The sequence below is a fragment of the Mycobacterium sp. pW045 genome (genome assembly GCF_041287085.1).
In the GTDB taxonomy this organism is placed as follows: Bacteria; Actinomycetota; Actinomycetes; order Mycobacteriales; family Mycobacteriaceae; genus Mycobacterium; species Mycobacterium algericum_A.
Genome location: NZ_JBGGKU010000003.1, coordinates 113,417 through 171,087, shown reverse-complemented (window position 1 = coordinate 171,087; position 57,671 = coordinate 113,417). Strand labels below are relative to the sequence as shown.

At 70.0% G+C, this 57,671-nt stretch carries 43 protein-coding genes and 4 riboswitches (2 of these 47 running past the window's edge); of the genes, 22 read left to right on the top strand and 21 right to left on the bottom strand.

What is annotated here, in order from left to right; all coding sequences use genetic code 11:
- Positions 1-2,482: the 5' portion of a cobaltochelatase subunit CobN gene (cobN, locus tag ACAG20_RS05605; protein WP_370491852.1), read on the bottom strand. 1,100 nt of this gene lie to the left of the window's left edge; the window shows 2,482 of its 3,582 coding nt (coding positions 1-2,482); its start codon is at positions 2,480-2,482; the stop codon falls past the left edge of the window.
- Between the two features lie 235 nt (positions 2,483-2,717).
- Positions 2,718-2,911: riboswitch (cobalamin riboswitch) on the top strand.
- A gap of 36 nt (positions 2,912-2,947) precedes the next feature.
- Here cobN and ACAG20_RS05600 point away from each other — a divergent pair.
- The 4 genes from ACAG20_RS05600 (at position 2,948) to ACAG20_RS05585 (ending at position 7,645) form a co-directional block, all read left to right on the top strand.
- Positions 2,948-4,141: an ABC transporter substrate-binding protein gene (locus ACAG20_RS05600; protein WP_370491851.1), complete on the top strand. Its 1,194-nt coding sequence runs from the start codon at positions 2,948-2,950 to the stop codon at positions 4,139-4,141.
- On the top strand, positions 4,138-5,190 hold the full coding sequence (locus ACAG20_RS05595) for a FecCD family ABC transporter permease (RefSeq protein WP_370491850.1): 1,053 nt from the start codon (positions 4,138-4,140) through the stop codon (positions 5,188-5,190). The genes ACAG20_RS05600 and ACAG20_RS05595 overlap by 4 nt, the downstream gene beginning before the upstream one ends.
- Before the next feature lie 65 nt (positions 5,191-5,255).
- Positions 5,256-7,070, top strand: coding sequence for an ATP-binding cassette domain-containing protein (locus tag ACAG20_RS05590; protein ID WP_370491849.1), 1,815 nt, complete (start codon positions 5,256-5,258; stop codon positions 7,068-7,070).
- Complete coding sequence (locus ACAG20_RS05585) at positions 7,067-7,645, top strand: hypothetical protein (RefSeq protein WP_112688001.1); 579 nt, start codon at positions 7,067-7,069, stop codon at positions 7,643-7,645. Before ACAG20_RS05590 ends, ACAG20_RS05585 begins: the two co-directional genes overlap by 4 nt.
- A gap of 164 nt (positions 7,646-7,809) precedes the next feature.
- Here ACAG20_RS05585 and ACAG20_RS05580 read toward each other — a convergent pair whose 3' ends face one another.
- The 3 genes from ACAG20_RS05580 to ACAG20_RS05570 form a co-directional block, all read right to left on the bottom strand.
- On the bottom strand, positions 7,810-9,525 hold the full coding sequence (locus ACAG20_RS05580) for a PPE family protein (RefSeq protein ID WP_370491848.1): 1,716 nt from the start codon (positions 9,523-9,525) through the stop codon (positions 7,810-7,812).
- A gap of 30 nt (positions 9,526-9,555) precedes the next feature.
- Positions 9,556-9,744: riboswitch (cobalamin riboswitch) on the bottom strand.
- Entirely contained in the window at positions 9,735-11,354 is a 1,620-nt protein-coding gene (locus ACAG20_RS05575) for a PPE domain-containing protein (RefSeq protein ID WP_370491847.1), read from the bottom strand. Its footprint overlaps the riboswitch before it by 10 nt.
- 31 nt (positions 11,355-11,385) lie before the next feature.
- Positions 11,386-11,535: riboswitch (cobalamin riboswitch) on the bottom strand.
- 81 nt (positions 11,536-11,616) lie between these two features.
- Complete coding sequence (locus ACAG20_RS05570) at positions 11,617-13,851, bottom strand: NADP-dependent isocitrate dehydrogenase (RefSeq protein WP_370491846.1); 2,235 nt, start codon at positions 13,849-13,851, stop codon at positions 11,617-11,619.
- Between the two features lie 143 nt (positions 13,852-13,994).
- Positions 13,995-14,115: riboswitch (SAM riboswitch) on the top strand.
- A gap of 130 nt (positions 14,116-14,245) precedes the next feature.
- On the opposite strand from ACAG20_RS05570, the gene ACAG20_RS05565 reads away from it, so the two are divergent.
- The 5 genes from ACAG20_RS05565 to ACAG20_RS05545 all read left to right on the top strand — a co-directional run bounded on the left by ACAG20_RS05565 (position 14,246) and on the right by ACAG20_RS05545 (position 19,085).
- Complete coding sequence (locus ACAG20_RS05565) at positions 14,246-15,583, top strand: bifunctional o-acetylhomoserine/o-acetylserine sulfhydrylase (RefSeq protein WP_370491845.1); 1,338 nt, start codon at positions 14,246-14,248, stop codon at positions 15,581-15,583.
- A 22-nt stretch (positions 15,584-15,605) separates the two neighbouring features.
- Positions 15,606-16,742 carry a homoserine O-acetyltransferase gene (locus ACAG20_RS05560; RefSeq protein ID WP_370491844.1) on the top strand — a complete coding sequence of 379 codons (1,137 nt, stop codon included), beginning with the start codon at positions 15,606-15,608 and terminating at the stop codon, positions 16,740-16,742.
- Positions 16,739-17,491 (top strand): class I SAM-dependent methyltransferase, encoded by a 753-nt coding sequence (locus ACAG20_RS05555; protein WP_370491843.1) that lies wholly within the window; start codon positions 16,739-16,741, stop codon positions 17,489-17,491. Before ACAG20_RS05560 ends, ACAG20_RS05555 begins: the two co-directional genes overlap by 4 nt.
- Positions 17,492-17,595: 104 nt before the next feature.
- Complete coding sequence (locus ACAG20_RS05550; RefSeq protein WP_370491842.1) at positions 17,596-18,057, top strand: DUF732 domain-containing protein; 462 nt, start codon at positions 17,596-17,598, stop codon at positions 18,055-18,057.
- A 164-nt stretch (positions 18,058-18,221) separates the two neighbouring features.
- Positions 18,222-19,085 carry a cyclopropane mycolic acid synthase family methyltransferase gene (locus ACAG20_RS05545; RefSeq protein ID WP_370491841.1) on the top strand — a complete coding sequence of 288 codons (864 nt, stop codon included), beginning with the start codon at positions 18,222-18,224 and terminating at the stop codon, positions 19,083-19,085.
- Between the two features lie 10 nt (positions 19,086-19,095).
- Here ACAG20_RS05545 and ACAG20_RS05540 read toward each other — a convergent pair whose 3' ends face one another.
- Entirely contained in the window at positions 19,096-19,338 is a 243-nt protein-coding gene (locus ACAG20_RS05540; RefSeq protein WP_370492063.1) for a DUF3017 domain-containing protein, read from the bottom strand.
- A 44-nt stretch (positions 19,339-19,382) separates the two neighbouring features.
- Positions 19,383-20,231: a bifunctional methylenetetrahydrofolate dehydrogenase/methenyltetrahydrofolate cyclohydrolase gene (locus ACAG20_RS05535; protein ID WP_370491840.1), complete on the bottom strand. Its 849-nt coding sequence runs from the start codon at positions 20,229-20,231 to the stop codon at positions 19,383-19,385.
- A 60-nt stretch (positions 20,232-20,291) separates the two neighbouring features.
- Here ACAG20_RS05535 and ACAG20_RS05530 point away from each other — a divergent pair, with 60 nt between their 5' ends.
- Both ACAG20_RS05530 and ACAG20_RS05525 read left to right on the top strand, forming a co-directional pair.
- Positions 20,292-21,491, top strand: coding sequence for an NADH:flavin oxidoreductase (locus ACAG20_RS05530; RefSeq protein WP_370491839.1), 1,200 nt, complete (start codon positions 20,292-20,294; stop codon positions 21,489-21,491).
- Positions 21,492-21,557: 66 nt separating this feature from the next.
- Complete coding sequence (locus tag ACAG20_RS05525) at positions 21,558-24,206, top strand: ATP-binding cassette domain-containing protein (protein ID WP_370491838.1); 2,649 nt, start codon at positions 21,558-21,560, stop codon at positions 24,204-24,206.
- Positions 24,207-24,236: 30 nt separating this feature from the next.
- On the opposite strand, the gene ACAG20_RS05520 is transcribed toward ACAG20_RS05525, so the two are convergent.
- Genes ACAG20_RS05520 through ACAG20_RS05505 form a run of 4 tightly spaced genes read right to left on the bottom strand, consistent with a single transcriptional unit; the run spans position 24,237 to position 28,500 of the window.
- Complete coding sequence (locus ACAG20_RS05520; protein WP_370492062.1) at positions 24,237-24,803, bottom strand: ATP/GTP-binding protein; 567 nt, start codon at positions 24,801-24,803, stop codon at positions 24,237-24,239.
- A 4-nt stretch (positions 24,804-24,807) separates the two neighbouring features.
- Positions 24,808-25,197 (bottom strand): DUF742 domain-containing protein, encoded by a 390-nt coding sequence (locus ACAG20_RS05515; protein ID WP_112687847.1) that lies wholly within the window; start codon positions 25,195-25,197, stop codon positions 24,808-24,810.
- A 10-nt stretch (positions 25,198-25,207) separates the two neighbouring features.
- Complete coding sequence (locus ACAG20_RS05510) at positions 25,208-25,654, bottom strand: roadblock/LC7 domain-containing protein (protein WP_112687849.1); 447 nt, start codon at positions 25,652-25,654, stop codon at positions 25,208-25,210.
- Positions 25,651-28,500 (bottom strand): ATP-binding protein, encoded by a 2,850-nt coding sequence (locus ACAG20_RS05505; protein ID WP_370491837.1) that lies wholly within the window; start codon positions 28,498-28,500, stop codon positions 25,651-25,653. Before ACAG20_RS05505 ends, ACAG20_RS05510 begins: the two co-directional genes overlap by 4 nt.
- A 308-nt stretch (positions 28,501-28,808) precedes the next feature.
- Here ACAG20_RS05505 and ACAG20_RS05500 point away from each other — a divergent pair, with 308 nt between their 5' ends.
- Both ACAG20_RS05500 and ACAG20_RS05495 read left to right on the top strand, forming a co-directional pair.
- Positions 28,809-29,054 (top strand): hypothetical protein, encoded by a 246-nt coding sequence (locus tag ACAG20_RS05500; protein WP_370491836.1) that lies wholly within the window; start codon positions 28,809-28,811, stop codon positions 29,052-29,054.
- A 70-nt stretch (positions 29,055-29,124) separates the two neighbouring features.
- Complete coding sequence (locus ACAG20_RS05495) at positions 29,125-29,589, top strand: tRNA (cytidine(34)-2'-O)-methyltransferase (RefSeq protein ID WP_013830131.1); 465 nt, start codon at positions 29,125-29,127, stop codon at positions 29,587-29,589.
- A 21-nt stretch (positions 29,590-29,610) separates the two neighbouring features.
- On the opposite strand, the gene ACAG20_RS05490 is transcribed toward ACAG20_RS05495, so the two are convergent.
- Genes ACAG20_RS05490 through ACAG20_RS05480 form a run of 3 tightly spaced genes read right to left on the bottom strand, consistent with a single transcriptional unit; the run spans position 29,611 to position 34,642 of the window.
- Entirely contained in the window at positions 29,611-30,258 is a 648-nt protein-coding gene (locus tag ACAG20_RS05490) for a nitroreductase family protein (RefSeq protein ID WP_370491835.1), read from the bottom strand.
- Positions 30,259-30,267: 9 nt separating this feature from the next.
- Complete coding sequence (locus ACAG20_RS05485) at positions 30,268-31,311, bottom strand: MOSC domain-containing protein (protein WP_370491834.1); 1,044 nt, start codon at positions 31,309-31,311, stop codon at positions 30,268-30,270.
- Positions 31,312-31,360: 49 nt separating this feature from the next.
- Positions 31,361-34,642 (bottom strand): error-prone DNA polymerase, encoded by a 3,282-nt coding sequence (locus ACAG20_RS05480; RefSeq protein ID WP_370491833.1) that lies wholly within the window; start codon positions 34,640-34,642, stop codon positions 31,361-31,363.
- 112 nt (positions 34,643-34,754) lie between these two features.
- Between ACAG20_RS05480 and ACAG20_RS05475 the strand changes: the two genes are divergently transcribed.
- A complete protein-coding gene (locus tag ACAG20_RS05475) occupies positions 34,755-35,186 on the top strand; it encodes an MmpS family transport accessory protein (protein WP_370491832.1) in 432 nt (143 codons plus the stop codon).
- Positions 35,183-38,077: an RND family transporter gene (locus ACAG20_RS05470; RefSeq protein ID WP_370491831.1), complete on the top strand. Its 2,895-nt coding sequence runs from the start codon at positions 35,183-35,185 to the stop codon at positions 38,075-38,077. The genes ACAG20_RS05475 and ACAG20_RS05470 overlap by 4 nt, the downstream gene beginning before the upstream one ends.
- Positions 38,078-38,086: 9 nt before the next feature.
- Here the strand turns inward: ACAG20_RS05470 and ACAG20_RS05465 are convergent, their stop codons facing one another.
- Entirely contained in the window at positions 38,087-38,959 is an 873-nt protein-coding gene (locus tag ACAG20_RS05465) for a universal stress protein (protein ID WP_112688144.1), read from the bottom strand.
- A gap of 71 nt (positions 38,960-39,030) precedes the next feature.
- On the opposite strand from ACAG20_RS05465, the gene otsB reads away from it, so the two are divergent.
- Positions 39,031-40,137: a trehalose-phosphatase gene (gene otsB / locus ACAG20_RS05460; RefSeq protein WP_370491830.1), complete on the top strand. Its 1,107-nt coding sequence runs from the start codon at positions 39,031-39,033 to the stop codon at positions 40,135-40,137.
- Between the two features lie 40 nt (positions 40,138-40,177).
- Entirely contained in the window at positions 40,178-41,560 is a 1,383-nt protein-coding gene (locus ACAG20_RS05455; RefSeq protein ID WP_370491829.1) for an acyl-CoA dehydrogenase family protein, read from the top strand.
- Between the two features lie 45 nt (positions 41,561-41,605).
- Here ACAG20_RS05455 and ACAG20_RS05450 read toward each other — a convergent pair whose 3' ends face one another.
- On the bottom strand, positions 41,606-42,475 hold the full coding sequence (locus ACAG20_RS05450) for a MaoC/PaaZ C-terminal domain-containing protein (protein ID WP_112688140.1): 870 nt from the start codon (positions 42,473-42,475) through the stop codon (positions 41,606-41,608).
- A 91-nt stretch (positions 42,476-42,566) separates the two neighbouring features.
- Between ACAG20_RS05450 and ACAG20_RS05445 the strand changes: the two genes are divergently transcribed.
- The 3 genes from ACAG20_RS05445 to ACAG20_RS05435 are packed head-to-tail and all read left to right on the top strand — an operon-like array spanning position 42,567 to position 46,315.
- Entirely contained in the window at positions 42,567-43,283 is a 717-nt protein-coding gene (locus ACAG20_RS05445; RefSeq protein ID WP_370491828.1) for a histidine phosphatase family protein, read from the top strand.
- Between the two features lie 43 nt (positions 43,284-43,326).
- On the top strand, positions 43,327-45,351 hold the full coding sequence (locus ACAG20_RS05440; protein ID WP_370491827.1) for an SDR family oxidoreductase: 2,025 nt from the start codon (positions 43,327-43,329) through the stop codon (positions 45,349-45,351).
- Between the two features lie 13 nt (positions 45,352-45,364).
- Entirely contained in the window at positions 45,365-46,315 is a 951-nt protein-coding gene (locus tag ACAG20_RS05435; protein WP_370492061.1) for a nucleoside hydrolase, read from the top strand.
- 145 nt (positions 46,316-46,460) lie between these two features.
- Here the strand turns inward: ACAG20_RS05435 and ACAG20_RS05430 are convergent, their stop codons facing one another.
- From ACAG20_RS05430 to guaA, 3 genes are all read right to left on the bottom strand, one after another.
- Positions 46,461-48,050, bottom strand: a complete 1,590-nt coding sequence (locus tag ACAG20_RS05430; protein ID WP_370491826.1) for a DNA polymerase Y family protein — start codon at positions 48,048-48,050, stop codon at positions 46,461-46,463.
- A gap of 11 nt (positions 48,051-48,061) precedes the next feature.
- The gene (locus tag ACAG20_RS05425; RefSeq protein ID WP_370491825.1) at positions 48,062-48,757 is read right to left on the bottom strand and encodes a hypothetical protein; all 696 of its coding nucleotides are present in this window, start codon (positions 48,755-48,757) and stop codon (positions 48,062-48,064) included.
- A 242-nt stretch (positions 48,758-48,999) separates the two neighbouring features.
- Positions 49,000-50,553 carry a glutamine-hydrolyzing GMP synthase gene (gene guaA, locus ACAG20_RS05420; RefSeq protein ID WP_112688463.1) on the bottom strand — a complete coding sequence of 518 codons (1,554 nt, stop codon included), beginning with the start codon at positions 50,551-50,553 and terminating at the stop codon, positions 49,000-49,002.
- Between the two features lie 83 nt (positions 50,554-50,636).
- On the opposite strand from guaA, the gene ACAG20_RS05415 reads away from it, so the two are divergent.
- Positions 50,637-51,395, top strand: coding sequence for a beta-phosphoglucomutase family hydrolase (locus ACAG20_RS05415; protein WP_370491824.1), 759 nt, complete (start codon positions 50,637-50,639; stop codon positions 51,393-51,395).
- Positions 51,392-53,752 carry a glycoside hydrolase family 65 protein gene (locus ACAG20_RS05410; protein ID WP_370491823.1) on the top strand — a complete coding sequence of 787 codons (2,361 nt, stop codon included), beginning with the start codon at positions 51,392-51,394 and terminating at the stop codon, positions 53,750-53,752. Before ACAG20_RS05415 ends, ACAG20_RS05410 begins: the two co-directional genes overlap by 4 nt.
- 4 nt (positions 53,753-53,756) lie before the next feature.
- On the opposite strand, the gene ACAG20_RS05405 is transcribed toward ACAG20_RS05410, so the two are convergent.
- The 3 genes from ACAG20_RS05405 to guaB all read right to left on the bottom strand — a co-directional run.
- A complete protein-coding gene (locus ACAG20_RS05405; protein ID WP_370491822.1) occupies positions 53,757-55,490 on the bottom strand; it encodes a GMC oxidoreductase in 1,734 nt (577 codons plus the stop codon).
- A 219-nt stretch (positions 55,491-55,709) separates the two neighbouring features.
- Positions 55,710-56,837 carry a GuaB3 family IMP dehydrogenase-related protein gene (locus ACAG20_RS05400; RefSeq protein WP_370492060.1) on the bottom strand — a complete coding sequence of 376 codons (1,128 nt, stop codon included), beginning with the start codon at positions 56,835-56,837 and terminating at the stop codon, positions 55,710-55,712.
- A 67-nt stretch (positions 56,838-56,904) separates the two neighbouring features.
- Positions 56,905-57,671, bottom strand: partial view of an IMP dehydrogenase gene (gene guaB / locus ACAG20_RS05395; RefSeq protein ID WP_370492059.1) — the 3' portion only. 745 nt of this gene lie beyond the right edge of the window; 767 of the gene's 1,512 nt are visible here — the last part of the coding sequence; its start codon lies off the right edge, out of view; the stop codon is at positions 56,905-56,907.

Here is a 57,671-nt window from a genome sequence, read left to right as displayed (position 1 = left end):
GCGAGTCCGCCATCGCCTGCCCGGTCTGCCACGCCAGCCGGGACGGCACCGCCCGCGGGTCGACGGTGTAGAAGTTGCGGCCGGTGGGCAGCACGTTGACCAGACCGCGCAGCGGTGATCCAGACGGTCCCGGCCGCACGAATCCACCGGCCAGCGCATGCAGCACCGAGTCCAGCTCGGCTGCGGTGCCGGCCAGCCGCGGAACCACTTCGGTGGCAGCGAATCTCAGCACCCGGCACACCTCCGGGTCGGGATGCAGCGTGTCGGCGGCCCCGACGTCCCAGCCGGCGGCCTCCATGGCCTCGACCAGTTCCCGGGCACGGTCCTCGATCTCGTCGACGACGGCGGCAGCAGCGTCTTCCTTCAAACCCAACGCGGCCCGCAGCCCCGGCACCGCGTGGTCGACCCCGCCCCACACCTGCGGGGCGCGCAGGATCGCCAGCACCAGGTTGATGCGCTCGGCTCCGGCCGGGGCGCCGCCGAGCACGTGCAGTCCGTCGCGGATCTGGGCGTCCTTGATCTCGCAGAGCCAGCCGTCGACGTGCAGCAGGAAGTCGTCGAACTCCTCGTCCTCGGGCCGCTCGTCCAGGCCCAGGTCGCGGTGCATCTCCGCGGCGCGCATCAGGTTCCAGATCTCGCCGCGGATCGCCGGCAGCTTGCCGGGATCCATGGTGGCGATGTTGCCGTACTCGTCGAGCAGTTGCTCCAGGCGGGCGATGTCGCCGTAGGACTCCGCGCGCGCCATCGGCGGGATCAGGTGGTCGACGATGGTGGCGTGCGCGCGGCGTTTCGCTTGCGCGCCCTCACCGGGGTCGTTGACCAGGAACGGGTAGATCAGCGGCAGGTCGGCGATCATGGCGTCGGTGGCGCAGCTCGCCGACAGTGCCGCGGTCTTGCCGGGCAGCCATTCCATCGAGCCGTGCTTGCCCAGGTGGATCACCGCGTGCGCCCCGAAACCGTGTGCCAGCCAACGGTATGCGGCCAGGTAGTGGTGGCTCGGCGGCAGCTCCGGGTCGTGGTAGATGGCCACCGGGTTCTCCCCGAAGCCGCGCGGCGGCTGGATCATCAGCACGACGTTGCCGGATCGCAGTGCGGCCAGCACGATCTCGCCGGCATCGTTGACGAACAGGGTCCCCGGGGCCGGGCCCCACGCCGCCGTCATCGAGTCGCATAGCTCGTCGGGCAGCTCGGCGGTCCACTGCGCGTACTGCTGCGCGGTCACCCGTACCTGGGCCTCGGTCAGCTGCGCGGCGGACAGCCAGTCCTCGTCCTGGCCACCGGCCTCGATCAGGGTGTGGATCAACCGGTCCCCCGCCTGCGTCTCGTCAGCGATGTCGAGCACCCCGAAACCGTCGCCGACGTCGTAGCCGGCGTCGGCCAGCCGGTGCAGCAGCCGCACCGCCGAGGCCGGGGTGTCCAGCCCGACCGCGTTGCCGACCCGGGAGTGCTTGGTGGGGTACGCCGAGAGCACCAGCGCCAGCTTCTTGTCGGCGTTCGGGATACGGCGCAGCACAGCGTGGTTGACCACCACACCCGCGACCCGGGCACAGCGTTCGGGGTCGGCGGCGTAGTGCGGCAGCCCGTCGTCGTCGATCTCCTTGAAGGAGAACGGCACCGTGATGATCCGGCCGTCGAACTCCGGGATGGCGATCTGGGTGGCCGAATCCAGCGGGGTGACGCCGTCGTCGTTGACCGCCCAGTCCGCCCGCGACGACGCCAGGCACAAGCCCTGAAACACCGGAATATCCAGTGCGGCGACCTGTTCGATGTCCCAGGCGCCGTCATCGTCGCCGGCACCCACGGTCGCTGTGGCGTTCATCGCACCGCCGGCCGCCAGCATGCAGACCACCACTGCATCCAGGGTGCCGAGTGCCTCGAACAGCTCGTCGGGGGCGTTGCGCAGCGAGGCGGCGAAGATCGGCACCCCGACCGCCCGGCCGGTGGCGTCGATGGCGTCGGCCAGCGCGTGGGCGAACCCGGCGTTGCCGCTGACTTCGTGGGCCCGGTAGTACAGCACCCCGACCCGTACCGCATCGGGTGCCTCGTTCGGCTCGCGAGACCCGTATCCCCATTCCGGGATCACCGACGGCTCGTCGAAGCCCTCGCCGGTCAGCAACACCGTGTCGCACAGGAACGCGTGCAGCTGCGCCAGATTCGCCGGCCCGCCCTCGGCGAGGTAGGCGTGCGCCTGCGCCGCCAGCCCGATCGGGACCGTCGAGCACTCCATCAGCTCGGCGTTGGGTGATCGCTCGCCGCCGAGCACCACCACCGGCAGCCCGGTGGCGCGCAGCAGCGTCAGCTCGGCGTCGATCTCCGCGGACGAACCCAGGATCCGCAGCACCACGACATCCGCCCCGTCGAGCACCGGTTGGATGTCCTGGCGCGCCGGGTTGCCCAGGGTGTAGGCCGCTCCGCTGGCGCGGGCCGACAGCAGGTCGGTGTCGGACGTGGACAGCAAGGCGATGCGCCGGGCATCAGACATCGGGGTTCCTCCTCGGGGTTCGCGCCCCATTCGGTCGGGTGTCCCGCGGCCAGTATCTGGCTGACGGCGCACCACGAACCGCGCCGCTCACAGTGGCGGAACCGCCCCGGAATCATTCGGCGGTCCCAGTGCCGGCTCGCCTCCGCCGCCCCTTCGGGCCACCTCCGTCGAGCCTCGCTGGACCGCCGGAATTACACCGGGTTCCTGACGCCACGAGACGGCGGCCAGCCTAGCCCAGCACGGCATGCAAGAATGTCGCCGGTAAGGCGATGGCAACACAGTGAGGAAGCCGGTGCGAATCCGGCGCGGTCCCGCCACTGTCATCGGGGAGTGACCCTCATCGGCCACGGTCCGCCACGTGTGGGGCTGGAAGGCGAGGCGAGCAGTGATCCGAGAGCCAGGAGACTCACGTCATCGCGTCCTCCGAACCGGGGCGGTGTACCCCGAGGAAGCTGATGCACGCCCATGTTCCGTGCGCTGCGGGTAGTTCCCGTGCTGGCCACCGCGCTAACCCTGGCGCTGGCCGGCTGCGCGGCCGAGCACGCCCCCCGCACCGCCGACGGGCGGCAGGACTGCATTACCGACTTCGATCCACACGCCGACTACTTTCCCGACAAGTCGACGCTGTCCGAGGCCACCAACTTCGCCATCGAATACCACCGCAGCTACCAGATCCTGACGGTGCACCGCCCCTACCTCGGCGGCACACCGGTGTCCTATGTGCTGGTGCGCTGCGGGGCGCCGGCCCCGGCATTGAGCGGTGAACTGGCTGCCGCCCAACGCATCACCGTTCCGGTGCGCAGTCTGTATTCGGGCTCGACGACCCATCTGGCGATGATCACCGAACTCGACAAGGCCGACGTGGTGACCGGGGTGGCGAGCCCGGCCGCGGTCGCCGACCCACAGCTCCGCGAGCGCATCGACGCCGGTGCGACCGTCGGCTACGCACCCGGCGGGCAGGTCAACATCGAAAGCGTGCTGCACGCCGGCCCCGATGTGCTGGTCACCCAGGGCATGGACGACGCCGGCTACCCCAAGCTGCGTGAAGCCGGCCTGCCGGTGGTCGCCGACGCCGAATGGCTGGAGGCCACCCCGCTGGGCCGCGCCGAGTGGATCAAGATGTTCGCCGCGCTGACCGGCGCCGAACGCCGGGCCGGGCAGGTCTACCAGGGCATCCGCCAGCGCTACCGGGCGCTGGCGGCGCAGGCCTCGGGGGCCGCGCCCACCGAGGTGCTCCTCGGCACCATGTACTCGGGCCACTGGTCCATGCCCACCGGCGCCAGTTACTCCGGGCGGCTGGTAGCCGACGCCGGCGGCAGCTACCCGTGGCTCGCCGACGACGGCGCCGAGAGCCGGCAGCTGAATTTCGAATCGGTCTACACCCGCGCGGCAGACGCACCGGTGTGGCTGGTCACCGACGACTGGGCAACCGTCGATGACGCGGTGGCACGCGACAGCCGCTACCGCGAACTCGCCGCGGTCCGCACCGGCCAGGTGTGGTCGGCGACCAAGGCGATCGGACCCGGTGGGGGCAACTTGTACTGGGAACGCGGCACCGCGCGACCCGATCTGCTGCTCGGCGACCTGGTCGCCATCCTGCATCCCGAGCTGGCCGATCGCGGCCACGACTTCGAGTTCTACCGGCAGGTCCCACGATGACGGCCGCCGCGGTGCGGCCGGGGCGCGCCACGCTGGTGCTGGCCGGGCTGATCGCCGCGGTGCTGGTGCTGGCGCTGCTGGGGCTGGCGTTGGGGCCGGTGCGGGTACCGCTGGCCGACACCGTGCGGGTGCTGTTCGGCGCCGACGCATCCGATCCGCGCTGGCAGGTGATCGTGGCCAACATGCGGCTGCCGCGGGTGCTCACAGCGCTAGCCGCCGGATCCGCCCTCGGGGTCGCCGGCCTGCAACTGCAGACGCTGTTCCGCAACACCCTGGCCGACCCCTACATCCTCGGGGTCAGCTCCGGGGCCAGCCTGGGTGTGGCGCTGGTGGTGCTGGCCGGCGGTGCCGCCGGCGCCGGCTTTCGCACCACCGGCGGCAGCCGCGCCGGGGAGGTGCTCGCGGCGGCACTCGGCGCGGCGGCGATGTTGACGCTGGTGCTGGTGTTGTCGCGCTGGACCCGGTCGGCGGCGACGCTGCTGCTGATCGGGGTGATGATCGGAGCGGCCAGCACCGCGCTGGTGAGCCTGGCGCTGGTGTACTCCGACCCGCAACGGGTGCAGCAGTACCTGCTGTGGGGCTTGGGCAGTTTCGCCGCGACCGGCTGGGCCGACCTGCGGCTGCTGCTGCCGCTGGTGGCCGTCGGGCTGATCACCGCGGCGATGACGATCCGGCCGCTCAACGCCCTGCTGCTCGGGGAGAGTTACGCGGCGACCATGGGCATCAACGTGCACCGCGCCCGCATCGTCACGGTCGCCTCGGCATCATTGCTGGCGGGGGTGACGACTGCGTTCTGCGGGCCGATCGCCTTCCTCGGACTGGTGGTTCCGCACGTGGCCCGCATCGCCGTGGGCACCTCCGATCATCGGGTGGTGCTGCCGACGGTGATGTTGCTGGGTGCGGTCGCCGCGCTGGCGTGCGGCATCGTCAGCCAGGTCCCGGGAAGCGATCTGGTCATCCCGATCAACGCGGTGACCGCGCTGGTCGGAGCGCCGGTGGTGATCACCGTGCTACTGCGGGCCCGCCGCGGATCGGGGATGCCGTCATGATGGCCCGCATGATCCCGGCGGTTCAGCGAGGCTCGACGGAGGAGAGCCGAAGCTGGAACCGCCGCATGACACCGGCGGTTCAGCGAGGCTCGACGAAGGAGAGCCGAAGCTGGGACCGCCGCATAATCCCCGCCGCCGTCGAGTTGGCCGGCCTGGCGATCGGCTACCGGCACCGTCGCCGCTCGACGACGGTGGCCACCGGCTTGAGCGCGCAGGCCCGCCGCGGCGAGCTGACCGTGCTGATCGGCCCCAACGGCGCCGGCAAGTCCACCTTGATCCGCACCCTGGCCGGATTGCAGCCCGCACTCGGTGGCCGGGTGCTGCTGGACGGCGCCGACCTGACCGGCCTGCCCCGCGACGAACTGGCCCGCCGCGTCGCGGTGGTGTTGACCGAGCGGATCGACCCGGGCCTGCTGTCGGCGCGGGCGCTGGTGGGGCTGGGCCGTATCCCGCACCTGGGGTTGGGGTCTCGGCTGCGTCCCGCCGACGAAGAGATCATCGACTGGGCGCTGGCCGCGACCGGTGCCCAGCATCTGGCGTCGCGGCCGGCCGTGGAGTTGTCCGACGGTGAATGCCAGCGCGTGCTGACCGCGCGTGCGCTGGCGCAGCAGCCCGGCCTGCTGATCCTCGACGAGCCGACCGCGTTCCTGGACGTCTCGTCGCGGGCCGGGTTGTTCGGGTTGCTGCGCAAACTGGCCCGCGACCAGCAGTTGGCGGTGGTGCTGAGCACCCACGACCTGGAATTGGCGCTGCGGGTCGCCGACCGGGTGTGGCTGCTGGATCCGGCGGGCACGTTGGTGGATACCGTCGGCGAGGAGCTGATGCTGTCCGGCAGAATCGGGGCGTTGTTCGACACCGACACACTGCGTTTCGACGCGGCCAGCGGCATGTTCGCGTTCGGCACCGCAGCCGGTGAGCGCCGCTCCGCCCGCATCGACGCCGACGAACCGTTGCGCACCGCGCTGCTGCGGGTGCTGTCGCGGGAGGGCTGGGACAGCGCCGAGCCAGGCGAGAACTGTGAACTTCTCGTCACCGCAACCGATCCCGGCGCGGTCACGCTGCGCTGCGCAACCTCGACCACGCGCACCCCGATGCGCGACCTGCCGCAGCGGCTGCGCGCTCTGCCCGCCGGCCCATACCGCTGCGCGCCGGCCGACCGGGTGGTCTCCGCGTTGGCCGAACTCGCGGATGTCAGCCCGTATTTCGGCGTGTCCACCGGGCCGGTCGAAGGCGGCGGCTGGCGACCGGTGACGCAGCTCTACGCCGACGAACAGCTGCTCGCCGGCGTGGTGGGCACCGTGCGAGACCGGATCGGAGCATCGGATTTTCGGGTGTCCGCCTCGACGTTCTTCCTGGGCTTCGCGGCGCGGCTGTGGTCGATCGGGCTGGGCGGGATCGCCGAGCACGGCCTGCTGTTGGACCTTGACCCCGATGAGCTCTGGTACTCCGAGTCCGAGGGCACGGTGCGGTTGCATCTGGCGAATCCGGTGGCCTGGCAGGGGCCGGACCCGGCGTCTCGGCTCGCCGACATGGTGCTGAGCAGGCACCTGACACCGCTGGCCGCCGCGGTGCGACGGCTCGGTTCGATCTCGGAGAAACTGCTGTACGGCAACGCCGCCTCGGCCGTGCTGGGCGCCGCCCGTGCGCTGCACCGCCATCACGGTGCACAGCTGGCGGCCGAACCGTGCTGGGAGCTCGCACGAACGGTGTGCGAGGACGAACGGCTCAGCGACACAATCTGTTTCAACGACTCAGGCACCGACTACCGGCGCGCCACCTGCTGCCTGTTCTACCGCACGCCCGGCGGCGGGCTGTGCATCGACTGCGCACTCACTCGTAAGCCCGAGATTCGCACACCCGATAGAAAGGGATTCAGATGACCGAAACCACCACCGAGATCGTCGCCGATCCCCCGATCGTCGACACCGAAGACCGTGGCCGCGAACAGCTGTGGCCGCTGCCCACCGATCAGCAGAGCCTGCTGGATCTGCTGCACCTGTGCTTCGACGAGTACTGGGACGAGATCTGGTTCGGCATCATCATGCAGGGTGCCGCCTGGGAGGTGGCCGCACCGAATGCCCCGCGCAAGATCGCGATGCTCGACGGCTACGCCACCGTTGATTTCGGCCGCTGGCACTTTCACCTGTGCATCGGCAAGCACCGGGCCAGCGGCTCGGAGCTGGGCCGGATCCGCCGGTGCACCCGCGCTGAGCTGTATCGCCGGATCGGCAAGGACGGCAACCCGATGTCGTGGGGCGTGCGACTCTACAACGGCCGCGACGAGCAGATGATGACGCTGATGCTGCCCAACCCGTTCCTCACCAACGACCAGCAGATCCGCGAGGAGCCCGAGTGGGGCCAGCTGGAACTGTGGGACAAGCTGCGCGAGAAGTACCTGGGGTTGGGCCCGGACCCGTTGGACCGCAGCGGGGCTCGGATCCGCTGCGGCGGTTAGCGAGGCTCGACGCAGGAGAGCCGAAGCTGGACCGCCGCATCAGACCCAGCGGTTAGCAAGGCTCGACGCAGGAGAGCCGAAGCTGGACCGCCGCATCAGGCCCAGCGGTTAGCAAGGCTCGACGCAGGAGAGCCGAAGCTGGACCGCCGCATCCAACCCAGCGGTTAGGACTCCTCGCCCGGCCAGGTATTGGGGACCATCGGGCTGACCGCGCCGCCGCCGAATCCGTCGTCGGCCAGTGACGTCAGCCCGGCCGGGCGGGCGCCCGCCACCCGGCGCGACCCGCCGGCGAAGCCTTGTGCCGCACCCCGATCCGAGGCCGCCACCAGCGCAAGCTCGGGTTCGAGGTCCATGTACTCATGGCCGCGGCCCAACATGTCGGCCGTCGGCTTGCGCCGCCGCCGCCGGGGTGCGGTCTGCTCGGCCGCCTCGGCTGCGGGGACGTCCACGCTGTCCGGCTTGGGCACCGGCTTCTTGCGGGCACTGGTTCCTGATGCGCGTCGGGCACCCATGTCCAGGCCGCCGACCATGTACATGTAGGCCGGCATGGTGACCGACGGCGGCCCGGCAGGTGTGGGAGGCGGCGCACCGGGCGGCGGGGTGGGTGCTGCGGCCGGAGCCGACGCGGGTGCGGGCGTCGGAGTCGGTGCCGGGGCGGGCGCGGGCGCCGGGGCCGGCGGCTGGGCCATCGCCAAACCGGGTGGCGGGGCTGGCGGCGGCACCGCGGCGGCCGCCGCGAAGTGGTGCGCCAGCCCGCCGATGCCCAGACCGCCGAGCACCCCGGCGGGGGCCAGCACGCTCGTGGCGGCCAGCGCCGGCAGCAGTGCGGGTATCAGCGCCGTCTGGGTGATCAGGTAGTTGAGCGCCTGGATGGTATTGCCGATCGTCGCCCCGACGATCTCGACCATCGCCAGCGGTACCACCAGGCCGAGTCCCTGGGGGTTGAACAGCGCCGTGTACATGATCGCCAGCAGATCGTCGACGATGACGATGCTGGTGAACGCGAAGAACGACCCCGGGTCCAGGGGCACCGAGAAGATGTAGGCCAGGTTTGCCGGGTTGAAATAGCTCAGCGGGTTGCCGGTCCACCCCAGCCACGATCCGGGCACGCCCCACGGCGGCAACAACGACGATCCGCTCTGCAGGCTCGTGAAGAAATCGGCGAGCGGACCCGAGATGCCGGTGAAGCCGATCTTGTCGAAGAACTCGGTCAGCTGCGCATACAGCGGGTACTGGCTGCTGTCGGGATACGGCGGGCTGGGGACGAGTCCTTCGAGCCATTTCGCGAAGTCGAGGAACCACTGCGGCGGCTCCGGCGCCGTCGCGTCCGCGCTCCCGGCGGCCTTGAGCACCGGGGGCGCCGGCTCGGTCTGCGGCGATGCCGCCACCGCGGTGGTCGCGGTGGCCTGGTAGGCGGTCATCACGGTGGCGGCCTGCAGCCACATCCGCGCGTAGTCGGCCTCGTTCAGCGCGATCGGAATGGTGTTGACGCCAAAGAAGTTCGTGCCCACCAGCACCGCATGCGTGACATGGTTGGCCACCAACTCGGCCATCGTCGGCATCGCCGCCAGTGCGCTGGTGTAGGCGGCTGCCGCGGTCTGCTGCTGGGCAGCGGTCGCCGTGGCATCGGCACCGGCACGCACCAACCACGCCAGGTAGGGCGCGTTGGCGGCCACGAACGCCTCCGCGGACGGGCCCTGCCAGGCCCCGGACTGCACCGCGCCCAACAGGGCGGTCAGCTCATCGGCAATCTCGGCGTACTCGACGGCCAAAGCCGTCCACGCCGACGAGGAGGCCAGCAACGGGCCGGCACCGGGGCCGGCGGACAACAGCGACGAATGGATCTCAGGAGGCGACGCCATCCAAATAGGGGCGGTCACGTCGACCAGCTCTCTCGGGGTACACCGCCCCGGGTAGCAGGATGCGACGACGTGAGTGTCCTGACTCTCGGATCAACGCTCGCCTCGCCTTCCAACTCCACATGGAGCCGTGGCTGTTGAGGGTCGCTCCCCGATCACAGTGGCGGGACCGTGCCGGATTCTCACCGGCTTCCTGCACCGTCGTTGCCTTACCGGCGAATTATCGCACGCTAAGGGGCCTGCTTGCGACGTTCCCGCGTCCAGGTGCCCGGTGTCATCGGTGCCTTTACCGCGCCGAAGGCGTCCCCGGCCAGCGCGGTCAGGCCGCTGGGGAGCATGCCCGGCGGGTCGGTGTCGACCACCGCATCCAGCTCATCGTCCAAGTCCATGTACTCGTAACCGCGGCCCAGCATGTCGGCCTTCGCCTTGCGGCGGCGCCGGGCCTTGGCCGTCTCCTGGGCGGTGGCCGCGGCAGCGGGAACCTCTGCTGCGTCGGGCTCGGGCGCTTTGCGTCGCCGCGCGCTGGTGCCCGCCGCCCGGCGGGCCTGCTGGCCCAGGCCGGCCACCATGTACAGGTAGGACATGCCGTCCACCGGCGACAACGGCGGAGCGGGCGGCGGCGGAGGCGCCGGCGGTGCAGCCGGGGCTGGAGCGGGCGCGGGAGCCGGCGCCGGAGCGGGGGCGGGGGCCGGCGCCGCGGCCGGTGGAGTGGGCGCCACGGTCAGACCGGCGAACGGCGGGACCACCGGAACGACCGGAACCGGCACGGCGTGCAGCGCGGCCAGCCCGGACAGTCCCGCCAGCCCGGCCAATGGCGCCGCGGCCAGCGGCGCCAGGGCGGCGGTCAGCATCGGCAGCATCACCGGGATCAGCACGATCGCCTGCTCCAGCAGCGTCTTGAGCAGGGCGATCACGTCGGTGATGATGGTGCCGATCGCCTCGACCGCGGTGAACAGCAAGGTGGCGGCGATGGTGCTCGGGTTGCCGCTGGCGAACGCCGCGGCCAGGTCGGCGGCGATGAACGCGAAGGTCTGCGACAGATAGGCGGCGAACGACCCGAAGTCCATCGGGTAGCCCAGCGCGAACGCGATGTTGTAGGGGCTGAAGAAGCTGAGCGGGTTGCCCAGCACGGGCAGCCAGGGGTCGAAGCCGGCGAACATCGACTGCAGGTAGGGGTTGGCCGCCAGTTCGTTGATCATCGGCTGCAGCACGTTGTTGTAGAAGTCGGTGTAGCCGCTGTTCTGCAGCCATTCCATGATGTCGTTCTGCCGGTCCGGCGGCAGCTGCGGCTGGCTGGCGTCTGCGGCGTTGGCCTTGGCGATCTGCGGCGCGGCGACGGTCTGCGGGCTCGACGCCACCGCCGCGCCGGCGACGGCCTGGTAGGTGGCCATCACGGTGGCGGCCTGTAGCCACATCCGGCCGTAGTCGGCCTCGTTGAGCGCGATCGGGATGGTGTTGACGCCGAAGAAGTTGGTGGCCACCAGCACCGCGTGGGTGGCGTGGTTGGCCGCCAGTTCGGCCAGCGTCGGCATGGCCGCCAGCGCGGCGCTGTAGGCCGAGGCCGCGATCTGCTGCTGGGCGGCCATCACCGAACTGTTGGCGGCGGCGTGGGTCAGCCAGCCCAGGTAGGGCGCGTTGGCCGCCAGGTAGGCCTCGGCGGACGGGCCCTGCCAGGCCCCGGCCTGCACCGCGCCCAGCAGGGCCGTCAGCTCGTCGGCGATCTCGGTGTACTCGGTGCTCAGGGCGCTCCACGCCGCCGCCGACGCCAGCAGCGGACCGGCGCCGGGGCCGGCCGACAGGAGCGTCGAATGGACTTCGGGAGGAGACGCGATCCAAATCGGCGCGGTCACGTTCGCCAGCTTCCTCGGGGTGCCCGCCCCGAATCGCAGGTCGCGACGACGTGAGTGTCTGGCTCTCGGAGACGGTTCACTCCCCGATGACAGTGGCGGGACCGCTCCGGACTTGCACCGGATTCCTACCTCGTCGTCGCCTTACCCGGCGAATTGTCGCACGCCGGACACCGACGACCGCCGCTAACCGCCGCCGAGAGCCAAATCCACGACGCCTGTGTCGGCGTGTCTGTCGTGGATTTGGCTCTCACCTGAAGGGGGATCAGTCCTTGCCGTCGATCACCGCGTTGAGCGTCGGGCTGGGCCGCATCACCGCCTCCGTCAGGGCGTGATCCGGCGCGTAATAGCCGCCGATATCCACTGCCTTGCCCTGCACCACGGTCAGCTCGTCGAGGATGACGTCCTGGTTCTTCTCCAGCCCGTTCGCCACCGCGGCGAAGTGCTCGGCCAGCTTGGGGTCCTCGGTCTGCGCGGCGAGCTCCTGCGCCCAGTACTTGGCCAGGAAGAACTGGCTGCCGCGGTTGTCGAGCTCGCCGGTCTTGCGCGACGGGTTCTTGTTGTCGGCCAGCAGCCTGCCGATCGCCGTGTCCAGCGTCTGCCCCAGGATCTTCGCGCCGCGGTTGCCGGTCTTGGCGCCCATGTCGTCGAAGCTGGCGCCCAGCGCCAGGAATTCGCCGAGCGAGTCCCAGCGCAGGTGGTTCTCCTCCACGAGCTGCTTGACGTGCTTGGGCGCCGAACCACCGGCGCCGGTCTCATACATGCCGCCGCCGGCCATCAGCGGCACGATCGACAGCATCTTGGCGCTGGTGCCCAGCTCCAGGATCGGGAACAGGTCGGTGAGGTAGTCGCGCAGAATGTTGCCCGTCGCGGCGATGGTGTCCTGGCCGCGGATCAGCCGCTCCAGGGTGTAGCGCATCGCCCATACCTGCGGCATGATCTGGATCTCCAGGCCCTCGGTGTCGTGGTCCTTCAGGTAGGCCTTCACCTTCTTGCGCAGCTCGGCCTCGTGCGGGCGCTCGGTGTCAAGCCAGAACACCACCGTCATGCCGGAGATCCGCGCGCGCTGCACGGCCAGCTTCACCCAGTCGCGGATGGCGGCGTCAGTGACCGTGCACAGCCGCCAGATGTCACCGGCCTCGACGTTCTGACTCAGCAGCACCTCACCGGTGTCCAAGTCCACGATGTCGGCGATCCCGGCCTCGGGAACCTCGAAAGTCTTGTCGTGACTGCCGTATTCCTCGGCCTTCTGTGCCATCAGGCCGACGTTGGGCACGGTGCCCATGGTGGCCGGGTCGAACTGGCCGTGGGTCTTGCAGAAGTTGATCAGCTCCTGGTAGATCCGCGAGAAGGTGGATTCGGGGTTGACCGCCTTGGTGTCCTTGGTCCGCCCGTCGGCGCCGTACATCTTGCCGCCCGCCCGGATCATCGCCGGCATCGAGGCGTCGACGATGACGTCCGACGGCGAGTGGAAGTTGGTGATGCCGTTGGCCGAGTCCACCATCGCCAGTTCGGGCCCCTGCTCGTGGCAGGCGTGCATGTCCTCGATGATCTCTTCGCGCTGCGAGGCCGGCAGCGTCTCGATCTTGTCATACAGGTCGACCAGGCCATTGTTGACGTTGACGCCCAGGTCGTCGAAGAGCTTCTGGTGCTTGGCGAATGCGTCTTTGTAGAACACCTTGATGGCGTGGCCGAACACGATCGGGTGGCTGACCTTCATCATGGTGGCCTTGACGTGCAGCGAGAACATCACACCGGTCTTGCGGGCGTCTTCCATCTGGTATTCGTAGAACTCGCGGAGCGCCTTGACGCTCATGAACATCGAGTCGATGATCATGCCGTCGGACAGGGCGACCTTCTCCTTGAGCACAATCTTCTTGCCGCCCTTGGTTTTCAGCTCCATCTTCACATCACGGGCACGGTCCAGCGTCATCGACTTCTCGCCGTGGTAGAAGTCGCCGTGGCGCATGGTGGCCACGTGGGTGCGCGACGCCTGCGACCACTCCCCCATGCTGTGCGGGTGCTTGCGGGCGTACTCCTTGACCGCCTTGGGCGCACGTCGGTCGGAGTTTCCTTGCCGCAGAACCGGGTTCACAGCACTGCCCAGGCACTTGGCGTAGCGGTCGTGGGTCTGGCGTTCGGCGTCGGTCTTGGGGTCGGCCGGGTAGTCCGGCAACGCGAAGCCCTTGTCCTGCAGTTCCTTGATCGCGGCGACCAGCTGCGGCACCGACGCGCTGATGTTGGGCAACTTGATGATCGTGGTGTCGGGCAGTTCGGTCAGCCGCCCGAGTTCGGCCAGGTTGTTGGGCACCCGCTGCTCCTCGGTGAGCACGTCGGGGAACTCCGCCAGGATGCGCGCGGCCAGCGAGATGTCACTGGATTTGACGTCGATGCCCGCGGGCTCGGTGAAGGCCCGCACGATCGGCAGGAACGAGTACGTCGCCAGCAGCGGCGCCTCGTCGGTCAGCGTGTAGATGATGGTCGGCTGGTCGGCGCACATGGCTGTTCTCCCGGCGTCAGGGTTCGAATGTCTGTTGTTCCGCGTGGTACACGGCGGCCTCAAGTATCGCGTACCGGCCATTGGCGGCCACCGGCCGGTGAGCAGGTGGCGGCACCTCCGATAGATGCGATAGGCTGCCAAGCGGTCATGAGTGCCAGCGCGAAGCCCCGGCTTGCTGGCCGGCAACCCTCCAACCGCGGTGGGGTGCCCCGGGTGATTGACCGGGTTGAGTAGCCGCCGCAGGCTACGCGGCAAGCGCGGGTCCGCCACAACGGGCCCCCCGAGTAGACAGGGGAACCTGATGCGTGCCTCCTTGCGCCGATCAGACCGTTGTTGTCGTCGCTGACACCCCTCCTGCCCCAGCGATAACACTCTCTTCAGAAAGCATCTACCTATGACCGCCGGTAACAACTGGTCGTTCGAGACCAAGCAGATCCACGTCGGCCACGCCGGTGACCCGGAAACCGGGTCACGCGCCCTGCCGATCTACCAGACCACCTCGTACCTGTTCAGCGACACCGACGAGGCCGCCGCCCGCTTCGCGCTGGCCGAGCCGGGCAACATCTACACCCGGTTGACCAACCCCACCAACGCCGTCATCGAGGAACGCATCGCCGCGCTCGAGGGCGGGGTGGGCGCCACCTTGCTGTCGGCCGGCCAGGCCGCCAGCACGTTCGCGATCTTCAACCTCGCCGGCACCGGTGACCACATCGTGGCCAGCCCCCGGCTGTACGGCGGCACCTACAACCTGTTCCGCTACTCGCTGCCCAAACTGGGCATCGAGGTCAGCTTCGTCGAGGACCCCGACAACCTGGAGTCCTGGGCCGCGGCGGTCCAGCCGAACACCAAGGCGTTCTACGCCGAGAGCATCTCCAACCCCAAGATCGACATCCTCGACACCCCGGGGGTCTCGGCGGTGGCCCACGACCACGGCGTGCCGCTGATCGTCGACAACACCATCGCCACCCCGTACCTGATCCAGCCGATCAGCCAGGGTGCCGACATCGTCGTGCACTCGGCCACCAAGTACCTGGGCGGCCACGGCACCGCGATCGCCGGTGTGATCGTCGACGGCGGCAACTTCGACTGGACCCAGGGCCGCCACCCGGGGTTCACCACCCCCGACCCCAGCTACAACGGCCTGGTCTACGCCGACCTGGGCCCGCCGGCCTACGCGATCAAGATCCGTGCCCAGCTGATGCGCGACTACGGGTCGGTGGCCTCGCCGTTCAACGCATTCCTGATCGCCCAGGGCCTGGAGACGCTGAGCCTGCGGGTCGAGCGTCACGTCGCCAATGCCCAGCGGGTCGCGGAATTCCTGGCCGCCCGTGACGACGTGCTGAGCGTCAACTATGCCGGGCTGCCCGACTCGCCGTGGTACGAGCTGGCGCAGCGGCTGGCCCCCAAGGGCGTCGGCGGCGTGCTGTCCTTCGAGATCGCCGGCAGCGGGCAGGGCGGCGGCCTAGAAGCAGGAAAAGCGTTCGTCAACGCGCTGCAGCTGCACAGCCACGTCGCCAACATCGGTGACGTGCGCTCCCTGGTGATCCACCCCGCGTCCACCACGCACAGTCAGCTCTCCGGCGACGAGCTGCTGAGCACCGGTGTCACTCCCGGACTGGTGCGGCTGGCGGTCGGCATCGAGGGCATCGACGACATCCTGGCCGACCTGGAACTCGGGTTCGCCGCGGTCGCAACACAGCTCGGCGAATCGTCCGCGCTCGCGGCTCGTTGAGGCGGCTGTCAAAGAGGCTGCGGTGACGATTTCGGAATTCTCGACCCACGTGCTGCCCGCCGAGGGAGAGACCGGCACGGTCGGCATCGGCCCGCTGCGCTTGGAGAGCGGAGCGGTGCTCGATGACGTCCACATCGCCGTGCAGCGCTGGGGCAAGCTGTCGCCGCGTCGCGACAACGTCGTCATGGTGCTGCACGCGCTGACCGGGGACTCCCATGTCACCGGGCCGGCCGGGCCCGGACATCCCACCGCGGGCTGGTGGGACGGGATCGTCGGGCCCGGCGCCCCGATCGACACCGACCGCTGGTGCGCGGTGGCCACCAACGCCCTGGGCGGCTGCCGCGGATCGACCGGCCCGAGTTCGCTGGCTCGCGACGGGAAACCCTGGGGCTCACGGTTTCCCGCCATCTCGATTCGCGATCAGGTGGAAGCCGACATCGCCGCCCTGGCCGCGCTCGGCATCACCGAGGTGGCCGCGGTGATGGGCGGTTCGATGGGCGGCGCCCGCGCGCTGGAGTGGATGATCGGCCACCCGGACCGGGTGCGCGCCGGCCTGCTGCTGGCCGTCGGCGCCCGGGCGACCGCCGACCAGATCGGCACCCAGAGCACCCAGGTCGCCGCGATCAAGGCCGACCCGGACTGGCAGGGCGGCGACTACCACGGCACCGGCCGCAGTCCCGAGAGCGGGCTGGCGATCGCCCGGCGGATCGCGCACCTGACCTACCGCGGCGAGGCCGAACTCGACCGGCGATTCGGCAATAGAGCGCAGGCCGAGGACGACCCAGCGGACCCGCGCTACGCGGTGGAGAGCTACCTGGGCCACCAGGGCGGCAAGCTGGTGGCGCGGTTCGACGCCGGCAGTTACGTCGCGCTGACCGAAGCGCTGTCCGGCTTCGACGTGGGCCGGGGCCGGGGCGGCGTCGCCGCCGCCCTGCGGGACTGCCCGGTACCGGCCGTGGTCGCCGGGATCCCCTCCGACCGGCTGTATCCGCTGCGCCTGCAGGCCGAGTTGGCCGAGCTGCTGCCCGGCTGTGCACGCCTGCAAGTGGTCGAGTCCGACTACGGCCACGACGGCTTCCTGCTGGAGACCGACCGCGTCGGAGAATTGATCCGCCAGACCTTGGACTTGGCGGACTCGGCGGGGGTGCACCGGCGGTGAACCGGTCGCGGCAGCCCCGGCACGATCGATCGCTGTCGTTCGGCTCGCAGGCGGCCGCCTACGAACGGGGCCGCCCGTCCTACCCGCCGGAGGCGATCGACTGGCTGCTACCAGCGGACGCCGCCGACGTGCTGGATCTGGGTGCCGGCACCGGCAAGCTCACCACCCGGCTGGTCGAGCGTGGCCTGAATGTGGTGGCCGTCGACCCGATCGCCGAGATGCTCGAAGTGCTGCAGACCTCGCTGCCGCAGACCCCGGCTCTGCTGGGCACCGCCGAGCAGATCCCGCTGCCCGATGACAGCGTCGACGCCGTGCTGGTGGCGCAGGCCTGGCACTGGTTCGACCCGGCACGGGCCATCCCCGAGCTGATCCGGGTGCTGCGCCCGGGCGGCCGGCTGGGGCTGGTGTGGAACACCCGCGACGAGCGGCTGGGCTGGGTCAAGGAACTCGGCGAGATCATCGGCCGCGAAGACGCCCGCGACGCCGTCGACGGCGGCGTGACACTGCCGGCGCCGTTCGGTGCGATCGAACACCACCAGCTGGAGTGGACCAACTACCTGACCCCGCAGGCGCTGATCGACCTGGTCGCCTCCCGCAGCTACTGCATCACCTCACCGGACGCAGTGCGCACCAAGACGCTGGATCGGGTCCGCCACCTGCTGGCCACCCATCCGGCGCTGGTCGGTTCGACCGGGTTGGCGCTGCCCTACATCACGGTGTGCGTGCGGGCCACCCTGGAACCGTCGTAGGCAAACCGTGACCCGGCCGACTCGTCGGCGTTATCCCTTTGATGCAGAATTTCAACCACCAGTCCCCGTGCCGCTCGGCGCCGGGCAGACAGACGGGGGAGATAATGCGACGCTTCGTGGCCCTGGCCGGCCTGGGGATATGTGCTGGCCTGATCGGCGCCGCGGCGCCGGCGCAGGCGAGTCCGATCGATACCTCGTTCCTGTCCGATCTTGCCGGGGCGGGCGTTCCCGTCGGTGACCCGGCCGCGACCGCGGAACTGGGCCAGTCCGTCTGCCCGATGCTGACCGCGCCGGCCGGCACCGCGGCGTCGGTGGCGTCCCCGGTCACCGCACTGGGCGGCGGGCCCGCCATGTCGCCGGAGATGGCGCAGCTGTTCACCGAGATCGCGGTGCAGGCGTATTGCCCGCAGCTGCTGGCGCAGCTGGCCAGCGGCCAGCTTCCGGAGCTGCCGTTGGTCCCGGGCATGCCGGGCGGCGGCATTCCGGGGTTGTCCGGTGGCATTCCGGGGCTGTCCGGTGGGATTCCCGGCCTGCCCGGCGGAATCCCGGCCATCCCGGTCGCTTAGCCGGTAGCGCCGGCGACGGGCCCGCGCTGCCGTTGTGGCAGCGATGTTTTACGCGAGCTGTTGTTTATCCGGGACGACAGCGGGTATGCGGGTCCGGCCGACTGGGGAGGGACGGCCTTAGGGCGGCACTGATAAGCCCCCGACGGACCGAAAGGCCACCCCTCATGACCGACCGGCTGACCCCGCATTTCGCTGATGTACAAGCCCATTACGACCTGTCCGATGATTTCTATCGGCTGTTCCTCGACCCCACCCAGACCTACAGCTGCGCCTACTTCAAGCGCTACGACATGACGCTGGAGGAAGCCCAACTCGCCAAGATCGACCTTTCGCTCAGCAAGCTCGGGCTGCAGCCGGAGATGACGCTGCTCGACATCGGCTGCGGTTGGGGCACCACCATGCAGCGCGCCATCGAGCAATACGACGTCAATGTGATCGGATTGACCCTGAGCAAAAACCAAGCCGCCCATGTGCAATCGCGCTTCGACGCGATGGACAGCCCGCGCAGCCGGCGGGTGCTGCTGGCCGGCTGGGAGGAGTTCGACGAGCCGGTGGACCGGATCGTGTCCATCGGGGCGTTCGAGCACTTCGGCTACGACCGCTACGACGACTTCTTCACCACGACCTTCAAGGCACTGCCCGACGACGGCACGATGATGCTGCACACGATCTGCGGCCTGTCACCGCAGGAGATCGTCGAACACGGCATGGCACTGACCGCCGAGCTGGCCGACTTTCAGATATTCCTCATGACGGAGATCTTCCCCGGCGGCCAGCTGCCGTCGATCGGTCTGGTCAGGGAGCACGCCGTAAAGGCGGGGTTCAGGGTGAAGCGCATCCAGTCGCTGCAGCAGCACTACGCGATGACCCTCGACCACTGGGCCGAAGCGCTGGAGGCACACGAGTGCGAGGCCGTCGAACTGCAGTCCGCGGCGGTCTTCGACCGCTACATGCGGTACCTGACCGGCTGCGCCGAGGAATTCCGCGCCGGGCGATTCGACGTCAACCAGTTCACCCTGGCCAAGTGAGGCCGAAGGGTCAGCTGGTTCCCAGCGGGTCGACGGTCGCGGCGATATAGACCATCGCCGTGGCTGCCGTCGTCATCGTCGCGAAGTCCAGTCCCCGGTCCCGCAGCACCAGCAGCCCGGCCCGCTCCTCGGACAGCACCAGCCGCAGCGCGGCGGCCACCGCGGTGCCGATCCCGATCAGCAGGGCGCCGCGACGCCAGAAGTTCGCGCCGGCCAGCACGAACGCCACCACGAAGATCAGCCCCACCAGCATGATCGGCCACTGGGCGGCGACCAGCCGGCGGACGTCCACGCGCCTCACAGTTCGCTCTCGACCCGCTCGACGACGTTGGTCAGCAGGAAGGCCCGGGTCAGCGGGCCGACGCCGCCGGGGTTGGGCGACACGTGACCGGCCACCTCCCACACGTCCGGATGCACGTCGCCGACCAGTCCGGCATCGGTGCGGCTGACGCCGACGTCGACGACGGCCGCCCCGGGACGCACCATGTCCGCAGTGAGCAGATGCGGCACCCCGACAGCGGCGACGATGATGTCGGCCTGGCGGGTGAGCTCCGGCAGGTTGCGGGTTCCGGTGTGGCACAACGTCACCGTGGCGTTCTCCGACCGGCGGGTCAGCAGCAGGCCCAGCGGGCGCCCGACGGTCACCCCGCGGCCGATCACCACCACGTGGGCGCCGGCGATCGGCACGTCGTAGCGGCGCAGCAGGTGCACGATCCCGCGCGGCGTGCACGGCAGCGCCGCCGGGGTGCCCAGCACCAGCCGGCCCAGGTTCGTCGGGTGCAGCCCGTCGGCGTCCTTGGCCGGGTCGACGCGTTCCAGCGCGGCGTTCTCGTCGAGATGTTTGGGCAGCGGCAGCTGCACGATGTAACCGGTGCACTCCGGGTTGGCGTTGAGCTCGTCGATGGTGTCGTTGAGCTGCGCCGCGCTGACGTCGGCCGGCAGGTCGCGGCGGAGCGAGGTGATGCCGACCTTGGCGCAGTCGGCGTGCTTGCCGCGCACATAGGCGTGCGAGCCCGGGTCGTCGCCGACCAGGATGGTGCCCAGCCCCGGAACGCGGCCCGCCCGGGCGAGTTTGTCCACCCGGGCTTTGAGGTCGACGAAGATCTCGTCGCGCGTGGCCTTGCCGTCCAACGTGATCGCACCCACGCCGGACATTGTGACATTCCCCGCCGGATCCGACGCCACCGTCGGGGTTAAGCTCCGGGAATGCCTGCTGCTCCCGACGTCTTCAGTCCGGCCAAGCTCGGCCCGATCACACTGCGCAATCGGGTCATCAAGGCCGCCACCTTCGAGAACCGCACCCCGGACGCGCTGGTCTCCGACGACCTGATCGAGTACCACCGGCTGCCGGCGGCCGGCGGGGTGGGCATGACCACCGTCGCCTACTGCGCGGTCTCCCGCGGCGGCCGCACCTCCGACGACGGACTGTGGATGCGCCCGGAGGCCCTCCCCGGGCTGCGCCGGCTCACCGAGGCCGTGCACGCCGAGGGTGCGGCGGTCAGCGCGCAGATCGGCCACGCCGGCCCGGTCGCCGACGCCCGCTCGAACAAGGCCCGCGCGCTGGCGCCGGTACGGTTCTTCAACCCGATCGGCATGCGGTTCGCCAAGAAGGCCACCCGCGACGACATCGACCAGGTCATCGCCCAGCACGCCGACGCCGCCCGCTGCGCCGTCGACGCCGGCTTCGACGCCGTCGAGATCCACCTCGGTCACAACTATCTGGCCAGCTCGTTCCTGTCGCCGCTGATCAACCGCCGCTCCGACGAGTTCGGCGGCTCACTGGCCAACCGGGCCAAGGTGGCCCGCGGCATCGTGCAGGCGGTCCGCCAGGCCGTCGAGAAGGACGGCGCCGGCCAGATCGCCGTGACGGCGAAGCTGAACATGTCCGACGGGGTGCGCGGCGGCATCAGCCTGGACGAGTCGCTGACCACCGCCAAGTGGCTGCAGGACGACGGCGGCCTGGACGCCCTCGAGCTGACCGCCGGCAGCTCGCTGGTCAACCCGATGTATTTGTTCCGCGGCCACGCCCCGGTCAAGGAGTTCGCGAACGTCTTCCCGCCCCCGTTGCGCTGGGGCATGCGGATGACCGGCAAGAAGTTCCTGCGCGAATACCCGTACCACGACGCCTATCTGCTGGACGACGCCCGGCTGTTCCGCGCCGAGCTGTCGCTGCCGCTGATCCTGTTGGGGGGCATCACCAATCGCGAGACCATGGATCAGGCGATGGCCGAGGGCTTCGAGTTCGTCGCGATGGCCCGGGCGCTGCTGGCCGAACCGGATCTGGTCAACCGGATCGCGGCCGAGCCGGCGACGGTGTCGGAATGCATCCACTGCAACCAGTGCATGCCCACGATCTACCAGCGCACCCACTGCGTTGTCACCGGCGCCCCCGACCTGCTGCGCTGAAGATCCGCGCGGACTCGCGGCCCGCGGACCGGCGGCCACTTCGGTCCGCCCGATACAGTTGATCCGATGAGTCACCCTGCTCCGCCGGTGCTGACCGTGCGCTATGACGGGTCGCAAGGCACATTCTCCGCAGGCCACGACGTGGTCATCGGGCGTGACCTGCGCGCCGACATCCGTATCCCGCATCCACTGGTCTCCCGCGCGCACCTGCTGCTGCGCTTCGAGCAGGGCAGGTGGCTCGGAATCGACAACGGCTCACTGAACGGCATCTACGTCAACGGCCAGCGGGTGCCGATGGTCGACATCCGCGACGGCCAGTGCGTCAACCTGGGCAACCCGGACGGCCCCCGGCTGTCCTTCGAGGTCGGGCGACATCAGGGCCAGGCCGGCCGGCCGCCGCAGACCGTCTCGATCCAGGTGCCGCAGCCGGGCATCGCACGCCCGGGCCGGCCGCCGGCGCAGCCACCGGGCCGGCCCGCCGTGCCGGTGCCCCCCGAACCTGCGCACTACCCGGATCCGCGCTCGGCCGGACACCCCGGTATCCAGCAGCCGCTGCGGCCCGGCCCGCCGCCGTATCAGCCCCCGCCGCTGCCCCACCGGCAACCGGCATACCCGGCGGGACCGTCCGGCGACGCGGCCCTGCGTCAGAGTTTCGCGCCACCCGCGCCCGCCGAGCCGTTGCCGCCGCGGCAACCGGCCACCCGGATGGCCCCGGTGGCGGCCAAACCACCGGAGGTCGGCAACCTCGCCACCCGGATGATCGACATCCTGCGGCCTGGATCCGCCTCACCGCCGGATGCGCCCGCCGGTGCGTTGACCATCGGGCGCGCCACCGACAACGACATCGTCATCTCCGATGTGCTGGCCTCCCGGCACCACGCGATGCTGATCCCGACCCCGCTGGGCACCGAGATCCGCGACAGCCGAAGCATCAACGGCACGTTCGTCAACGGTGTCCGGATCGGCTCGGCGATCCTCACCGAGGGCGACCTGGTCACAATCGGCAACGTCGACCTGGAATTCCACGGCGGCAGCCTGGTACGCCGCACCGAGACCGCGACGGGCAGTGGCGGGCTTGAAGTCCGGGACGTCTGCTTCGACGTCGAGGGCGGCAAGCGGCTGCTCAACAACATCTCGCTGACCGCCCGTCCGGGTACGTTGACCGCGATCATCGGCGGCTCCGGCGCCGGCAAGACCACGCTGGCCCGGCTGATCGCCGGCTACACCCGGCCCAGCTCCGGCTCCGTGCTGTTCGAGGGCCACAACATCCACGCCGACTACGCCTCGCTGCGCAGCCGGGTCGGGATGGTCCCGCAGGACGACGTGGTGCACCGCCAGCTGACGGTGAACCAGGCGCTGGGTTACGCCGCCGAGCTACGGCTGCCGCCCGACAGCAGCCAGGCCGATCGCGATCAGGCCGTCGCGGAGGTACTCGAGGAACTCGAGATGACCAAGCACGCCGACACCCGGGTGGACAAGCTCTCCGGCGGCCAGCGCAAACGCGCCTCGGTGGCGTTGGAGCTGCTGACCGGGCCGTCGCTGTTGCTGCTCGACGAACCGACGTCGGGCCTGGACCCGGCACTGGACCGTCAGGTCATGCTGATGCTGCGCGGTCTCGCCGACGCCGGACGCGTGGTGCTGGTGGTCACCCACTCGGTGGCCTACCTCGATGTCTGCGACCAGATCCTGCTGCTGGCCCCCGGCGGCAAGACGGCATTCATCGGCCCGCCCGACCAGGTGGAGACCGCCCTGGGAACCCGCAACTGGGCCGACATCTTCGCCAACGTGGGCGCCGACCCCGACGAAGCCAACCGGCGCTTTCTGGAGCGCGAAGGCGGCCGGCGGTCCTCGGTGGCGCTGGCCGAGACACCCCCCGCCGACCTCGGTAAACCGGCGGCCACCAGTCTGCTCAAACAACTGTCGACGATCGCGCGCCGGCAGGTCCGGCTGATCGTCTCCGACCGCGGCTACTCGATATTTTTGGCGTTGCTGCCGTTCATCGTCGGCATCTTGTCGTTGACCGTGGAGGGCAACCACGGGCTGGGCATACCCGGGCCCGACGCCCCCACCGAACCGCGATACATCATGGTGCTGCTCAATATCGGCGCCGTGTTCATGGGCACCGCACTGACCATCCGCGACCTGATCGGCGAACGCCCGATCTTCCGAAGAGAGCAGGCCGTCGGACTGTCGACGGTCGCCTACCTGCTCGCCAAGATCGCGGTGTTCTGCGTGTTCGCCACCGTCCAGGCCGCGATCGCCACCACCATCGTGGTGCTGGGCAAGGGCGGCCCGGCGCGCGACGCGGTGCTGTTCGGCAGCGTGAACTTCGAGCTGTTCCTCGGAGTGGCCGGCACCTGTGTGGCATCGGCGATCCTCGGCCTGGCGCTGTCGGCGTTCGCCCAGTCCAACGAGCAGATCATGCCGATGCTGGTGGTGTCGATCATGTCGCAGCTGGTGCTGTCGAGCGGCATGATCCCGGTCGGCGGCCGAGCCGGCCTCGACCAGCTGTCCTGGCTGACGCCGGCGCGCTGGGGGTATGCGGCCGGCGGGTCGACCGTCGACTTCAACACCTTGATGAACGCCCCGCAGATCCCCAAAGACCGGCTGTGGGACCACACTCGGGGCATCTGGCTGCTCGACATGGGGATGCTGGCCGTGCTGTCGGTCTGCTACGCCCTGGTGGTGTGGTGGAAGATCCGGCTCAAACGCTGAGCGTGTCCGCGTGTCCGCGGGTGCGGCGATTCAGCCCTGAGCGGGCGTCAGCGCCGACAGCGCGTATTCGCTGATCGCGATCAGCGCGTCGCGGGCAGACCGTTGGTCGCGCGCATCGACGGTGATCACCGGGATGTGATCGGGCAACGCCAGTGCTTTGCGCACCGCGGCGACCGGATAGCGCGGGGCGCCGTCGAACTCGTTGACCGCGATCAGGAACGGCAGGTTGCGGTGCTCGAAGAAGTCGACGGCGGCGAAGCTGTCCTGCAACCGCCGGCAGTCGGCCAGGATGATTGCGCCGATGGCGCCGCGAACCAGGTCGTCCCACATGAACCAGAACCGGCGCTGCCCCGGCGTGCCGAACAGGTACAGCACCAGGTCGTCGGCCAAGGTGATGCGGCCGAAGTCCATCGCCACCGTGGTGGTCCGCTTCTCCGGGGTGGCATCGAGCGTGTCGACGGCCGCCGAGGCGTCGGTGACCAGCGCCTCGGTGCGCAGCGGCATGATCTCCGAGACCGTGCCGACGAATGTGGTCTTGCCGACCCCGAACCCCCCGGCGATGACGATCTTCGTCGATGCTGACTCCCTTGGGCGGATCGGACTAGCCGAGCGCTCGTAGGCCACGAAGCGTCCTTCCTATCAGTTCCCGTCGTTCTTCCCGGGTGGACGCCTCGCTCAGCGTGCGACGCACCCGAAGGTGTCCCGACGTGACCAGATCCCCCACCAGAACGCGTGCCACACCCACCGGCAGGTCCAGCCGAGCAGCGATCTCAGCAACCGACGGGCCGGTCTGACACAGTTCGACGATACGGCCGCGCGGATCACCGGCCGGCCACTGGCCGGGTTGCGCCCGGCGCACCGTCTGCACCGGGGCCTCCAGCGGCAGGTTGACCTCGGTGTGGGTGCGGCCCGCGGTCAGCGTGTACGGGCGCACCAGGCTGGCCTCGGTTTCCGGGGCCTGGCGGACCTCCGGCAAGCCGGGCAGGTCCATCACCGGACCTTCACGACCGGCCGCCCGGCGACGGCGCCGCGGACCGGCGCGCCGACTGCACCACCGCGCCGACCCGTTCCACCAGGACCGCCATCTCGTAGCCGACCTGGCCGATGTCGCAGGAGGCGCTCGCCAGTGTCGCCAGGTGCGAGCCGTCGCCGACCCGCATCAGCAGCAGGTAACCGTGCTCCATCTCCACCACCGACTGCAGCACCCGGCCGCCCTCGAACAACTGCGCCGCCCCGGAGGCCAGGCTGGCCAGTCCGGACGCCACGGCGGCCAGCTGGTCGGCGCGCTCCTTGGGCAGGTGCTCGCTGGCCGCGACCGTCAGTCCGTCGACCGACACCAACACCGCGTGCGACACCCCGGGAACTTCGCGGGCGAAGTTGGTCACCAGCCAGTCCAGCGAGCCTTCGGGAGCGCGCCGCTGGTCACTGTGGTCGGTGGGAAAAGTCATTGCTGGTTCTGTCCCTGGTCGGTGTCGAAGTCGTTTTCGAAGTCGTTTCCGAAGTCGTTTTCCCGGGCGTGCGATCTCGCGGCGCGCACCCCGCCGAAGTGGCTGCTGATCGAGGAGCGGATCGCCGCGGGATCCCGTGCCGGCGCCTCGTGGGCCGGCCCGCCGTTGGATGCTACCGGTTCACCGGTGTCGTCCGGCCGCTGCGCCGGAGGGCCCGAACCCGCCGGCGGCGGTTCGGCTTCGGCCGAGCCGGGCACCAGCCGGGCGCCGGGTTCGCGCACCGGCAGGCCGTGTTCGGTGTGGGCGGTGACCGGCATGTTCTCCACCTCGGCGGCCACCGACCAGCCGCGGTCCCACACCGACTGCCAGTCCAGGTCGGCGCGCAGACCCGGCTCGTTGGGATCGCTGCCCGGCGACTCGGAAAGCATCCGCTGATAGATCGTGTCGGTGTCGCTGCCGGTGTCCTCGGTGGCGCGGCGGACCCGGGCCCGCGCCCCGAAGTATGCCGAAGTGTCTGCCGGAGAAGACTTTTCGATCACCCGCTCGGGTTCGACGAAATCGTCCTCGGCCGGTTCCCGACGTTGGTCTGCGGCCTGCTGGGCGGCCTGCTCGTCGGCCTCCCACCAGGGTTGCGGCAGTTCGCGGCGCTCCCGGCCGGCCTCGTGGTCGGCCGGTGGCCGCACCGGCGACCCGGCGGGCATCCCGGTGATGCCACTGGACCCCGGAGTCCGTCGCGGCAGCAGCGAGACGACGGGACCGGGCTCGGCCGCCTCCTCGTAGGGCTCGTGCGCCTCATACCGCTCATGCGCCCCGGCGGGCTCATACGTCTCAGGCTGGTAGGGCTCGTCAGGCTGGTAGGGCTCGTCAGCCCGGTAGTCCTGGTATGCCTCGGGGTGGCTCGGGCCGGCGTGGTACGACGGCGGGGCCGGCTCCTCGGTCTCCCGGTAGCTCAGCAGGTGCGGCGGCAGGTACACCTCGGCGGTGATACCGCGTGACCCCTGCGACGCCGGGAACAACCGGACCTCGATCCCGTGCCGGTGGGCCAGCCGGGAGATCACGAACAGACCCATGTGGCGGGCGTTCTCCGGGCTGAACTCACCGCCGGAGGCCAGCCGCATGTTGGCCATCCGCAGATCGGAGTCGGTCATGCCCAAACCGACGTCGACGACCTCGACCACCACTCCGCCGTCGTTATCGAGCCCGGCGACCACCCGCACCGGCTCGGTGGGCGCCGAGTAGCGCAGCGCATTGTCGATCAACTCCGCGAGCAGGTGCACACAGTCGGCCGCCGCGGCGCCGATCACCGTGACGTCGGGCACCAACACGGTCTGCACCCGCTGATAGCCCTCCACCTCCGAGGCGGCGGCACTGATCAGCGTCGCCAGCGGGGTCGCCTGTCCCCGCTCGTGCGGCACCCGCGCCCCCGCCAGCACCAACAGGTTCGCGCCGTTGCGCCGCATCCGCGCGGCGAGGTGGTCCAGCTGGAACAGGCTCTCCAGCCGGTCCGGGTCATCCTCGTTGCGCTCCAACCGGTCGATGAGCGCCAGCTGCTGGTCGACCAGGGACCGGTTGCGCCGCGACATCGTCTCGAACATCTCGTTGACCAGCCGGCGCAGCCGGGCCTCGTCACCGGCCAACAGCAGCGCCTGCGCGTGCAGCTCGTCGACGGCGTGGGCGACCTGACCGACTTCCTCGGTGGTGTAGACCGGCAACGGCGCGGGTTCGCGTTCGTCACCGGCACGCACCCGGGCGATCTCGTGTTCGAGGTCGGAGTGGGCGACCTGCAGTGCGCTGTTTCGCAGCGTGCGCAGCGGCCGCACCAGCGAGCGCGCCACCAGCCACACCGCCAGCAGCGTGGCGATGGTCGCGGCCAGCACCAGTGCGATGTCACGGATGGCGGCGGCGCGGCGGTCGGCGGCGCGGTCTTCCACCGCCCTGGTCACCGCCCCGGTGTTCTCGGCGATCAGCCGCGCGGCGATCTGGTCGGTGGTGCGGATCGAGTCCCGCAGCACCGGGTTGTTGGGCAGCACCTGTTCCGGATCGGACATGATCGCCATCCGGGTCACCAGCTGCTGCTGCAGGGCCTTGGCGTCCGGGGAGTCGACTCCGAGTACCTCGGTCATCCCGAACAGCGTGGACGGCTCGGTGCCGGCCAGCGTCATCATCGAGCTGCGCAGTTCCGCGTCGGGAACCTCACCGCCCCGGTTGACCAGCAGTTCCTGCATCATCATCTGACCGCGGGCGCCGACGGCGCGGCTCAGGCCCTCGGTCTGCGCCCGGATCCGTTCACTGTCGAGCCGAACCGAGCCGTTGATGGCGTCCTCGGCGGTCAGCAGGATCGGCGCGTAGCCGGTCACCTCCTCGCGCAGCCCCAAACCGGCGGTCGACACCGCGTCCAGCAGGCCCTCGCCCCGCTCGATGAGCGTGCCCACCCCGGAGCGAACGTCGGCCGCGACGTCGGTATGCGACAGCCGCGACTGGAGCTCGTACATCCGGTTCTCGAAGTTCTTCCGGGCGCCCTCGGCGTCGCCGTCGGAGGAGGCCGCCACCAGCGCGTCGCCCAGCGCCGACATGTAATTGGTGATGGCCGGGATCATCTCGGCGCGGTCGGCGACCAGCCGAAGCCGGTTGGCCTCCGACAGCGCCCCGGAGATACGCAGCCCGCCGAAGACACCGGCCAGCAGCATCGGCAGCAGCGCGATCGCCAGCACCTTCCATCGCACCGGCCAGTTGCGCACCGACCACCGCGACGGGCGTTTCACCGCCGCTGCAGCGGATTCCTTCTCACGGTCGGCCAGGCCGTCGAGGGCGGGATCCACCTCGTCCGGGTGGTCGAAGAGCGTCACTGCTCGGCGGCCGGTTCGCCGACCGCTCGGCTGAAATTCACCGTTTGCGCCTTCATTCATCGGAGCTTCCGGCACATCGCACCCGCTGAACCGACAGCGGTGTGAGACCCGCCTTGATCTGGGCCGACTTCAGTCGGCAATTCGACGAGTATGACAGTCTGCGTGTGCCATCACCATAGCCTTTACCGAAAAGGCGCAGCTCCCGAGACGGTTCCGTGTCCTGCCGACGCCGCCGGCCAAGGGCGCCGTTCCGCTCACCCGAACAGCACGGCCGGTGACGTGTCAGTGGGCCGATGGACAATCGCAGCATGACGCGGCTGACTCGGATTGTGCTGGCGGTGGTCGCTGCGGCCGGCGCGGGACTGCTGGGTCTGGCGGCCCCGGCGCAGGCCGAACCGGGCTACGGACAGGACTGCATCCTGCCCGGTGTCAGCGAGTGCCGGCTGTTGCCGGAGCGCAACCGGCCCCATGATGTGCAGCGGTGGTGTCCCGGCGGGCAGGGCTGGGTGAATGTCTTCACCCCGTGCCGGGATTACTACGGGCCGTATTCGTGAGCGGTCGCTAGACCTGCAGACCGACGCGCCCAGGTGTCCGGTTTGCCGCGCTGACGTGCCAACATCAGTTGTGTTCAAAGTGTTGTTCCACTCACCGCGCATCCCGCCCAATACCGGCAACGCGATCCGGATGGTGGCGGCCACCGGCGCGGAGCTGCATCTGGTGGAGCCGCTGGGCTTCGATCTGTCCGAGCCCAAACTGCGTCGCGCCGGGCTGGACTATCACGACCTGGCGGCGGTCACGGTGCACGCGTCGTTACCGGATGCCTGGGCAGCGCTGATGCCGGCGCGGGTGTTCGCCTTCACCTCGCACGCCGACACCTCGTTCGCAGACGTGTGTTACCGGGCCGGTGATGTGCTGATGTTCGGCCCGGAGCCCGACGGGCTGGACGCGGCGACGCTGGCCGATCCGCACATCACCGGGCAGGTGCGTATCCCGATGCTGGCCGGCCGGCGCTCGCTGAACCTGTCCAATGCCGCCGCGGTCGCGGCCTATGAGGCGTGGCGCCAGCACGGCTTCCCCGGCGGGGTGTGAGGCGCTTGCAATCGCCGTGGGTCACCAGCTGTCGAAGTGCGCCACCTGCTCGGCCGGCAGCCGCTTGGCCGGCTTGAAGTCGGTGCCCTTGGTGTAGGCGATCGGGAACAGCCCGCCCTGGCTGTAGTCGTCGTAGGGGATGCCGAGCACTTCGGCGGTCTGCCGCTCGCCGTCCTCGAGCAGGTGCAGCGTCGTCCAGCAGGAACCCAGCCCGCGGTTGCGCAACGCCAGGCAGTAGCTCCAGGCGGCCGGGAACAGCGACGCCCAGAACGACGCGCTGATGCCCAGCGGGGCCTTCTCCGGCCGGCCCTCCAGGCACGGGATCAGCATCACCGGCACGTCCTGCATGTGCTCCATCAGGTATCTGGCCGAGTCGCTGACGAATTCCATTCGCTCGCCGCGCACATCGCCCTCGCCGTAGTCGGGCCTCATCCGGTCCAGGTAGGGCTCGGCGTTGGCGCGGTAGATGTCGGCGATCGCCTGCTTCTTGACCGGGTCGGTGACGAACATCCACTGCCAGCCCTGGGCGTTGGAACCGGTGGGCGCCTGCAGGGCGATCTCGAGACACTCCATCAACACCTCGCGGGGAACCGGCTTGTCCAGGTCGAGGCGCTTGCGGACCGAACGGGTGGTGGTCAGGACTTCGTCTGCGGACAAGTTGAGGTTCATGCAGCGAGGCTAGCTGTTCTCGACAGCCTGCTCACCGGATCGCGGCTGATGCTGCCGGCGTTTCGCACCGCGCGATATCGCCGTGGCGCCGGCCTTCATCAGCAGACGTTTGACCCGCACGGCGCCCGCTCCGGCGGTGGCGGCAATAAGCGAGCGATCCGACGGGACGAAACCAAGCGGATCCCCCTCGCGGAGTTGCCCATTTCGGGCGACCGTTGCGTAGACACCGAGGCAGTGGTGTGCGTGCGCCACCAGGGTGCGGGTGATCTGTCGATCCCGGCGCAGCTCATATTGCCGGTGGGATGGCATCACGCAGCGGACGGTGGGCAGCAGCGGTTTGAGGGCGGCCCGCGGCGCGTGCAACGTGCCTGCGCACCAGTCGGTCTCCGGCTGGCCGGACGTGGTGGACGTGGTGGACGTGGTGGTCGCATCAACCAGGATCGTGGGACGAAAGCGGCGAACGTCGAAGTCGGAACCCGGCGCCAGGGCGGCCATCCTGCGCAGCGTCTGCTCGGTGACCACGTGCACCGGATAGGCGTCGGCATAGCTGCCGACCGGGGTGATGTAGCGGCTCAATTCCGCGAGCTTCTTGACCGGGAACATCGACAGGTCAGGGAGCGGTTCGTCCTCGTCGAGCCCGAAGTACTGGTGCAGATCGGCTGGGTTCGCCATCGTCCCGCGATACTGGTCACGGTCCTCGATCGGTGGCAGCGGCCGCAGTTCGACGTCTTTGTCGAGGTACGACGAGAGCGCGGCGTGGACTCCCGGATCAAAACTGGATATCTCGCTGCCGTCGGGGAACCCGATGAGCACCTCCGGCGCGTGGCCGGGACCGGCTTCCGGCGGTGGCGGCAGCGCATAACGTGCGGTGCACAACAGCAGCCCCGGCAGCCGCTTGGCGCTGGTGGTCGCGTTCTTCTCCAGGTCGCGGACGGCCCACGTCCGGTCCGCGTGTAGGCCCAGTTTGCCGACCTCAGCGGTGGTGACGCGCTGCCCTGCCATGGATTTCACCGGGTAGCGCCAGATTCCGGTGATTCGACCGACCTCGTCCATCGCCGCAGAGCTTAATCGGCCGGAGATGAGTCCGGGGCATATCCCGGGCTCAGCGGAAGTCCCGGGAGCGCGACCCCACCACCAACTCCAGTGCGCCCAGCCGCTCGGCCAGCACGGTGACCGCCCCGCTGGCGTTCTGCACCCGCCCGCGGATCAGCAGTGCCGTCGCGGTCTGCGCCAACCGGCGATGCCGCACCCACACCCCCGGGGTGCACAGCACGTTGACCATCCCGGTCTCGTCCTCGAGGTTGACGAACGTGACGCCGCGGGCGGTCGACGGCCGCTGCCGGTGGGTGACCGCGCCGGCCACCAGCACCCGGGTGCCGTCGGGGACGGCGGTGAGCTGTCCGGCCGGGACGACCCCGACCGCGTCGAGGTCGGCGCGCAGGAACTGGGTCGGGAAGCTGTCCGGAGACACGCCGGTGGCCCAAACGTCGGCGGCGGACAGCTCGATCTCGCTCATTCCGGGCAGTGCCGGGGTGTGCGAGGACACCCCCACCCCGGGCAACCGGTCCGGCCGCTGCCCCGCCGCCGCACCGGCCGCCCACAACGCCTCCCGGCGTGACGCGCCGAAGCAGCCGAACGCGCCGGCGGTCGCCAACGCCTCGGCCTGCGGCGCCGAAAGCTGAACCCGCCCGGTCAGATCCAGCATCGAGGCGAATGGCCCGTGGGCCACGCGCTCGGCCACTAGCCGCTCGGCGGCCTCGACGCCGATACCGCGGACGGCGCCCAGCCCGAGCCGGACCTGCGTGCCGTCGTGTTCCAGGGTGGCGTGCGCCAGGCTGGCGTTGACGTCCGGCCCGTGCACCGCGACGCCGTGCCGGCGGGCGTCGGCGACCAGCGACTGCGGCGAATAGAAGCCCATCGGCTGCGCCCGCAGCAGCGCGGCGCAGAACGCGGCCGGGTGGTGCAGCTTGAACCAGGCCGAGTAGAACACCAGCGACGCGAAGCTCATCGCGTGACTCTCCGGAAATCCGTAGTTGGCGAAGGCTTCCAGCTTCTCGTAGATCCTCATCGCCACCGGCCCGGTGATGCCGTGCAACTCGGCCATGCCGTCGTAGAACCGGTCGCGCAGCCGGCGCATCCGCTCCGGGGACCGCTTGGAGCCCATCGCGCGGCGCAACTGGTCGGCTTCGCCGGCGGTGAATCCGGCGCAGTCCACCGCCAGGGTCATCAGCTGCTCCTGAAACAACGGAATACCCAGGGTTTTTCGCAGCGCCCGCTCCATACACGGATGTTCGTAACTCACCGGGTCGATGCCGTTGCGCCGGCGAATGTAGGGATGCACCGACCCACCCTGGATCGGCCCGGGGCGAATCAGCGCCACCTGCACCACCAGGTCGTAGAACTCCCGGGGGCGCAGCCGCGGCAGCGTGGCCATCTGCGCGCGCGACTCCACCTGGAACACCCCGACCGAGTCGGCGCGGGCCAACATCTCATACACCGCCGGCTCGGACAGGTCGAGCGCGGCCAGGTCCACCTCGATGCCCTTGTGCTCGGCCACCAGGTCGATCGCGTAGTGCAGTGCGGAGAGCATGCCCAGCCCCAGCAGATCGAACTTCACCAAACCGATTGCCGCACAGTCGTCTTTGTCCCACTGCAGCACGCTGCGGCCGGGCATGCGTGCCCATTCCACCGGGCACACGTCGGCAATCGGCCGGTCACAAATCACCATACCGCCGGAGTGGATGCCCAGATGCCTTGGCAGGTCGGCGATCTGGGTGGCCAGGTCGATCACCGGCTCGGGAATGCCCTCGGTGTCGGCGTCGTCGGCGCGACTCAACGAACCCCAGCGGCCCAGCTGCTTGCTCCAGGCGTCCTGCTGTCCGGGCGAATATCCCAGCGCGCGGGCCATGTCGCGCACCGCGCTGCGGCCCCGGTAGGTGATGACGTTGGCGACCTGGGCGGCATGATCGCGGCCGTACTTGTCGTAGACGTACTGGATCACCTCTTCGCGCCGATCCGACTCGATGTCGATGTCGATGTCGGGCGGGCCGTCGCGGGCCGGGGACAAAAACCGCTCGAACAGCAGCTCGTTGGCGACCGGATCCACCGCGGTGACACCGAGGGCGTAGCAGACCGCGGAGTTGGCCGCCGACCCCCGGCCCTGGCACAGGATGTCACTTTCCCGGCAGAACCGGGTGATGTCGTGCACCACCAGGAAGTAGCCCGGAAACCCCAGCTGGGCAATGACATCCAGCTCGCGATCGATCTGAGCGTAAGCGCGCGGCGCTCCCCCGGGCGGGCCGTAGCGTTTCGCGGCGCCGGCCAGGGTCAGCTGCCGCAGCCAGCTGTTCTCGGTGTGCCCGTCCGGGACGGCAAACGGCGGCAGCTGCGGGGCGATCAGCGTCAGCGAGAACGCGCAGCGTTCGCCGAGTTCGGCCGCCGCCGGCACCGCCGACGGGTGCGCCGCGAACAGCCGGGCCATCTCCGCGCCCGAGCGCAGATGCGCGCCTCCCAGCGGGGCCAGCCGGCCGGCCGCGGCATCCAGCGACTGCCGTGCCCGGATCGCCCCCATCGCCATCGCCAGCCGGCCCCGGTCCGGCCCGGCGAAATGCGCTGCGGTAGTGGCCACCACCGAAACCCCGAACCTGGGTGCCAGCGCCGCCAGGGCCGCGTTGCGCTCGTCGTCGCAGGGATCGCCGTGCCGGGTCAGCTCGATGCTTACCCGCCCGGCCCCGAACCGGTCCACCAGATCAGCCAGCGCGGCCGCGGCCGCATCCGGACCACCGGCGGCCAGCGCCTGACGGACATGACCTTTGCGGCAACCGGTCAGGATGTGCCAGTGCCCGCCCGCCGCATCGGCCAGCGTGTCCAGATCGAAACGGGGCCTGTCCTTTTCGCCGGCCAGGTGAGCGGCGGCGATCTGCCGCGACAACCGCCGGTAGCCCTCCGGGCCGCGGGCCAGCACCAGCAGGTGCGGGCCGGGCGGGTCCGGGTCGTCGGTGCGGCCCGGCCCAGAACCGGTGCCCCCCAGCGACAGCTCGGCGCCGAAGACGGTGGCGATCTCCTGGCCCGCGGCGGCCAGCTCGGCGGCCGCCTCGGCGAACCGCACCACTCCGTACAAACCGTTGTGGTCGGTCAGCGCGATCGCCCGCAGGCCCAGCCGGGCGGCCTCGGCGACCAGTTCCTGCGGGGTGCTGGCCCCGTCCAAGAAGCTGTACGCCGAGTGCGCGTGCAGCTCGGCATAAGGGACCGTCGGGCCGGCCGACCCGGGTCGCGGCGGGGTGCGATCGACCGGCACACCGGCCGACTGGCGGGTGTGACGAGGCTTACCACTGAGCACCCGCTCCATTTCCGCCCAGCTCGGCGGCCCACTGCCCCAGCCCACATCCACCACGATATCGAACGTGTGTGCGATTTGTGCCCCCCTGGGGTGACGGAAAGAACTTTGATGCACTAATCTGTGTCAGATTCCGGCACCACCCGAAAGGCAATTCTTGATGTTCGGCGTTGTCAGACGCGCGTGGTTACCGCTGCTCATCGTGATGGTTCTCGTGGTGGGGGGGTTCGTCGTGCATCGCATTCGCGGCTATTTCGGCGGCGATGACAGCGGCAGCAGCGCCGTCCCGTTCGAGGACACCAAGCCGTTTCACCCCAAGGTCGTGGTCTACGACGTCTTCAGCCCGGACGGCACCTACGCCGACATCAACTACCTCGATCTGGAAGCCCTACCGCAGCGGGTCGACGGCGCCGGCCTGCCGTGGTCGCTGACCCTGTCGACCACCAACCCCGCGGTGAGTCCCAACATCGTCGCCCAGGGTGACGGCAGCACCATCGGCTGCCGGGTCACCATCGACGGCGTGCTCAAAGACGAACGAATCACCAGCAGCCCCGTGAGCGCCCAGACCTTCTGCATTGTGAAATCAGGATGAGCAAACACCTCAGCGACGACACTCCCACCGACACGCTGCCGGCGGCGCCGCCACCCCACCGCGGCGCCATCGCGACCTGGGTCCGCCGGCTCGCGGTACCGCTCATCCTGGCCTGGTTGGCGGTCACCGTGCTGGTGAACGTGATCGTGCCGCAACTCGACGAGGTCGGGGCGATGCGCGCGGTCTCGATGAGCCCCAAAGACGCCCCGTCGATGATCTCGATGATGCGCATCGGCAAGACCTTCGACGAGTTCAAGTCGGACAGTTCGGCGATGGTGGTGCTCGAAGGCGACCAGCCGCTCGGCGATGACGCGCACGCCTACTACGACGAGCTGGTCGCCAAGATGCAGGCCGACACCGAGCACGTCGAGCACATCCAGGACTTCTGGAGCGACCCGCTGACCGCGGCGGGATCGCAGAGCCCGGACGGCAAGGCCGCCTACGTCCAGGTGTACCTGGCCGGCAACATGGGCGAGACGCTGGCCAACGACTCGGTCAAGGCCGTCCAGCAGATCATCGCCGACACTCCGGCGCCCCCTGGGGTGCACGCCTATGTCACCGGTCCGTCGGCACTCAATGCCGATCAGCACATCGCCGGCGACAAGAGCCTGAAGATCATCACCGGACTGACGTTCGTGGTGATCATCGTGATGCTGCTGAACTTCTACCGGTCGATCGGCACGGTGCTGCTGGTGCTGGGCATGGTGGTGTTCGAACTGGCCGCGGCCCGCGGCGTGGTGGCCGTGCTCGGCTACTACAACGTCATTCTGCTGTCGACGTTCGCGGTGAACCTGCTGGTGACGTTGGCCATCGCCGCCTCCACCGACTACGCGATCTTCCTGCTCGGCCGCTATCAGGAGGCGCGGTCGCTCGGCGAGGACAAGGAGTCGGCCTTCCACACCATGTATCACGGCACCGCGCACGTGATCCTGGGCTCGGGGCTGACCATCGCCGGGGCCACCTTCTGCCTGTCCTTCACCCGATTGCCCTACTTCAAGTCGCTGGGTATCCCGCTGGCGATCGGCATGGTGGTGGTGACGTTCGCGGCCCTGACCTTCGGTGCCGCGGTGGTGGCGGTGGCCAGCCGCTTCGGGATGCTCGAACCCAAGCGGGCGATGCGGATTCGGGCTTGGCGACGGCTGGGCGCGATGATCGTGCGCTGGCCGGGTCCGGTGCTGGTGGCCACCACCGGGGTCTGCCTGGTCGGGCTGCTCACCCTGCCGGGGTATGAGACCAACTACAACGACCGGGTGTACATGCCCGACTATGTGCCGGCCAACATCGGCTACGCCGCCGCGGACCGGCACTTCTCCCAGGCCCGGATGAACCCGGAACTGCTGATGATCGAGTCCGACCACGATCTGCGCAACCCGGCTGATTTCCTGGTCATCAACCGGATCGCCAAACGGGTCTTCGAGGTGCCGGGGGTCGGGCGGGTGCAGACCATCACCCGGCCGCTGGGCACACCGATCGAACACACCACGATCCCGTTCGCGATGAGCATGCAGGGCACCACCCAGCAGCTGAACATGAAGTACATGCTCGACCGCATGAAGGACATGCTCAAGATGGGCGACGACATGATGGTCTCGGTCGAGTCCATGAAGCAGATGCTGGAAGTCACCCGCGAGATGTCCGAGACCACCCACAGCATGGCCACCAAGATGCACACCATGCTCGACGACATCCAGAAGATGCGCGACGAGATGGCCGACTTCGACGACATGTGGCGCCCCATGCGCAGCTACTTCTACTGGGAGCCGCACTGCTTCGACATCCCGATCTGCTGGTCGATCCGGTCGATCTTCGACGTGATGGACGGCATCGACCAGATGACCGAGGACTTCGAGAAGGTGCTGCCCGACATCGACCGGCTCGACTCGCTGATGCCCCGGATGCTCGAGATCATGCCGCCGATGATCGCGACCATGGAGAACATGCGGGTCACCCAGCTGAAGATGCAGTCCACCATGGAGGGCCTGCAGCTGCAGATGGACAAGATGATGGACGGCCAGAACGCCATGGGCAAGGCGTTCGACGACTCCAAGAACGACGACTCCTTCTACCTGCCGCCCGAGGCGTTCGACAACCCCGACTTCAAGCGCGGGATGAAGATGTTCTTGTCCCCGGACGGGCACGCGGTGCGGTTCATCATCAGCCATGAGGGCGACCCGATGTCCCCGGAGGGCGTCAGCCACATCGAGCCGATCAAGCACGCCGTCCACGAGGCACTCAAGGGCACCCCGCTGGAGGGTTCCCGGGTGTACCTGGCGGGCACCGCGTCGGTGTTCAAGGACATGAAGGACGGGTCGGCCTGGGACCTGATGATCGCCGGCATCGCCTCGCTGTGCCTGATCTTCATCATCATGCTGCTGATCACCCGGGCGGTGGTGGCCTCGGCGGTGATCGTCGGCACGGTGCTGCTCTCGCTCGGCACATCGTTCGGGATCTCGGTGCTGGTCTGGCAGCACATCATCGGATTGCACCTGCACTGGATGGTGCTGGCGATGAGCGTGATCATCCTGTTGGCGGTGGGCTCGGACTACAACCTGCTATTGGTCTCCCGGATGAAGGAGGAGATGCACGGCGGGCTCAAGACCGGCATCATCCGCGCGATGGGCGGCAGTGGCTCCGTGGTGACCTCGGCGGGTCTGGTGTTCGCCTTCACCATGATGTCGATGCTGGTCTCCGACCTGCGGGTGATCGGTCAGGTGGGCTCCACCATCGGGCTGGGTCTGATCATCGACACCCTGGTGATCCGCTCGTTCATGACGCCGTCGATCGCCGCGCTGCTGGGCCGCTGGTTCTGGTGGCCGCAGCGGGTGTGGTCGCGGCCCAGCCCGATCGCCCAGCAGGTTGCGCCGACCCCGGTCTCCGTCGGCAGCGGCTGACCGCGAACGTCACTGCTGCGGGCGGACGACGAGCACCGGCGCGTGCGCCGACTGCACCACCGCCTGGCTCACCGACCCCAGCAGCATGCCGGTGAAACCGCCGCGGCCGTGGCTGCCCACCACCACCAGCTGGGCCTGCTTGGACTGCTCGATGAGTTGGTCGGCCGGCCGGTCACAGACCACCACACGGCGCACCGTGACGTCGGGATAGCGCTCCCGCCAGCCCGCCAGCCGCTCGGCCAGGGCCAACTCCCCGTCCGATGCCATTGCGGCCAGGTCGATGCCGGGGAAATCCAGCATGCCGCTGTCGTGCCAGGCGTACACCGCCACCAGTTCCACTCCCCGCAACGACGCCTCCGCGAACGCCAGTTCGGTGGCGGCCTCCGACACCGGAGAGCCGTCGATGCCGACCACGACCGGCGCGGTGTCGGAGTGCGGGTCGCTGTCCGGGTCGGGTTCGTGGACGACCACGACCGGACAGTGCGCGTGCCGCACCAGTGACGAGCTGACCGAGCCGAGCAGACTGCGGCGCAGCAGCCCGTGACCGCGAGACCCGACCACCAGCCTGGCGGCGTCGCGGGTGGCGTCCACCAGCATCGGAACCGTCGACCCCACCACGAGCTGGGCGTCGACCCGCAGGTTTTCGCCCTGCGTCTCGGCGATTACGACGGCTTCCCGCAGCTGGCGTTCGCCCTGCTCCTGTTGCCACTCGGTGTAGCCCGGCGGCATCGGCGTCTCGGGGAACGTCATCACCACCGGCGGGGCCAGCACGTGGACCAGCGTCAGCGGCAGGTTGTGCAGGGCGGCGGCGCGCGCCGCCCATTCGACCGCGGCGTTCGACGACGGCGATCCGTCGACACCTACCAGGATTGCGGGGTTCACCCCCCCACGCTAAGCGGTATGACACCGTGGTGACCAGCCAAGCGTCCAGCTGGAGGAAGGCGGATCAGAAGTTGCCCATCACGATCGACCCGCGGCGGCACGACGCGGTGCTGTTTTGTCTCGGCGCCGACACCGAAGCACTCGCCACGGCCCTGGCCCAGCGGCTGCAGCAGGCCGGGCTGCGCACCCAACCGGTGGCATCGAGCGCGCAGCTGGTGGCCGCTGCCGCCGAGCTGGGTGTGCGGCCGGGCCGCAGCGTGGTGCTCACCGACTCCGACGCGGACGTAACCGCCGCGCGGAGTGCGGGTTTCGCCCTGGTCGTCGGCGTGGGAACCGACGGCGGCGACGCGGTGGTGGCCGAGCCGGGCCAGATCGAGGTGCGTACCGGTGATCGGCCGATGTCGGCGCTGGCCGACGCGATGACGGCGCCGGAGCTGAGCGAGCTCACCCATCCGGCGGTGTTCTTCGACTTCGACGGCACGCTGTCGGACATCGTCGAGGATCCCGACGCGGCCCGGCCGGTCGCCGGTGCGGTGGAGGCGTTGGCCGCGCTGGCCGCCCGCTGCCCGGTCGCGGTGCTGTCCGGGCGGGACCTGGACGACGTACGGGCGCGGATTGGCCTGGCCGGGATCTGGTATGCGGGCAGTCACGGCTTCGAGCTGACCGGTCCCGACGGCGCCCACCACCAGAACGACGCCGCCGCCGACGCGGTGCCGGTGCTGGCCGGTGCCGCCGCGTCGCTGCGCGAGCAGATCGGCCCGATACCGGGGGTCGTGGTGGAGCACAAGCGATTCGCCGTCGCGGTGCACTACCGCAACGCGGCCCGGGACCGGGTCGGCGAGGCGATGGCGGCGGTGCGCGACGCCGGGCGGCGGTTGGGCCTGCGGGTAACGACCGGTCGCGAGGTGATCGAGTTGCGCCCGGAGATCGACTGGGACAAAGGCCGCACACTGCACTGGATTCTGGAGCGGCTGGGCACGGTGACACCGCTGTTCCTCGGCGACGACATCACCGACGAAGACGCGTTCGACGCGGTCGCCGATCTGGCGGGCGTCGGAATCCTGGTGCGGCACAGTGACGATGGGGACCGCGCCACCGCGGCCCGGTTCGCACTGGACAGCCCGGCCCGGGTCGTCGAGTTCACCGCGCAACTGGCCGGCAGGCTCGGCGCCGGGTAGCGGGACGTTTGGCCGATCGGCGAACGGGCAACTCCTGCCCATGACCTTCGATCTCAGGCCGACCGCGGCGCAGCACGATCTGGCGCGCCGCACCCATCAGTTCGCCGAGTCCGTCATCCGTCCGGTCGCCCTCGACTACGACCAGCGGCAGGAGTTCCCGTGGCCGGTGTTGGAGGAAGCCGCCCAGCAGGGCTTCTACAGCCCGTTGTTCTACCGGGATCTGATCGGGGACTCGACGGGCCTGTCGATGCCGATGTTCATGGAGGAGCTGTTCTGGGGTTGCGCCGGAATCGGGTTGGCGATCGTGATGCCGGCGCTGGCGCTCTCGGCGATCGGTCAGGCCGCCTCCCCCGAACAGCTGCTGGAGTGGGCGCCGGAATGCTTCGGCACGCCCGGTGACCTCAAGCTCGCGGCCCTGGCGATCTCCGAGCCCGAAGGCGGCAGCGACGTACGCAACCTGCGCACCACGGCCCACCGCGACGGCGACGACTGGGTTATCGACGGGCACAAGATGTGGATCGGCAACGGCGGTATCGCCGACGTGCACGTGGTCAACGCCGTCGTGGACAAAGATCTCGGTCATCGCGGGCAGGCGTTGTTCATCGTGCCCGGCGGCACCCCCGGCCTGGAGTTGGTGCGCAAACTCGACAAGCTGGGCTGCCGGGCGTCGCACACCGCCGAGCTGCGTTTCGATCGCGTCCGGGTACCGCAGGCCAATCTGCTGGGCGGTCAGGAAAAGCTCGACCACAAGCTCGCCAAGGCCCGCGAAGCCGTTGCCGGCGGCACGTCGTCGAGGTCGGCGACGCTGGGCACCTTCGAGCAGACCCGGCCGATGGTTGCTGCTCAGGCGATCGGGATTGCCCGCGCTGCAATGGAATACGCCACCGGCTACGCGACCCGACGGGTCGCGTTCGGCGGACCGATCATCGACAATCAGGGCATCGCCTTTCCGCTGGCCGAGCTCGCCACCGCGATCGACGCCGCGCGCCTGCTGACCTGGCGGGCGTCGTGGATGGCGGCCAACGGGATCGCGTTCGGCCGCGGCGAGGGGTCGATGTCGAAGCTGGCGGCCAGTGAGGTCGCGGTGCGGGCCACCGAACGCGCGATTCAGACGCTGGGCGGCTGGGGCTACATCACCGATCACCCGGTGGAGAAGTGGTATCGGGATGCCAAGTTGTACACCATCTTCGAGGGCACCAGCGAGATACAGCGGATCGTGATCTCGCAGGCGCTGGGCGCCTCGGAAGGCGCTCCGCCGCTGCATGTCGAGATCGAGCCGTCCGGCGGCCCGCTGAACCGGATGTTCGGCCGCGGCACCCCTATTCGCACCCGCGCGGCCAGCGCCGCACTGGCGATGCAGGACCGGATCCCCGGTCCGGTGATGCGACTGGCGATGAAAGTGCTGCGACCCCCGCGCCCGTAGCCCGTGCGCTGGGAGCCCTGGGCGCCGGAAGTCCGCAACGGGCGGTCAGCCCCGGTACTCCGCGGCACCGTCGTCGAGCACCACCCGCGGGTTGACGCCGTCGGGACCGGCGGCCTCGGTTCGGAACACCGCCCTGCCCGGCTCGGTCCGCCAGATCGAGGTGGTCAGCGTCTCGCCGGGGAACACCGGTTCGGTGAAGCGTGCCGTGATCGCGGTGACCCGCTCGGCGTCGCCGCCGCCGAGTTCGGCGACCAGCGCGCGGCCGGCGAAGCCGTAGGTGCACAACCCGTGCAGGATCGGCTTGGGGAAACCGGCCAGCGTGGTGGCGAACCAGGGGTCGCTGTGCAACGGGTTACGGTCGCCGGAGAGCCGATACAGCAGCGCCTGGTCCTCGCGGGTCGCATAGGCCACGCGGGCATCCGGCTCGGAATCCGGAATCTGCGGGGCCACCGGCCGCTGCCCCGGCTCCCCGCCGAAACCACCGGCCTTACGGATGACCAGCGTGGTCAGCGTCTCGGCGATCGGCTCGGAGGTCGTGGGGTCGGTGCCGCGCGCCCGCAGCATCACCACGGCATTCTTGCCCTCGCCCTTGTCCTGGATGTCGGCGACCTCGGCGACCACCTGCAGGCTTCCGGCGGCGGGCAGCGGCGCGAACAGCCGCACCTGCTGCGAGCCGTGCAGCAGCATCGCCGGGTTGAAGGTGCCGATCTTGCCGGCGGCCGCGAAGCCCAGGCAGCAGACCACGGCGAAGGTGGGCAGCACCTGCTGCGGGATGTCGTGGCTGTTCTCGGTGGTGAACGCCAGGTCGGCTGTCCCGGCGCCGACGCCGAGCGCATACAGCATGGTGTCGCGATCGGTCCATTCGACCAGTACCGGATCGGTGGTCGCGCCGACGGCTGTCGGATCCAGTGCCATGGGTTCTCCTTACCGCGATCATGGGCGGATTCGCCTCACCATTTCAGCAGAACCGGCCCCGTCGGCACCGCCGACACGGCAGGCTGTCGCCATGGGGAAGCGCATCTGGAACCGCACCGGCACGGTATTCGCGATGGTGGCCGCCGCCCTCGCCGCAGCCCTGGTGCTCGGGGGTTGTTCGGGGACACCGCATACCCGCACCATCACTTTGACGTTCATTCGCCACGGCGAATCGGAAGCCAACGCCGCCGGGATCATCGACACCACGGTGCCCGGCCCGGGGCTGACCGAGAAGGGCCGCGCGCAGGCCCAGGAGATCGTGGATCAGCTGTCGCGCAACCGCTACGACGGCGTGTACGCCTCCTCGATGGCGCGCAGCCAGCAGACCGCCGCGCCGCTGGCGCGCGAACTCGGCCGTCAGGTGCAGATCCTGCCCGGGCTGCGGGAGATCGACGCGGGCTGGTTCGCCGACAAGCAGAACACGGTGGTCAACGCGACCTATCTGCTGGCCCCACAGGCCTGGATTCACGGTGACCGGACCGCGGCCATACCCGGCTCGATCGACGGCAACCAGTTCAACGACGAGTTCAGCGCCGCGGTGCAGCGGATCTACGACAGCGGCGACGCCAATCCGGTGGCGTTCTCGCACTCGGCGTCGATCATGGCGTGGACGCTGATGAACGTCAGGAACCCGCGGGACGAGCTGATGACCGACCACCCGCTGCCCAACATCGGCCGGGTGGTGATCAAGGGCAGCCCGAGCACCGGCTGGAAGCTGGTGGACTGGGACGGAATTCGCGCGTTCTGAGCCCACGGTTGACGTGGTGGCCGTGACAGGCCACCATGACCGGATGCGCTATGTCGTTACCGGCGGTACCGGATTCATCGGGCGACGGGCGGTGTCCCGTCTGCTGACGACCAGGCCCGACGCGCAGGTGTGGGTGCTGGTGCGCCGCGAGTCGCTGGGCCGCTTCGAAGCGCTGGCCTCGCAACCCGGCCAAGGCTGGGGCGAGCGGGTAAAGCCGCTGGTCGGCGACCTGACAGCGGAGAACCTCGGGTTGACCGACACGGTGATCGACGAACTCGGCAGCATCGATCACGTGCTGCACTGTGCGGCGATTTACGACATCACCGCCGGCGCGGCCGAACAGCAGGCGGCCAACGTCGAGGGCACCCGCGCGGTGATCGGGCTGGCGAAGCGGCTCGATGCCACCTTGGCGCACGTCTCGTCGATCGCGGTGGCCGGCGACTACGCCGGCGAGTTCACCGAGGCCGACTTCGACATCGGCCAGGCGCTGCCGACCCCGTATCACCAGACCAAGTTCGAGGCCGAAGCGCTGGTGCGCTCGACGCCGGGGCTGCGCTACCGGATCTACCGCCCGGCGGTGGTGGTGGGTGATTCGCGCACCGGCGAGATGGACAAGATCGACGGCCCGTACTACTTCTTCCCGCTGCTGGCCAAGCTGGCGGCGCTACCCCGGCTCACCCCGATGGCCGTGCCCAACACCGGACGCACCAACGTCGTCCCGGTCGACTACGTGGTCGACGCGCTCGTCGAGTTGATGCACGCCGACGGGTGCGACGGGCGTACCTTCCACCTGACGGCGCCGAAATCGATTGGGCTGCCGGATATCTACCGGGCCGTCGCGGCCGAGGCGGGGCTGCCGCCGCTGCGCACCAAGCTGCCCGGCGCGGTGGCGGCCCCGCTGCTCAACGTCGGCGGCCGGGCGCGGGTGTGGCGCAACATGGTCGCGACCCAGCTGGGCCTGCCCGCCGAGGTGCTCGACCTGGTGAACCTACGGCCGACGTTCGTCGCCGATGCCACCCGGGAGGCGTTGCGGGGCACCGGTATCGAGGTCCCGCGGTTCGCCGAGTACGCGCCTCGGCTGTGGCGATACTGGGCGCAGCAGCTGGATCCCGACCGCGCCCGCCGCGGAGATCCGGCCGGACCCCTGGTCGGCCGGCACGTCGTCATCACCGGGGCGTCCAGCGGCATCGGCCGGGCCTCGGCGATCGCGGTCGCCGAGCGCGGCGGTGTCGTCTTCGCACTGGCCCGCAGCGGCGAGGCGCTCGATGAGTTGGTGGCCGAGATCCGCGCCGCGGGCGGGCAGGCCCACGCGTTCAGCTGCGACGTCACCGATTCGGCGTCGGTGGAGCACACCGTCAAGGACATCCTGGGCCGGTTCGACCACGTCGACTACCTGGTGAACAACGCCGGCCGGTCGATTCGCCGCTCGGTGGCCAGTTCCACCGATCGGCTGCACGACTACGAGCGCACCATGGCGGTCAATTACTTCGGCGCGGTGCGGATGGTGCTGGCACTGCTGCCGCACTGGCGGGAACGCCGGTTCGGCCACGTCGTCAACGTTTCCAGCGAAGGGGTGCTGGCGCACAGTCCCCGCTACAGCGCCTATGTGCCCACCAAGGCCGCGCTGGACGCGTTCGCCGATGTGGTGTCGACCGAGACGCTCTCAGATCACGTCACCTTCACCACCATCCACATGCCGTTGGTGGCCACGCCGATGATCGCGCCGACGGGCAAGCTGTTGCCGGTGGGGGCGATCAGCCCCGAGCACGCGGCCGCCATGGTGGTGCGCGGTCTGATCGAGAAGCCGGACCGGATCGACACCCCGCTGGGCACCCTGGCCGAGGCAGGCAATTACATCGCCCCGCGGCTGGCGCGCCGGCTGCTGCACCAGCTCTACCTGGGTTACCCGGACTCGGCCGCCGCGCGCGGCGTGGCACCGGCCGCTGCGGCGCAGCCGCCACGGCAGTCCTCCCGCAGGCCGAAGCGGCCGGCCCGGGCGATCAGCCGGGTACGGGTGCCCCGTCCGGTCAAGCGGGCGGTCCGGCTGGTGCCGGGCGTGTACTGGTGATCGTGCGGTCGTGATGCTGCCGGTCTTCGCCGACGTCGACACCGGCGTCGATGACGCCGTTGCGCTGGTCTACCTGCTGGCCGACCCGCAGGCCCGGCTGGTGGGTCTGGCAGCAACCGGCGGAAACGTTGCGGTGCAACAGGTCTGCCGCAACAACCTGGCTCTGCTGGAGTTGTGCGGGGCGAGCGGCATTCCGGTGTCGCGGGGCGCCGAGGCACCGCTGAGCGGGCCGGTCCGCACCGCGGAGGCCATTCACGGGCCGCAGGGACTGGGGTATGCCGAGCTGCCGCCGGGCAGCGGCCGGCTCACCGGATACGACGCCGCGGCGGCGTGGGCCGTCGCCGCGCGGGAACACCCCGGGCAGCTGATCGGGCTGGTGACCGGCCCGCTGACCAACCTGGCGCTGGCGCTGCGGGCCGAGCCCGCACTGCCCACGCTGCTGCGCCGGCTGGTGATCATGGGCGGCGTGTTCTCCGGCGAGCGGGCCGGCCGGGCCGAGTTCAACATCGGGTTCGATCCCGAGGCGGCCGCCGAGGTGTTCTCGGCGTGGGCGGCCGTTGCGCCGCAACGGCTTCCGCTGATATGCGGGCTGGATCTGACCCAGCGCATCGCGATCACCCCGGCGATCCTGGCATTGCTGCCGGCGCCGTCAGACAGCCCGGTGGTCCGGTTGCTCCACGACGCACTGCGGTTCTACTTCGAGGCGCACGACGCCCGGGGGCACGGGTACCTGGCGTATCTGCACGATCCGCTGGCCGCGGCGGTCGCGCTGGAACCCGGCCTGGTGACCACCCGGCCGGCCGCGATACGGGTTGTGCTCACACCCGGGGCGGAGCGCGGGCGCACGATTCCCGACTGGAACGCCGGGCAGCCCAACGCGCTGATCGGCGTGGGCGTCGACCCGGCGGCGTTCTTCGACCGGCTCGTGCAGCGAATCGGCGCGTTGGCCCGCCGGCTGGGCTGAGTGCCTCCCCGCCCCATCCCCATCCCGCCGAGCGTGTAACCACTGCGATTTGAGGCGCAGTTTTTCGCAGTGGTTACACGTTGGGCGAAGAAGGGTGGGACGGCCGAGTCGGCGCGTTGGCCCGCCGGCTGGGCTGAGTGCCTCGTCACTCATAGCTGCCCTCCAGGTACCACCGCCGCAGCCGGTAGCACAGCAGCAGCGCCTGACCGGGCGCGCCGGCCGGGCCGTCCAGCAGCGCCTGGACCCGGGCGGTGCGTCCCGATCCCGGCCCCTCCCGCTGCGGATCCCACCACCGCTCGTCGACCGGCCAGGGCCCGGCCCACCAGCGCAGCCGCTCATCACGCCCCCGGGCCACCAGCCACACCGGATCGGCCGAGAACAATCCGCGGCCGGTCACCCGGATCGGGTTTCGTTCGGCGTCAAGCAGTTCCACCGGATCGTCGAGCAGCACCGCCGGCGAGGGCTCGGGGAGCCGGCCGGGCCACGGCTGGCGCGGGTCGGCCAGCGGCACCGGCTCGTCCCCCAGCGGGGTCAAGGTGATGCGCTCGGCGGGGCCGCGGCCACCGGAGAGCACCGGCACCCGCACCGCCTCCGGGCCGAGCAGCCCCTGCACCCGCGCCAGTGCCCGGCGGGCCCGCAGCCGGTCCTCCTCGCCGAGCCCTCCCCACAGCGGCAGCTGCAGCGCCTCGGTCGCCGAGAGCACCTCCACCGGCTGCAGCCGCAGCAGCGTGATCGGGCCGGTGGGCCGGTCGGAGGTGAGGCGGCTGTTCAGCCAGCCGTCCAGTTGCCAGCGCACCCGGTCGGCGGTGGCGTCCTCGGTCAACGGCTCGGCGCACCGCCACACCCGGGTCAACTCGTCACCGGTGGCGGTGACGGCGTGAATGGCCAGCCGGGTGCAGCCGACACCGGCGGCCATCAGCGTCCGGTGCAGCACGCCGGCCAGCGAGCGGCCGGCGAACGCCGCGGCGTCGACCCGGTCGATCGGCGGATCGCAGTGCAGCACCGCGTCCAGATCCGGGGCGGGCTCCCGCCCGGACGGCCCGCGTTCCGGCTCGCCGCGGGCGAATCGGTGCGCGGTCAGCGCATCGGAGCCGAACCGCGATGTCACATCTCGACGCGGTAGCGCGGCGAACTGCCCTATGGTCCGGATCCCCAAGCGCCACAACAGGTCCACGAGACTGTCACGTCCGGGGCCGGACAGGCTGGGTTCGGCGGCCAGCTGCCGGATCGACAGCGCCGACAGGAACCGGGCGTCCCCGCCGGGTGGTACCACGGCGCCGGCGCGCGCGGCGAGCACCGCGGCGGAGAGCCCATCGGCGATCCCGACCTGGCATTCGACATCGGCGGCGGCCACCGCGTCGACGAGGCGTTCGGCGGCTTGCTCCTCGGAGCCGAAGGCCCGGACCGCACCGCGCACCGACACCACCAGCAGGCCGGGCCGTAGCACCTCGGCGGCCGGCACCAGTTCGTCAACCGCGGCCAGGACCGGCTCGAACAACCGGGCGTCGCGATCGGTGTCGGCGGCCACCACGTGCAGTGGCGGGCAGCGGGCCGCGGCCTCCCGGCGCCGCAGCCCACGGCGCACCCCCGCCGCACGGGCACCGGCCGAGCAGGCGATCACCCGGTTGGCCAGGGTGACGGCGATCGGCGCGGTGGCCGGCAGACCCGCCGCGACCGCCGCGGCAACGGCGGGCCAGTCCATGCACCACAGCGCCAGTACCCGAGAGTCGGCCATGAGAAGACCCGCTACCCAGCCCTGGTTCGTCCGACCGCGCCCCCGCGCGCCCGCACCTCAAGCCGCACCGCGCCGATCCGCCCGAAGCCCGGGCGTGCCGCACAGCCCCCGCTTATCACCTCATACCCGCTCACCCGGGCCTCCAGTCGCAGCGCCGCGCCCTGCCAGTCACCGTCACAGATCAGCAGGGCGCAGCCCCGGTGCCGCGCGCGGCCCAGCACCACCCGGGTGCGTGCCGGCGGCACGTGGCGGCCGCCCAGGCCGAGCACCACCAGATCCATGCCGTCCATCAGCACCGTGGCCACCTCCACCGGATCGTTGCCGGGATCGGGGATCACCGCGAGCCGGCTCAGGTCGGCGCCCATCTCCGCGGCGGCCAGCAGCCCGGCGTCCGGCTGGCCGACGATGGCCGCGTTACCGCCGGCGGCCGTCACCGCGGCCACCATGCCCAGCATCAGCGAGCGCGCCCCCGAGGCCACCGCCACGGCACCCCGCGGCAACCCGGCGGGCAGCACCCCGGCCAGCAGCGGCGGGACCGGCAGCGCGGCCTCGAAAGCCTGGGCAGCCGGAACAGCCGAGACCACTCCCCGCCGCCCGGCGCCTACCTTTCCGGCCACCGCCGCCATCTGCCGGCGCAGCTGTTCCAGCTGGTCAGCTCGATTTTCAGGGCCGCTGGGACGTTGCCCCAGCTCCACCGCCGCCGTCATGATCGCCTCCGGGGAAACCTCGCATCGACTCGAAACTATGTTCGATTGATCCGAGTGAACACTTCCCCACCGACAACCGTCAAGCCGGGCGGATCAGGCGTCCCGCGCGTCACACCCGCACCGCATCAGCAGACTTCGAAGAACGGCCCGGTTGCCGCTCGGCGGCGGCCAACAGCGACCGTGGCTTGCTCCTGTGTCGCTTGAGGCGGATGCGCCCCCAGCGCGGTAAGTGACGGGTGTGTCTACTCCCACTCGATGGTGCCGGGCGGTTTGCTGGTGACATCCAGCACGACGCGGTTGACCTCGGGCACCTCGTTGGTGATCCGGGTGGAGATGCGCTCGAGCACCTCGTAGGGGACCCGGGTCCAGTCGGCGGTCATGGCGTCCTCGCTGGAGACCGGCCGCAGCACGATCGGATGCCCGTAGGTGCGGCCGTCGCCCTGCACCCCGACCGAGCGGACGTCGGCCAGCAGCACCACCGGGCACTGCCAGATCTGATGGTCCAGACCGGCGGTGGTCAACTCCTCGCGGGCGATCGCATCGGCCTGACGCAGCGTCGCCAGCCGCTCCGCGGTGACCTCGCCGACGATCCGGATGCCCAGCCCCGGCCCGGGGAACGGTTGGCGCGCCACGATCTCCTCCGGCAGCCCCAACTCCCGTCCGACCGCGCGCACCTCATCTTTGAACAGCAGCCGCAGCGGCTCGACGAGAGTGAACTTCAGGTCGTCCGGCAGCCCGCCGACGTTGTGGTGGCTCTTGATGTTCGCGGTGCCGGCACCCCCGCCGGATTCCACCACGTCCGGATACAGCGTGCCCTGCACCAGAAAATCGATCGGTTCCTCGGCGGCCAGATCACGCACCGCGCCCTCGAAGGCGCGAATGAACTGCCGCCCGATGATCTTTCGCTTGCCCTCCGGGTCGGACACCCCCGACAGCGCGTCCAGGAACGTCTCGGCGGCGTCGACCGTGATCAGCTTCGCCCCGGTGGCGGCGACGAAGTCCTCCTGCACCTGCTCGCGCTCCCCGGCGCGCAACAACCCGTGGTCGACGAACACACACGTCAGCCGGTCCCCGATGGCGCGCTGCACCAGCGCCGCGGCGACCGCGGAATCCACCCCACCGGACAACCCGCAGATGGCGTGCCCGTCCCCGATCTGCTCACCCACCTGCGCGATCAGCGCATCGGCGATATTGGCCGGCGTCCAGGACGCGTCGATCCCGGCGAACTCGTGCAGGAACCGGCTGAGCACCCGCTGCCCGTACGGGGTGTGGATCACCTCCGGGTGGTACTGCACCCCGGCCAGTCGGCGGGCCCGGTTCTCGAACGCGGCCACCGGAGCGCCCTCGGTGCTGGCCACTACCGCGAACCCGTCCGGGGCGGCGGTCACCGCATCGCCATGGCTCATCCACACCGGCTGGGAAGCCGGGAAGCCCGAATGGAGTTCGCCGCCGGACACTTTCAGCTCGGTGCGGCCGTACTCACTGGTGCCGGTACGCTCGACGGTGCCGCCGAGGGCGGCCGCCATCGCCTGAAAGCCGTAGCAGATGCCGAACACCGGCACATCGAGGTCGAACAGCGCCGGATCGAGCCGGGGGGCGCCGTCGGCGTAGACGCTGGCCGGCCCGCCGGACAGCACGATCGCCCGCGGTTCACGCGCGGCGATCTCCTCGACGGTCGCGGTGTGCGGGACGACTTCGGAGAACACCCGCGCCTCCCGGACCCGGCGCGCGATCAGTTGGGCATACTGCGCGCCGAAGTCGATGACCAACACGGGGCGAGGCGATGGAGACGACACCACACAGAGCTTAGTGGCGGCAAACTCAACCCATCCGACGGTAGGCATGGTGAAGTGGACACAACCGGAAAGGAGGGCGGACCGTGTCCGAACTGCTCGGCCTGCCCCGGTCGGTGCGCGCCTGCCTGTTCGATCTGGACGGCGTGCTCACCGACACCGCCAGCGTGCATACCCGGGCCTGGAAGGCCATGTTCGACACGTATCTGTCGGCACGCTCCGAACGCACCGGCGAGCCGTTCGTGCCGTTCGACCCTGTCGACGACTACCGGCGCTTCGTCGACGGCCGGAAACGCGACGACGGGGTGCGTACCTTTCTGGCCAGTCGCAACATCACGCTGCCCGACGGCACCGACGACGACCCGCCCGACGCCGAAACCGTGCACGGCCTGGGCAACCGCAAGAATGAGGCCTTCCACCTGACGCTGCAGACCGACGGGGTGGACGTGTTCGAAGGCTCCCGGCGCTACCTGGCGGCGGTCACCGCGGCAGGCCTGGCCACCGCGGTGGTGTCGGCCAGCGCCAACGCCGGCGAGGTACTGGCGATCACCGGCCTGGAGAAGTTCATCGGCCAGCGTGTCGACGGCGTCACCCTGCGCGCCGAACACCTCGCGGGTAAACCGGCCCCCGACTCGTTCCTGCGGGCGGCGCAACTGCTCGGCGTCGACCCCGCCGCGGCCGCGGTGTTCGAGGACGCGCTGTCGGGGGTGGCGGCCGGACGGGCCGGCGGGTTTGGTTTCGTGGTGGGTGTCGACCGGGTGGGGCAGGCCGAAGACCTACGCAGCCATGGCGCCGACGTCGTTGTCACCGATCTGGAGGAACTGTTGGGAGAAAAGGCCGAATGATTCCTGAGGACTATTTTCCGATCGAGCCGTGGCAGGTCCGCGAAACGCGGCTCGACCTCGATGTGCTCGGGCAGACCGAATCCCTGTTCACGCTGTCCAACGGACACGTCGGCCTGCGCGGCAACCTCGACGAGGGCGAGCCGTACGGCCTGCCCGGTACCTACCTGAACTCGTTCTACGAGGTTCGGCCGCTGCCCTACGCCGAAGCCGGGTACGGCTATCCGCAGGCCGGGCAGACCGTCGTCGACGTGACCAACGGCAAGATCATCCGGCTGATGGTCGACGACGAGCCGTTCGACGTCCGCTACGGCGAGCTGATCGACCACGAGCGGATCCTCGACATGCGGGCGGGCACCCTGACCCGCCGCGTGCACTGGCGCTCCCCGGCGGGCCAACAGGTCAAGGTGCACTCGACCCGACTGGTCTCGCTGGCCCAGCGCAGTGTCGCGGCCATCGAATACACCGTCGAGGCCGTCGACGAATTCGTGCGCGTGACAGTGCAATCCGAGCTGGTCGCCAACGAGGATCAGCCGCCGACCTCCGGTGATCCTCGGGTCGCGGCGATCCTGGACCACCCGCTGGAAGCCGTGGAACGGGAGACCACCGACACCGGCGCGGTGCTGGTGCACCGTACCCGGGCCAGTGATCTGATGATGGCCGCGGCCATGCACCACGAGATCGAGGTACCGGGCCGGGTCCAGGTCAACACCATGGCGATTCCCGACGTGGCCGCGACCACCGTGGTGTGCGGGCTGCGGCCGGGACAGCAACTGCGGATCATCAAGTACCTGGCCTACGGCTGGTCCAGCGAGCGGTCCCGGCCCGCGCTGCGCGACCAGGCGATCGCCGCGCTGACCGGTGCGCGCTACAGCGGCTGGCAGGGGCTGCTGGATTCCCAGCGGGCCTACCTCGACGAGTTCTGGGACGGTGCCGACGTCGAGGTCGACGGTGACCCCGATTGCCAGCAGGCGGTCCGTTTCGCGCTGTTCCACATCCTGCAGGCCAGCGCCCGCGCCGAACACCGGGCGATCCCCAGCAAGGGGTTGACCGGCACCGGATACGACGGCCACACGTTCTGGGACAGCGAGAGTTTCATCATCCCGGTGCTGACCTACACCGCTCCCTACGCGGCGGCCGACGCGCTGCGCTGGCGGTCGTCGACGCTCGATCTGGCCCGCGACCGGGCCACCGAACTCGGGCTGGCCGGGGCGGCGTTCCCGTGGCGGACGATCCGCGGCCAGGAATGCTCGGGGTACTGGCCGGCCGGCACCGCCGCCTGGCACATCAACGCCGACATCGCCGCGGCGTTCGAGCAGTACCGGGTCGTCACCGGGGACGGCTCCCTGGAGGCCGAGTGCGGGCTGGAAGTGCTGATCGAGACGGCCCGGCTGTGGCGATCGCTGGGTCACCACGACCGGCACGGGGTGTGGCACCTGTCGGGGGTGACCGGCCCCGACGAGTACACCGCGATCGTCCGCGACAACCTGTTCACCAACCTGATGGCCGCCCACAACCTGCGCACCGCCGCCGACGCGTGCGCTCGCCACCCCGATGCCGCCCAGGAACTGGGGGTCACCAACGAGGAGATGGCCAGCTGGCGGGATGCCGCCGACGCGACACACATTCCCTACGACGAGGAGCTCGGCGTTCACCCGCAGTGCGAAGGCTTCACCTCCGCCGCGGAGTGGGACTTCGACAACCGAACCACCTACCCGCTGTTGCTCAACGAGCCCTACGTGCGGCTGTACCCGGCCCAGGTGGTCAAGCAGGCCGACGTGCTGCTGGCCATGCACTGGCGCAGCCATGCGTTCACACCTGAGCAGAAGGCCCGCAACGTCGACTACTACGAGCGGCGCACGGTGCGGGACTCGTCACTGTCGGCGTGCACCCAGGCGGTGATGTGCGCCGAGGTGGGACACCTGGAGCTGGCCCACGACTACACCTACGAGACGGCGTTCGTCGACCTGCGCGACCTGCACGACAACACCCGCGAGGGATTGCACCTGGCGGCACTGGCCGGGACCTGGCTGGCGCTGGTGGCCGGGTTCGGCGGGCTACGCGACGACCAGGGCGTGCTGGCGCTGAACCCGGCTTTGCCCGAGGGGATTTCACGCCTGCGATTCCGGTTGCGCTGGAGGGGATTCCGCGTGACGGTAACCGCCACCGACGACGAGGTCAGCTACACCCTGCGGGACGGCCCGGACGGCCGGCTGACGATCCACCATGCCGGCAAGGAACTCGAACTGAGCACGCAAGCGCCCACCACGGTGCCGGCGTGTCCGCGCGAGCCACTGCTGCCGCCACCGCTGCAGCCGCCCGGTCGCGCGCCCTCCCACCGGCGCCAGTTCGCGCGGTGACGCCTCAGCCGATGCCGGAAGCCCAGCGCAGCGCGCCGACGGCGTGGTCGGGCACCGCCGGGTTCTTCGGCGCGATCGGCTCCAACCGCCGGTAGGGTTCGCCCTGGGCCGGCCGCTGGTCGTCCTCACCCTTGTTTGGCCACAGCGACGCGGCCCGCTCGGCCTGCGCGGTGATCGACAGCGACGGGTTGACGCCGAGGTTGGCCGAGACCGCCGCACCGTCGGCCACCGCCAGCGTCGGGTAGCCGTACACCCGCTGGTAGGGGTCGATGACGCCGTGCTCGGGGCTGTCTCCGATCGCCGCCCCGCCCAGGAAGTGCGCGGTGAGCGGGATGTTGAACAGTTCGCCCCAGGTGCCGCCGGCCACGCCGTCGATCTTGGCGGCGATGCGGCGGGTGACCTCGTTGCCGACCGGGATCCAGCTCGGGTTGGGTTCACCGTGGCCCTGCTTGCTGGTGTAGCGGCGGATGCCCAGCTTGCCGCGTTTGGTGAACGTGGTGATCGAGTTGTCCAGGTGCTGCATGACCAGCGCGATCACCGTGCGCTCGCTCCACTGCTTGGGGTTGAGCAGCCGCAGGATGTGCGCCGGGTCTTCACGGGCCTGATCCAGCAGCTGCTTCCAGCGCGGGACGTCGGTTCCCTGCGGGCCGGCGCCATCAGTCATCAGGGTCTGCAGCAGGCCCATCGCGTTGGAGCCCTTGCCGTAGCGGACCGGTTCGACGTGGGTGTCGGCGGTCGGATGGATCGAGGAGGTGATCGCCACGCCGTGGGTCAGGTCCAGGTCCGGGTTGACGTTCAACGTGGCTGCGCCGACGATCGATTCGGAGTTGGTGCGGGTCAGCACACCCAGCTTGTCGGAGAGTCGGGGCAGCTTCCCCCGGTCGCGCATCTTGAACAGCAACTTCTGGGTGTTGTAGGTGCCCGCGGCCAGGATCAGATACCGGGCGGTGAAGGTCTTGCGGTGTCGGCGCACCCGCAGGCCGGTGCGCACCGTCCGCACCTGCCACAGCCCATCGACATCCTGCTCGAAGCCGGTCACGGTCGTCATCGGATGCACTTGCGCGCCAGCCGATTCCGCCAGGTACAGGTAGTTCTTCACCAGGGTGTTCTTGGCGCCCCACCGGCAGCCCGTCATGCACTCGCCGCACTCCAGGCAACCGGTGCGCTGCGGGCCGGCGCCGCCGAAGTATGGGTCGGGCACCGTCTTGCCCGGGGTCTTCTCGCCGCCCTCACCGAAGAACACCCCGACGGGCGTGGCCACGAACGTGTCGCCGACGCCCATATCGTCGGCGACCTGCTTGACGATGCGGTCGGCGTCGGTGAACGTCGGGTTCTGCACCACCCCGAGCATCCGCTGGGCCTGGTCGTAGTGCGGCATCAGCTCGGCCCGCCAGTCGGTGATGTGCGCCCACTGCTTGTCGGCGAAGAACGGCTCCGGCGGGACGTAGAGGGTGTTGGCGTAGTTCAGCGAGCCGCCGCCCACCCCGGCGCCGGCCAGCACCATGACGTTGTTGAGCAGGTGGATCCGCTGGATGCCGTAGCACCCCAGTTTCGGCGCCCACAGGAAATCCCGCAGGTGCCAGGAGTTCTTGGCGAAGTCCGGGTCGGCGTAACGGCGGCCCGCCTCCAAAACGCCGACCCGGTAGCCCTTCTCGGTCAGTCGCAGCGCGCTCACGCTGCCACCGAACCCCGAACCGATGATGAGGACGTCATAGTCAGGTTGGCGATCAGGCTCCATAGCCCGCAAGTATGGCTCTACCCGCCGGTAACTTGCTAGCTAGGCAGCCCTTACCTGTCGGGGTCATTCGGCGGTCCCAGCTTCGCTTCGCCTCCACCGGCCCGGGGGCCAACTCCGGCGAACCTCGCTGAACCGCCGGGGTCATTCGGCGGTCCCAGCTTCGCTTCGCCACCACCGGCCCGGGGGCCGACTCCGGCGAACCTCGCTGAACCGCCGGGGTCAGCTCCCGACGGTCAGCCCGACCTTCTGGAATTCCTTGAGATCGCAGTAGCCGGCCTTGGCCATCGACCGGCGCAGGCCGCCGACCAGGTTCAACGAGCCGAACGGGTCGTCCGAGGGGCCGTCGAGCACCTGCGCCAGGCCCGGACGCTCACCGTAGGCGACCTGCATCAGCGCGCCACGCGGCAGCGACGGGTGCGCCGCCGCCGAGGGCCAGTACCAGCCCTCGCCCTGCGCCTCGGCCGCCGCGGCCAGCGGCGTGCCCAGCACCACCGCGTCGGCGCCGCAGGCGATCGCCTTGGCCAGGTCCCCGGAGGTGTGGATGTCGCCGTCGGCCAGCACGTGCACGTAACGCCCGCCGGTCTCGTCCAGGTATTCGCGGCGGGCCGCGGCGGCATCGGCGATCGCGGTGGCCATCGGCACGGAGATGCCCAGCACCTCATCGGAGGTGGTCACCCCCGCGGTGGAGCCGTAGCCGACGATCACCCCGGCCGCGCCGGTGCGCATCAGGTGCAGCGCGGTGCGGTGGTCGATCACCCCGCCGGCCACCACCGGGATGTCGAGCTCGGAGATGAACGTCTTGAGGTTCAACGGTTCGCCGTCGCTCGCAACCCGTTCGGCGGAGATGATGGTGCCCTGGATGACCAGCAGATCGATGCCGGCGGCCACCAGCGCCGGCGTCAGCGCCGCGGCGTTTTGCGGGCTGACCCGCACCGCGGTGGTCACTCCAGCCTCGCGGATGCGCGCCACCGCGGCACCCAGCAACTCGGGGTCCAACGGCGCGGCATGCAACTGCTGTAGCAGCCGGATCGACGCCTCCGGCTCCGGCTCCTTGGCCGCCACCTCGACGACCTGAGCGATCTTGGCCTCGATGTCAGCGTGCCGGCCGATCAACCCTTCACCGTTGAGCACCCCCAGGCCGCCGAGTTTGCCCAGCTCGATCGCGAACTCCGGGGAGACCAGCGAGTCGGTGGGGTGCGCCAGCACCGGGATCTCGAACCGGTAGGCGTCGAGCTGCCAGGCCGTCGACACGTCCTTGGAGGAGCGGGTGCGCCGGGACGGCACGATGTTGATGTCGTCGAGCTCGTAGGTACGCCGGGCGGTGCGGCCCATGCCGATCTCAACCATGTCACGCATGACGGGTCAGCCTCGTTTCTGTTTCGCGGTGCGCGAATGCGCCGGGACGAACGCCTGCTCAGCGCACGTAGTAGTTGGGCGCTTCCACGGTCATGGTGATGTCGTGCGGGTGGCTTTCCTTCAGGCCGGCCGCCGTGATCCGCACGAACTGCGCCTGCTGCAGCGCCTCGATGGTCGCCGAGCCGGTGTAGCCCATCGCCGCGCGCAGCCCGCCGGTGAGCTGGTGGATGACGGTGGTCAGCGGGCCCCGGAACGGCACCCGGCCCTCGATGCCCTCGGGCACCAGCTTGTCCTCGGAGAGCGCGTCGTCTTGGAAGTAGCGGTCTTTGGAGTAGGACTTGGCTCCGCCGCGGCCTTGCATGGCGCCCAGCGACCCCATCCCGCGGTAGCTCTTGAACTGCTTGCCGTTGACGAAGATCAGCTCGCCGGGCGACTCGGCGGTGCCGGCCAGCAGCGAGCCGAGCATGGTCGTCGACGCCCCGGCGGCCAGCGCCTTGGCGATGTCACCGGAGTACTGCAGCCCGCCGTCGGCGATCACCGGCACGCCCGCCGGCGCACAGACGGCCACGGCCTCCATGATGGCGGTGATCTGCGGGGCGCCCACCCCGGCTACCACCCGGGTGGTGCAGATGGAGCCGGGCCCCACGCCGACCTTGACCGCGTCGGCGCCGGCCTCGACCAGCGCGGCCGCCCCGCTGCGGGTGGCCACGTTGCCGCCGACCACTTCGACGCGCTCCCCCACCTCGGCCTTGAGCTTGCCGACCATGTCGAGCACCCCCCGGTTGTGGGCGTGCGCGGTGTCGACGATCAGCACGTCGACCCCGG

Coding starts and splice junctions, on each gene's coding strand:
- ACAG20_RS05510 (WP_112687849.1), bottom strand. CDS start 25,654: ATGACTTTTCCCACCGACCACAGTGACCAGCGGCGCGCTCCCGAAGGC.
- ACAG20_RS05540 (WP_370492063.1), bottom strand. CDS start 19,338: ATGCTGGTGGGGCTGATCTTCGTGGTGGCGTTCGTGCTGGCCGGCGCG.
- ACAG20_RS05500 (WP_370491836.1), top strand. CDS start 28,809: ATGACGCGGCTGACTCGGATTGTGCTGGCGGTGGTCGCTGCGGCCGGC.
- ACAG20_RS05565 (WP_370491845.1), top strand. CDS start 14,246: ATGACCGCCGGTAACAACTGGTCGTTCGAGACCAAGCAGATCCACGTC.
- ACAG20_RS05440 (WP_370491827.1), top strand. CDS start 43,327: ATGCGCTATGTCGTTACCGGCGGTACCGGATTCATCGGGCGACGGGCG.
- ACAG20_RS05490 (WP_370491835.1), bottom strand. CDS start 30,258: ATGAACCTCAACTTGTCCGCAGACGAAGTCCTGACCACCACCCGTTCG.
- ACAG20_RS05400 (WP_370492060.1), bottom strand. CDS start 56,837: ATGGTTGAGATCGGCATGGGCCGCACCGCCCGGCGTACCTACGAGCTC.
- ACAG20_RS05570 (WP_370491846.1), bottom strand. CDS start 13,851: ATGTGCGCCGACCAGCCGACCATCATCTACACGCTGACCGACGAGGCG.
- ACAG20_RS05405 (WP_370491822.1), bottom strand. CDS start 55,490: ATGGAGCCTGATCGCCAACCTGACTATGACGTCCTCATCATCGGTTCG.
- ACAG20_RS05455 (WP_370491829.1), top strand. CDS start 40,178: ATGACCTTCGATCTCAGGCCGACCGCGGCGCAGCACGATCTGGCGCGC.
- ACAG20_RS05550 (WP_370491842.1), top strand. CDS start 17,596: ATGCGACGCTTCGTGGCCCTGGCCGGCCTGGGGATATGTGCTGGCCTG.
- ACAG20_RS05600 (WP_370491851.1), top strand. CDS start 2,948: ATGTTCCGTGCGCTGCGGGTAGTTCCCGTGCTGGCCACCGCGCTAACC.
- ACAG20_RS05515 (WP_112687847.1), bottom strand. CDS start 25,197: ATGGACCTGCCCGGCTTGCCGGAGGTCCGCCAGGCCCCGGAAACCGAG.
- ACAG20_RS05445 (WP_370491828.1), top strand. CDS start 42,567: ATGGGGAAGCGCATCTGGAACCGCACCGGCACGGTATTCGCGATGGTG.
- ACAG20_RS05425 (WP_370491825.1), bottom strand. CDS start 48,757: ATGACGGCGGCGGTGGAGCTGGGGCAACGTCCCAGCGGCCCTGAAAAT.
- ACAG20_RS05470 (WP_370491831.1), top strand. CDS start 35,183: ATGAGCAAACACCTCAGCGACGACACTCCCACCGACACGCTGCCGGCG.
- ACAG20_RS05435 (WP_370492061.1), top strand. CDS start 45,365: ATGCTGCCGGTCTTCGCCGACGTCGACACCGGCGTCGATGACGCCGTT.
- ACAG20_RS05430 (WP_370491826.1), bottom strand. CDS start 48,050: ATGGCCGACTCTCGGGTACTGGCGCTGTGGTGCATGGACTGGCCCGCC.
- ACAG20_RS05595 (WP_370491850.1), top strand. CDS start 4,138: ATGACGGCCGCCGCGGTGCGGCCGGGGCGCGCCACGCTGGTGCTGGCC.
- ACAG20_RS05410 (WP_370491823.1), top strand. CDS start 51,392: ATGATTCCTGAGGACTATTTTCCGATCGAGCCGTGGCAGGTCCGCGAA.
- ACAG20_RS05485 (WP_370491834.1), bottom strand. CDS start 31,311: ATGGACGAGGTCGGTCGAATCACCGGAATCTGGCGCTACCCGGTGAAA.
- ACAG20_RS05590 (WP_370491849.1), top strand. CDS start 5,256: ATGACACCGGCGGTTCAGCGAGGCTCGACGAAGGAGAGCCGAAGCTGG.
- ACAG20_RS05585 (WP_112688001.1), top strand. CDS start 7,067: ATGACCGAAACCACCACCGAGATCGTCGCCGATCCCCCGATCGTCGAC.
- ACAG20_RS05545 (WP_370491841.1), top strand. CDS start 18,222: ATGACCGACCGGCTGACCCCGCATTTCGCTGATGTACAAGCCCATTAC.
- ACAG20_RS05525 (WP_370491838.1), top strand. CDS start 21,558: ATGAGTCACCCTGCTCCGCCGGTGCTGACCGTGCGCTATGACGGGTCG.
- ACAG20_RS05475 (WP_370491832.1), top strand. CDS start 34,755: ATGTTCGGCGTTGTCAGACGCGCGTGGTTACCGCTGCTCATCGTGATG.
- ACAG20_RS05450 (WP_112688140.1), bottom strand. CDS start 42,475: ATGGCACTGGATCCGACAGCCGTCGGCGCGACCACCGATCCGGTACTG.
- ACAG20_RS05530 (WP_370491839.1), top strand. CDS start 20,292: ATGCCTGCTGCTCCCGACGTCTTCAGTCCGGCCAAGCTCGGCCCGATC.